Source organism: Streptomyces sp. Y7 (assembly GCF_043195415.1).
GTDB lineage: Bacteria > Actinomycetota > Actinomycetes > Streptomycetales > Streptomycetaceae > Streptomyces.
The window spans coordinates 56541-113010 of the sequence record NZ_JBIDDQ010000021.1 but is presented as its reverse complement, the minus strand read 5'-3'; the positions used below and the strand labels follow the sequence as shown (position 1 = coordinate 113010).

Here is a 56470-nt window from a genome sequence, read left to right as displayed (position 1 = left end):
GGCCTTCAGGTGCGGTGTCGGGAGTGCGTGGCGGAATACAGCGCAGCGCACTACCGGCGCCGCCGGGAGGCCATGGGCAAGCCGGTACGGGAGAAGGTGGACGTCCCGGCCGGGCACAAGATCTGTCGGACGTGCGGTGAGGTCAAGCCGCACAGTGAGTGGCATCGGAACGCCACTGCGTCCGACGGTCTGTCGACACGGTGCAAGGCGTGCCGGGCCGTCCAGGGACGGCAGGGTCACCTGAAGCGCCAGTACGGCATCACCGAAGCCGAGCGCGACGAGTTGGTTGCCTCTCAAGGAGGCGTCTGCTGCATATGTTTGGCAGCTTTGCCCGAGCATGTGGATCACTGCCACGAGACGGGTAGGGTCCGTGGCGTACTGTGCTTCAGCTGCAACGCCGCACTGGGGCAATTCAAGGATCGGCCCGACGTCATAAGGCGGGCTGCTGCTTACGTGGAAGGAATCGCGTGGAAGCCAACACTCGTAGCACCGGGCGTCTACCAGCTGCCTTCCTGACGCCTGGGTCGTCCTCCTTCATGGACTTTCTCTCCGACCACCAGCCGGAGCTGCTGCCCGGCAAGCGTCAACTCCCGCCCACGCAGGGTGTGATCGAGGCGCCGCACGGCACGACCATCGTGGCCGTCACCTTCCCCGGAGGTGTCGTCCTCGCCGGTGACCGTCGCGCCACCATGGGCAACGTCATCGCGCAGCGCGACATCGAGAAGGTGTTCCCCGCCGACGAGTACTCGGCCGTGGGTATCGCCGGTACGGCCGGCCTGGCGGTCGAGATGGTCAAGCTCTTCCAGCTGGAGCTGGAGCACTTCGAGAAGGTCGAGGGCGCCCAGCTGTCGCTGGAGGGCAAGGCGAACCGGTTGTCGACCATGATCCGGTCCAACCTCGGCATGGCGATGCAGGGGCTGGCCGTGGTGCCGTTGTTCGCCGGGTACGACGTGGACCGCGAGCGGGGGCGGATCTTCTCCTACGACGTGACCGGCGGTCGTTCCGAGGAGCACGGCTTCGCCGCCACGGGTTCCGGTTCGATCTTCGCGCGTGGCGCCATGAAGAAGCTCTTCCGTGATGATCTGAGCGAGGCCGAGGCCACGACGCTGGTGGTGCAGGCCTTGTACGACGCGGCCGACGACGACTCGGCGACCGGTGGTCCCGATGTCGCCCGCCGGATCTACCCGATCGTCACCGTGATCACCGAGGACGGTTTCCGTCGGCTGGGCGATGACGAGTCCTCCGAGATCGCCCGCTCGATCCTGGAGCGGCGTCTGGAGCAGCCCGACGGTCCGCGGGCCGCGCTGCTGTAGGCGCGGGTTCCGTCTTATCAAGGTGATCCTGTGACTTCGACAGAAAGGGACGGATAACCGGTGTCGACGCCGTTCTATGTCTCACCCCAGCAGGCCATGGCCGACCGGGCGGAGTACGCCCGCAAGGGCATCGCGCGTGGTCGCAGCCTGGTCGTGCTCCAGTACGCCGACGGCATCGTGTTCGTCGGCGAGAACCCGTCCCGTGCGCTGCACAAGTTCAGCGAGATCTACGACCGCATCGGCTTCGCGGCGGCCGGCAAGTACAACGAGTACGAGAATCTGCGGATCGGTGGTGTGCGGTATGCCGATCTTCGTGGTTACACCTATGACCGTGACGATGTGACCGCGCGTGGTCTGGCGAACGTCTACGCCCAGACGCTGGGCACGATCTTCTCCTCGGCGGCCGAGAAGCCGTACGAGGTGGAGCTGGTCGTCGCCGAGGTGGGCGCGACGCCGGAGGGTGACCAGATCTACCGGTTGCCGCACGACGGGTCGATCGTGGACGAGCACGGCTCGGTCGCGGTCGGCGGTAACGCGGAGCTGATCAGTAACTACCTGGATCAGCGTCATCAGGACGGCATGACGCTCGCCGAGGCGTTGAAGCTGGCCGTGCAGGCGCTGTCGCGCGAGTCGAACGGCACTCAGCGGGAGATCCCCGCGGAGCGCCTGGAGGTCGCGGTGCTGGACCGGACGCGTCCGCAGTCGCGCAAGTTCAAGCGCATCGTGGGGCGTCAGCTCGCCCGGCTGCTGGAGGCCGGTGGAGCGGCCACCGAGGCCGAGAGCGCCGACGACGAGTCCTCGGAGGAGTCCGGCACGTCCGAGGAGTAGCCGCGCCCCCGCTTCATCCTGCCCGTACTGTGCCCCGGCCGACCTTCGGCCGGGGCACAGGGCGTTCCCGGGGGCCGTCAGGGGGCGCTGGGTGGCGCTGTGGAGCCTCGTACGACGAGTTGGACCGGAATGTCGCCCTCTTCCGGCTCGCGGCCTTCCAGGACCGCCAGGAGGGCTTGCATGCCGCGTTCGCCGAAGAGTTCCGCGTCCAGTCGGACGGTGGTGAGTTCGGGGTCGATGGCGGTGGCGAGGGCCAGGTCGTCGAGGCCGGTGACGGAGAGGTCGTCGGGGATGCGCAGGCCCAGGCGTCGTGCCGCCTTGTAGGCGCCGGCGGCGAGTTTGTCGTCGTCGCAGATGATCGCGGTGGGGCGGGGGCCGTGGGCGGCGAGCGCGGTCTCGGCGGCGGTGCGGGCGCCGTCGATGGAGATGGGGGCGCGCGTGGTCAGCAGTGAGGTGCCGGGGGTCCGGGCGAGCCGGGTGGCCAGTTCGTGGGCGCGCACTTCGAAGGTCCAGGACGCGATGTCGGCGGCGAGGTGCAGGAAGCGGCGGTGGCCGAGGCTCAGCAGGTGTTCGGCGACCTGGCGGACGCCGTCGGCGATGTCGAGGTTCACGGTCGCGGCGCCGAGGCTGCCGGCGGGGTCGCTGTCGAGCATGACGAGGGGGAGTTGGTCGCCGCGGATGGGGGTGAGGGCGTCGGCGGCCATGGAGGAGGCGATGACGCCGTCGAGGGCGGCCTGGGCGGAGGCGAAGGGGTTGCGGGCGGGGCCGATGCCTTCGGGGGAGGGGTAGAGGACGACGCCGAAGCCGTGCCGGGCGGCGATGCGGGCGGCGCCGGTGTAGACGCCGGCGAAGAATTCGGTGGTGAGGGCGGGGACCACCAGGAGTACGGTGCGGGTGTGGCCGAGGCGCAGGTTGCGGGCGGCGAGGTTGGGCCGGTAGCCGAGTTCGCGGGCTGCTTCCCGTACGCGTTCGGCGGTGGCCGCGGAGACGCGGCCGCGCCATTTGTCGCCGAGGACGAGGGATACCGCGGCCTGGGACACGCCCGCTGCCTGGGCCACGTCGCGGCTGGTGGGGCGTGTGCTGCCGTGTGCCACCTTCCGTCTGCTCCTTCATCTGGACTCGTGAACAGCGCACATGGTACGTATGACGGAGGACGTTATACGTAAAACTTCAGCGGAGGGCGGCGCGGCCGATGACCGGCGCATACGTGGAGATCCTGAGGGCGAGGCATGCCGCCCGGCTGCTCGCCGGCACCCTCGTAGGGCGGCTGCCGAACGCCGTCGCCGCGCTCGCGATCCTGCTGTTCGTGCGCGCGGAGGGCGGCTCCTACACCCTGGCCGGTGCGCTGGCGGCCGTGTACGGCGTGGCCAACGCGGTCGGTCAGCCGCTGCTGGGGCGTCTGGTCGACCTGCACGGTCAGCCGCGGGTGCAGCTCCCGGCCGCGATCGCCTCGGCGCTCGCCATGGCCGCCTTCGCCTTCGTGGGCATCGCCCCGCTGTCGCTCGCCTACGCGGCGGTGGCCGCCGCCGGACTGTTCACGCCGCCCCTGGAGGGCGGTCTGCGGGCGTTGTGGGGGTCGGTCCTGCACAAGGAGGGCCAGGTGCACACCGCGTACGCCATGGACGCGGTGGCGCAGGAAGTCATGTTCACCGTGGGTCCGTTGCTGCTGACGTTGTGCGCGTCGCTGTGGTCGGCCCAGGCGGCGCTGCTCGTGCTGAACGTCATCGGGGTGCTGGGCGCCCTGTGGGTGGTCGTGTCGCCGCCCTCGCGCGCGTGGCGCTCGGCACCGCGTGAGGCGCACTGGCTGGGGGCGCTGCGTTCGGCGGGCCTGCTGGCGCTGCTCGGGGCGTTCCTGTTCGTGGGCGTGGCGATGGGGTCGATCGCGGTGGCGGCGGTGTCGTACGCGGACGGCCACGGCGGTGACGTGGTGTACGGCTGGCTGATGGCGGGGCTCGGGCTCGGTGCCCTGATCGGCGGCACGGTGTACGGGGCGCGGCAGTGGGGTGGCGAGCCGGCGCGGCGACTGCGGCTGCTGGTGGCCCTTCTGGCGGTGTGTTACCTGCCCCTGATGCTGATGCCGGGCGCGGTCCCCATGACGCTTCTGGCGGTACTCGCCGGGGTGTTCCTGGCGCCGTGCATCGCGTGTGCCTTCGTGCTCGTCGACCGGCACGCGCCGCGGGGGACGGTCACCGAGGCGTTCTCCTGGCTTGTGACCACGTTCACCGTGGGCGCGTCCGTCGGAACGGGCCTCGCGGGGCCGGTGGTCGAGGCGGGTGGGGCCTTCTGGGGGTTCGCCGTGCCGGGTGGTGCGGGGGCGGTGTCGTTGCTGGTCCTGCTGGCCACCGGACGGGTCCTCGCAGCTCCCGGCAGGGGTGCGGTGGTTGCGGCTTCATCGGAAAATGATCCAAACCGTGCCGTCGAACCCCGTTTCAGCTCAGGGGATCGGGCGTAATGTTCAGTCATGGACCGCCGCATTTTCGGGCTGGAGAACGAGTACGGCGTCACGTGCACGTTCAGGGGACAGCGCCGCCTGTCGCCTGACGAGGTGGCGCGGTACCTCTTCCGCCGTGTCGTGTCATGGGGCCGCAGCAGCAATGTCTTTCTGCGAAACGGCGCCCGCCTCTATCTCGACGTGGGATCGCATCCGGAATACGCCACACCGGAATGCGACAACGTGACCGAACTGGTCACCCACGACAAAGCGGGCGAGCGCATTCTCGAGGGACTCCTGGTGGACGCCGAACGACGCCTGCACGAGGAGGGAATCGCGGGCGACGTCTACCTCTTCAAGAACAACACCGACTCGGCGGGCAACTCCTACGGTTGCCATGAGAACTATCTCGTGGCACGGCACGGGGAGTTCTCCCGGCTCGCGGACATCCTCATTCCGTTCCTGGTCACCAGGCAGCTTCTCTGTGGCGCCGGAAAGGTGCTGCAGACCCCGCGGGGCGCGGTGTACTGCGTCAGCCAGCGGGCCGAGCACATCTGGGAGGGCGTCTCCTCGGCGACGACCCGCTCCCGGCCGATCATCAACACGCGCGACGAGCCGCACGCGGACGCGGAGCGCTACCGCCGTCTCCACGTCATCGTGGGTGACTCGAACATGTCCGAGACGACCATGCTGCTCAAGGTCGGCGCGACCGACCTGGTGCTGCGCATGATCGAGGCGGGCACCGTGATGCGCGACCTGACCCTGGAGAACCCCATCCGGGCGATCCGCGAGGTCAGCCACGACATCACCGGCCGGCGCAAGGTGCGCCTGGCCAGCGGCCGCGAGGCGTCCGCTCTCGAGGTGCAGCGCGAGTACTACGAGAAGGCCGTGGACTTCTGCGAGCGCCGCGGCATCCGCACGGGCACCGTCGAGCAGGTGCTGGAGCTGTGGGGCCGCACGCTGGACGCGATCGAGTCCGAGGACCTCGACCGCATCGGCACCGAGATCGACTGGGTCATGAAGTACAAGCTCATCGAGCGGTACCGGGCCAAGCACAACATGACCATGTCGCATCCGCGGGTCGCGCAGATAGACCTCGCCTACCACGACATCCACCGGCGTCGTGGCCTGTACTACCTGCTGGAGAAGAAGGGTCAAGCGGCGCGTATCTGCAACGACTTGAAGATCTTCGAAGGCAAGTCCGTTCCGCCGCAGACCACTCGGGCCCGGCTGCGCGGCGATTTCATCCGCAGGGCCCAGGAACAGCGCCGCGACTTCACCGTCGACTGGGTCCACCTCAAGCTCAACGACCAGGCGCAGCGCACGGTCCTGTGCAAGGACCCGTTCCGTTCGGTGGACGACCGGGTGGAGAAACTCATCGCCGGAATGTAGCGGGACGCGGTCGCCTTGGCGTCCTGCCGTGCGATACGCCCGGTGCCCGGAGGGTGATACCTCCGGGCACCGGGCGTATCCGCGTTTCTGTCGTGATAGATGTCACGAGAGCACACCCTGAGGTGACTAGGCGGAATCGTTCCCTCCTGGCAAGGTTCAGGTCATTGTGTGCCGCTAAATGATCGCAAAACGGTCGCACTGCGTGGATGACGCACTATCACTGGAGAGTGAACTTCCGTGCGCGACATGCCGACCCGCATGTCGATCAGAGCAACCGCCGCATGCCTCACGGGCGTAAATCCACGGGCTGATGTCCGTGCCCCCTGTTAGCTTCCGACTGTCGCCATGGTCATGACCAGGCCGGGTGGCGTCGTTGTGGAGGCCCGCTTCGGGGTCTCCCTGAAGCGTCGACATGTTACGGGGGTTCATTTTGCGCTCTGTCAGGACAAGAGTTCGTACGGCAGCCGTTCTGGGAACGGCGGGAGCGGTGGTCGCGACGGCTCTGGTGGGGGTAACTGCGTCGCCCGCCGCCGCGTACTGCCGCACCAGCATGACCAAGTGGGACAGCACGTCCACCTCAAAGCTCATCGCTGCGAACACGACCTTCCCCAACAAGTTGCGCAGCGGTCTGGGCAAGGGTCTGAAGCAGTGGAACCGTAGCGGTTCCCATCTGCGGTACGACTCGCCCGTCTACACCGCCGGCTGGCAGATCTACGCCTTCCGCGCGTCCTACAGCTACACCAGCCTCATGGGCAGCGCGCCCGGATACGCCCAGGCCCAGCGCTCCGGCAGCGGCACTCACAAGGGCGGCACGCTGTACCTTTCCAACAGGTTCACCTGGGTCAATGCCAGCCAGAACATCAGCCAGAAAAAGGCGGACGTGCAGACGGTCGCCGTGCATGAGGTTGGCCACTTCACCGGGCTCGCCCACCCTTGGGCCCCGCATTGTGCGGATGGCACCGCCTACACCGACGCGGAGAAGAAGTCGGTCATGACGGCCATACCCACCGGGACCCGGCGGGCGCTGAACAGCGACGACATAGCCGGTGTCAAGGCCATTTACTGACGGGGGAACGTCAATGAACACAGTACTCAGAACACGGCCGCGCGCCCTGCTGCGCGTCTCGGCCTTCGTCGCCCTTCTCGCACTCGGTGCCACCGCGTGCGCGGGGACCGGCGGGGATGAGCGCGGTGCTGCAGCGAAGACGCACGACGACAAGGCCGCACGTGTCATAGCGGCGCACTCCTACGCGGTGGACAGTAGCCCCGCCGCGGCCGTCACCTTCCCGCTCAACGAGAACGTCTTCGAGGGCACAGTCGTGGACCGGCGTCCCAACGTGTACGCCAAGGACATACTGGACGATGGTTCGACATTCGAAGTCGTCTACACGCCCGTCGTCATCCGGGTCGACGAGGTGTACAAGGGGGGCTTGAGCAAGGGCTCCGAGGTTGTCGTGCGGTCGATGGGCGGCACAGCTGACGGAGTTCGGTACGACATCGAGGAGGCACCGGCCAAGGACACCTTCGGGACGGGCGTCGAGCTCTTCGTCTTCGCCACCGACAACGAGGCCGTCGACTCGGAGACCGATCCGGCCATGACGCCCAACTTCCTCTATCGGAAGACCGGTGACACTGTCATCGACGCCACCTACGCGGCGGGCGCACATGACGGAAGCCCTGCCGACCGGATCGGCCGGGCCGAGTTCCAAAGGAAGCTCCGCGCGCTGTCCAACAGGACGGCTTCCTGACGGACCGTAAGTGAGTCGTCCCCTATGGTGAGGCCGCCCGGGCCGGAAAAGGGGCCCGGGCGGCGGCGTGTCGTGCGGCGACCGATGACGGAGGCGCGTACGTCGTAAAGTGACGGCCATTGCCCGCCACCCCCTAGCCCAGTGGGACTGATGAACTACAACACCAAACGCCGCATCGCGGCGCTGCTGGCCGTGCCCGCCCTGTTGTTCGCCGCCGCGTGCGGATCGGATGGTGACAGCGACGGGGCGCAGGCGGGAGCGGTCGCAGAGGTCGACGGAAAGGCCGGGGAGAAGCCCGAGATCTCCACTCCCAAGGACGGCGAGCCGGCCGCGAAGACCGTCGTCGAGACGGTCTCGGAGGGCGATGGAACCGCGGTCAAGGCCTCCGACTTCGTCCGGCTGGACTGGACAGTCGAGAAGTGGGGCGACAACAAGGAGCTGGGTGGCACCTGGCAGACCACGTCGACCAGCTCGGGTACGCCCCGGCCGCAGTCCGTCGAGCAGATCGGCAAGCAGAGCCAGCAGCTGCCGGCGAAGGTTCTTGACGCTGTCAAGGGCAAGAAGTCGGGCAGCCGGATCCTCGTGCAGGGCACTGCGGGTGACCTGATCGGTGAGGGGCTGAACCCCTCCTCGGGTCTGACCGCCAAGGACGTGCTGGTCTGGGTGCTGGACGTCGACGGTGCCGCCACTGTCGACGCCAAGGCCGAGGTCAAGGGCGAGCAGGCGGCCCCCGCGGCGGGTATGCCGGAGGTGAAGGCCCCGTCCCAGAAAGCGGCGACCATCACCATTCCCAAGAACACCAAGGCCCCGAAGGACCTCGAGCAGCAGGTGCTGATCAAGGGCGACGGCAAGAAGGTCGAGGCCGGCCAGGGCCTGGTGGCCCAGTACACCGGGGTGAAGTGGGAGGACGGCAAGAAGTTCGACTCCTCCTGGGACCACGGTGGCGCGACTGCCTTCCAGATCGGCACCGGGTCCGTGGTGCAGGGCTGGGACAAGGGCCTCGTCGGCAAGAACGTGGGCGACCGCGTGCTGCTGGTGATCCCGCCCTCGCTCGGCTACGGCGCCAACCCCAGCAGCGAGCTTGCCAAGAACACCCTGGTCTTCGTCGTGGATATCCTCGGAGTCGTCTGACCGAGGTGTCTCTGAGAGCGTTCCGCGACTCAGGTCACGTAACAAGGAGTGATGAAGTGAGCATCGACAAGCCCGAGATCGACTTCCCGGGCGGCGAGCCCCCGGCGGACCTCGAGATCAAGGACATCTGGGAGGGCGACGGCGCGGTTGCGCAGGCGGGCCAGACCGTCACCGTCCACTACGTGGGCGTGGCCTTCAGCACCGGTGAGGAATTCGACGCCAGCTGGAACCGCGGGACGCCGTTCCGCTTCCCGCTCGGTGGCGGCCGCGTCATCAAGGGCTGGGACCAGGGCGTGCAGGGCATGAAGGTCGGCGGCCGTCGCCAGCTGACCATCCCGGCGCACCTCGCCTACGGCAACCAGAGCCCCACCCCGGCGATCAAGCCCGGTGAGACCCTGATCTTCGTGGTCGACCTGCTCGGCGTCTGATCGTCGCATCCGATCGTCGCCTGTGATCGGCGGACGACCGGAGCCGACTACCTGGGGCCCATGCCTGTGCGGGCATGGGCCTCGGCTTTTGTCACGCCACCGCGGAGCGGTACGGTCATCGCTCGTAAGCACCATAGGGAAGGCGAAGGGCGTCGATGGCCATTGCCAAGGCCGAGCGGCTCATGAACCTGGCGCTGTGTCTGCTCGGGACGCGGCGGCCACTGAGCAAGCGTGAGCTTCGTGAGTCCATCGAGGCCTATCTCGAAGCGGGCAGCGACGACTCCTTCAACCGCATGTTCGAGCGCGACAAGGACGATCTGCGCGAACTCGGTCTCGTGATCGAGACCGTGGAGAACCTGGACGGCGAGGTCGGCTATCTGGCCCGCCGCGACAGCAACCGGCTGCCGCCGATCACCCTCGACGCCGAGGAGGCCGCGGCGCTCGGGCTGGCCGCCAAGGTGTGGCAGCAGGTCCGGCTCGCGGGCGCGGCCAGCGGAGCCCTGCAGAAGCTGCGCGCGGCGGGGCTGCCGGAGGACGTCGACCCGTACGAGGTGCACGGCGCGCTGGAGCCCCGTATCCCCGTGCACGAGGCGGCGTTCGAGCCGTTGATGCTGGCCTGCCGGGACCGCCGTCCGGTCGTCTTCGACTACCGCAAGGCCACCGCCGCCCGTCCCGAGCAGCGCCATGTCGAGCCGTGGGCGCTGGAGTGCTGGCGCGGCCACTGGTATCTGGCGGGCTGGGACCGGGACCGTGGCGCGGAGCGGGTGTTCCGGCTGTCCCGGATCACCGGCAAGGTGCGCAGCCGCAGCGGCCGCTTCACCGCCGAGATCCCCGATGTCGTCACCGTCCGCGAGACCGTCGCGAGCTGGGCGGGGGAGACCGCCGACCGCTCCGCGCTGATCCGGCTGCGCACGGAGGCCGGGTACCCCCTTCGGGCGAAGGCCACGGCGGTGCGGGAACTCGGCGACGGCTGGGACGAGTTGGAGATTCCGTACGGCCACGGGCTGGATGCCTGGCTGGTGGAGTTCGGGCCCGATGTGGTGGTCCTGGAGCCCGCAGAGCTGCGGGCCGACGTGGTGGACCGGCTGCGTGCCGTGGCCAAGGGCTGAGGGGGAGCGGAGCGAGACAGTGGCAGGCAAACCGGTCAGGCCCGTCAACGCCATCGACCAGACCCGGCGGATGCTCTCGCTGGTGACGTATCTGAAGGAGCGTCCCGGCGCCCGCGTCGAGGACGTTGCGCGCGCCTTCGGGATCTCCGAGGACGAGCTCGTCTCCGACCTGGATGTGCTGCCCATGTGCGGCACCAGTTTCCGCGGCGGCGATCTGCTCGACATCGACACCGACGGCGAGCGCATCTGGTGGCACAACCCCGACGACGTCGCCGAGCCGCTGCGGATCGCCGCGGACGAGGCGACCGCGCTGCTGGTGGCCGCGCGTGCCGTGGCGACGCTGCCCGGCCTGCGCGAGAGCGACCGGCAGGCGCTGCTGCGGGCGACCGCCAAGGTGGAGACCGCCGCGGGCGAGGCGGCCGGGGCGAGCGCCCGGCTGTCGGTGACCTTCGAGTCCGAGGGCGGTGTCTTCGCGGACGTCGACCGGGCGATCTCCGAGCGGCGCCGGCTGTGGATCCGCTACTACTCACCGGCCCGCGACGAGGTCACCGAGCGCGAGATCGACCCCATCCGCCTGGTCAGCGTCGGCCACACCTATGTCGAGGCCTGGTGCCGGCGCTCGGAAGCCCGCCGCACCTTCCGGCTGGACCGGGTCGCCGAGATCAAGATCCTCGACGAGGCGTCCGCGCCGCCGGAGGTCGAGCTGCGGGACCTGTCCGAAGGGCTGGTGCAGCCCGCGGCGGAGGACCCGGAGGTCGTCGTCGAGGTCGGTCCGGGCGGGCGCTGGGTCGCCGAGTACTACCCGCACGACAGCGCGGATGAGCTTGCGGACGGCGGGCTGCGTATCACTCTGCGCACCCCCGACCCGGCGTCCCTGCGGCGCCTGGCGCTCCGGCTGGGCCGCGACGGCCGCATCGTGTCGCCGCCCGAGCTGGCCGACAGCGCCCGGCAGGCGGCCCGCGAGGCCCTGTCGGCGTACGACGGGGCCGAGGTGCGGGAGCCCCACGGGGCGAGTGTGGTTCAGGAACGGCAGGGCGACAGGCAGGAGCGAGGGCTTTGAGCGAGTCGGCTACGTCCGGGTCCGGTGTGCGGGGAATCACGGTGGCGGCCGCGTTCGCCGGGATGAGAAGCGTGGCTCCGGTGATGTTCAGAGCGGGCTGCCCGGACTGCCGGGGCCACTTCGAGCTCACCGCGGGCGCCCTCCGCCTCGCCATCGGGGCCAGCAGCCGTACGACGTTCTACTCCTTCACCTGCCCCGACTGCGGCGTCGCCGTGCGCAAGCCGGCCGGCGAGCGCATCGTCGAGCTGCTGACCGGCGGCGGGGTCAGCACCCTGCGGCTGCACTCCACGGTCTAGGACGGTCTAGGCTCGCCTTCATGTTCTGGCCGATGTTCGCGGTAGCTGTGGGTTTCGTGGGTCTCGCCGTGCTCGGTGTGCTCGCCGTGCGGGTCTTCCTGGAGGCGCAGCGCCTGGGCCGGCAGGTCTCGGACTCGGCGCAGCGCATCAGCAGGGCCGCCGAGGAGCTGGAGCGGGCGAGCATGAGCGCCGCCCGGGCTGTGGACTCCCTGTAGTCACCCCAAGTATGGGGTGTGAGTGCAGTGCCGCATGCGTTTTGGGCCACTTCGCCCTGTCAACTTGGCGGTAGGGAAAGGTACGCTGCTGGTCGCGGGTCGGAGAACGAGGCCCGGACCGCGGACAGGGAGTAGTACGCACGGGGATTGCCTCTCGTTTACCCCTGAGCGTTACGATCGCTGTCAACGCGATCGTTCGGACACATGTCCGACCGATCGGACAGCATCCCACCCCAGCCGCCTCGGTGAGAAGGTAAAGACTTATGTTCGGAAGGCTCGGAGCCCCCGAGATCATTCTCATCCTCGTCGTCATCATCCTGCTGTTCGGCGCGAAGAAGCTTCCGGACATGGCGCGCTCGCTCGGCAAGTCCGCCCGGATCCTCAAGAGCGAGGCCAAGGCGATGAAGGACGACAACAAGTCCGCCGCCCCGGCCGACCCGCCGAACAACGCCGGCGACGACCAGCAGCCCCCGGCTCAGCGCATCATCCAGGCTTCCCCCGGCGATGTGACCAGCTCCCGCCCGGTCAACGAGCCGACGGACACCACCAAGCGCTGACGCAGGGCCGGTGACCTCCGGCCCGCCGCACGAGATGGGAACGTGGGTTGCTGAAGTCTGCCCGCAAAGAGGAGAGGGATCCCGAGGGGCGGATGCCCCTCGCGGAACACCTTCGTGAGCTCCGCAACCGGCTCGCGAAGGCGCTGCTCGCGATCGTGATCATCACGGTCGTCGCCGCCTTCTTCTATCAGGAGATCATCAACTTCTTCACCAAGCCGGTCCTGGAGTCGGTCGGCTGCCCGAAGTCGTTCGAGGAACTGGCCAAGACGGCGCGCGACGAGAACCCGTGCGCGCAGATCACGATCAACGGTCTGCTCGCGCCGTTCACGCTGGCTCTGAAGGTGTCCCTGATGGCCGGTGTCGTCCTGGCCGCACCGGTCTGGTTGTACCAGCTGTGGGCCTTCGTCGCCCCCGGCCTGCACAAGCACGAGCGCAAGTACGCCTACGCCTTCGTCGGCACGGGCTTCCCGCTCTTCCTCGCCGGCGCCTTCTTCGCCTACAAGGTGCTGCCGAAGACCGCCGACGTGCTGATCGAGTTCACCCCGTTCGGCGTCGACAACCTCCTGCCGCTCGACGATCTGCTCGACCTCGTCACGCGCATGGTGATCGTCTTCGGTCTCTCCTTCGAACTGCCACTGCTGCTCGTGATGCTCAACTTCACGGGTGCGATCACCGGCAAGCGCATGCTCGGCTGGTGGCGCGGCATGATCATGGGTATCACCGTGTTCGCGGCGCTCGCGACGCCGAGCACGGACCCGCTGACCATGATGGCGCTCGCCGGACCGATCTGGGTCCTGTACTTCGCCGCCGTCACGGTCTCCCTGCTCAACGACCGCCGCAGGCGCCGCCGTGACGCCATGGGACCGGCCGACGACGAGGCCTCGGACCTGGACCTGACCCCCGAGGACATCGGGCAGGTCGAAACCGTCTCCGCGAGCCGTGCCCTGCCGGAGCAGGCGACCACGGAGCGGGTCAACGGTTACGACGACGTCACCTGAGAGACGGTTCTGGGCAAGAAGAGGCCGGGGCGCCTACGGGGCGCACCCGGCCGCTTCCGCTTCGCGGTCGTGAGCTGCGCGGATCCCGGGTCCGCCCGGTGCCGATCCGGATAATGATCGTCCTGTTGTCAGTGGGGCCCGGTACGCTCGAAAGCACGATGACAGAGGACCTCTCACCGGCCGAGCGGTATGCGGCAGCACGCAGGCGCGCCGCCGAGCAGGCCACCGCGCTCGCCTCCTTCCGCGAGATGTACGACTTCGGCCTCGACCCCTTCCAGATCGAGGCATGCCAGGCGCTCGAGACGGGGAAGGGCGTGCTGGTGGCCGCGCCCACCGGCTCCGGCAAGACGATCGTCGGCGAGTTCGCCGTCCACCTCGCCCTGATGCAGGGCAAGAAGTGCTTCTACACGACGCCCATCAAGGCGCTGTCCAACCAGAAGTACGCCGACCTGTGCCGCCGTTACGGCAACGGCATGGTCGGTCTGCTCACCGGCGACAACAGCGTCAACCCGGACGCCGCGGTGGTCGTGATGACCACCGAGGTACTGCGGAACATGCTGTACGCCGGGTCGCAGACCCTCCTCGGCCTCGGCTACGTGGTCATGGACGAGGTGCACTACCTCTCCGACCGCTTCCGGGGCGCCGTATGGGAAGAGGTGATCATTCACCTGCCCGAGTCGGTCACCCTCGTCTCGCTGTCGGCGACCGTGTCCAACGCCGAGGAGTTCGGCGACTGGCTCGACACCGTCCGCGGCGACACCGAGGTCATCGTCTCCGAGCACCGGCCCGTGCCGCTCTTCCAGCACGTGCTCGCCGGACGCCGGATGTACGACCTGTTCGAGGAGGGCGAGGGCAGCAAGAAGGCCGTCAACCCCGACCTCACACGGCTGGCCCGGATGGAGTCCCAGCGGCCCTCCTACCAGGACCGCAGACGGGGCCGCGCCATGCGCGAGGCCGACCGGGAGCGGGATCGCAGACAGCGCTCCAGGGTGTGGACGCCCGGGCGGCCCGAAGTCATCGAACGCCTCGACGCCGAGGGCCTGCTGCCCGCCATCACCTTCATCTTCAGCCGCGCCGCCTGCGAGGCCGCCGTCCAGCAGTGCCTGTACGCGGGGCTGCGGCTGAACGACGACGAGGCGCGGGAGAAGGTGCGCGCCCTCGTCGAGGAGCGCACCGCGTCCATCCCGACCGAGGACCTGCACGTCCTCGGGTACTACGAGTGGCTGGAGGGTCTGGAGCGCGGTATAGCGGCCCACCACGCGGGCATGCTCCCGACCTTCAAGGAGGTCGTCGAGGAGCTGTTCGTCCGCGGCCTGGTGAAGGCCGTCTTCGCCACCGAGACCCTCGCCCTCGGCATCAACATGCCGGCGCGCTCGGTGGTGTTGGAGAAGCTCGTCAAGTGGAACGGCGAGCAGCACGCCGACATCACCCCCGGCGAGTACACCCAGCTGACCGGTCGTGCGGGCCGCCGCGGCATCGACGTCGAGGGACACGCCGTGGTGCTGTGGCAGCGCGGCATGAGCCCGGACCACCTCGCGGGCCTGGCCGGCACCCGCACCTACCCGCTGCGCTCCAGCTTCAAGCCGTCGTACAACATGGCGGTCAACCTGGTCGAGCAGTTCGGGCGGCACCGCTCGCGCGAACTGCTGGAGACGTCCTTCGCGCAGTTCCAGGCCGACAAGTCCGTCGTCGGGATCTCCCGCCAGGTCCAGCGCAACGAGGAAGGGCTGGAGGGCTACAAGGAGTCGATGACCTGCCACCTCGGGAACTTCGAGGAGTACGCGCAACTGCGCCGCGAACTGAAGGACCGCGAGAACGAGTTGGCCCGGCAGGGCGCGGCCGAGCGGCGCGCGGAGGCCGCCGTCGCGCTGGAGAAGCTCAAGCCGGGCGACGTCATCCATGTGCCGACCGGCAAGTACGCCGGGCTCGCGCTGGTGCTCGACCCGGGGCTGCCGGCCGGCCGCTCCAACGGCCACCGCGGCTTCGAGCACCACGACGGGCCGCGTCCGCTGGTCCTGACCGCCGAACGGCAGGTCAAGCGGCTGGCGGCGATGGACTTCCCGGTGCCCGTGGAGGCGCTGGAGCGGATGCGGATCCCCAAGTCCTTCAACCCGCGCTCCCCGCAGTCCCGTCGGGATCTGGCGTCCGCGCTGCGCACCAAGGCCGGGCACATCTCCCCGGACCGGCACCGCAAGCGGCGCTCCCAGGCCGCGGACGACCGCGAGATCGACCGGCTGCGCAAGGCCCTGCGGGCGCACCCCTGCCACGGCTGCAACGACCGTGAGGACCACGCCCGTTGGGCCGAGCGCTACCACCGGCTGCTGCGCGACACCTCGCAGCTGGAGCGCCGTATCGAGGGCCGCACGAACACGATCGCGCGCACCTTCGACCGCATCGTCGCGCTGTTGACCGAGCTGGACTATCTGCGCGGCGACGAGGTGACCGAGCACGGCAAGCGCCTCGCCCGGCTGTACGGCGAACTCGACCTGCTCGCCAGCGAGTGCCTGCGCGAGCGGGTGTGGGAGGGCCTCGGCCCGGCCGAACTCGCCGCCTGCGTCTCGGCGTTGGTCTACGAGGCACGGGTCGGGGACGACGCGATGGCCCCGAAGCTGCCGTCGGGCAAGGCCAAGGCCGCGCTCGGTGAGATGGTGCGGATCTGGGGCCGGCTGGACGCTCTGGAGGAGGACTTCAGGATCACCCAGACCGAGGGTGTCGGCCAGCGTGAACCGGATCTGGGCTTCGCCTGGGCCGCCTACATGTGGGCCAGCGGCAAGGGACTGGACGAGGTGCTGCGGGAGGCGGAGATGCCGGCCGGGGACTTCGTGCGGTGGTGCAAGCAGGTGATCGACGTGCTGGGGCAGATCTCGGCGGCGTCTCCTTCCGACTCGACCGTGGGGAAGAGCGCGCGTAAGGCTGTGGAGGGGCTGCTGCGGGGGGTTGTCGCCTACTCGTCGGTGGGGTGACCCAGGGCGGGCGCGGGGTGGGCCGGCTGGTCGCGCCCCGCGGCGGAGCCGCATATCGATGCAGCCCCGCTCCCCGCGGCGGAGCCGCATATCAATGCAGCCCCGCGCCCCTGGGGGCGTGCCGTCAGCGGACGGCGGCCCAGCGCCCCTGAGGGCGTGTCGTCAGCGGAGCACGACCAGTTGCCGTGTCGCTCGTGTCATCGCCACGTAGTGGTCCACCGCTCCCTCGATGCCCTCGCCGAAGTTCTCCGGGTTCACCAGGACGACCAGGTCGAATTCCAGGCCCTTGGACAGCTCGGGGGTCAGGGACCGTACGCGGTCCGTCGGGCGGTACGTCGAGTCGCCGATGACGCAGGCGGTTCCCTCCGCGTGCTCGGCGAGCCAGGCGGCGAGGATCGGGTCCCGGTCCGCGACCGTTCCGTGGACCACGGGGATGCCCCCGCTGCGGATCGACGTCGGCACATTGGCGTCCGGCAGCGCGGCCCGGATGACCGGCTCGGCCTCGGTCATGATCTCCATGGGCGTGCGGTAGTTGACGTTCAGGGAGGCCAGGTCGATCCGGTCGAGCCCGACGCGGGCGAGGCGTTCCTGCCATGACTCGGTGAACCCGTGCCGGGCCTGGGCACGGTCGCCGACGATGGTGAAGCTGCGTGACGGGCAGCGCTGGAGCAGCATCTGCCACTCCGCGTCGGTCAGCTCCTGCGCCTCGTCGACGACGATGTGCGCGAACGGTCCGGCCAGGCGGTCCGGGTCGACGTCGGTCAGTTCGGACTCGTCGACCAGACTGACCTGGGCGTCCTGCCCCCGCAGCATGATCACCAGGCCCTCGCCCTCATCCATGTCGGCGCCGGACTTCGCCGTGGCCTCGATGAGGCTGTCGACGACCTGCGTCATCCGCTCGCGCTGGGCGGCGAGGATGCTCTTGTGGCGGCGGCTGCGGCGCGCCGCCTCAGGGTCACCGAGGCGCTGCCGTGCGGCGTCCAGGAGCGGAAGGTCGGACACCGTCCACGCCTGGGCGTCGGCCCGCTGGAGCCGCTGCACCTCCTCGCGGCCGAGCCAGGGTGCGCACATCCGCAGATAGGCCGGGACCGACCACAGGTCCCCGACCAGGTCCGCCGCCTCCAGCAGCGGCCACGACCGGTCGAAGGCCGAGCGCAGCTCCCGGTTCTGCGACAGCGACCTGCGGATCAGCTCGGGGGAGATCTCACCGTCGTCTCCGGAGGCGTCCTCCTCGTGCTGGTCGACCAGGATCGTCAGCAACTCCTCCCAGACCTGGTCGCGGGCCTCGTTGTGCGGCGTACCGGGCTCGGCCGCGTCGAAGGCCACGGCCCAGTCGCGGGCGGTCAGCCGTACCTCGGACCAGTGGGTGGTGACCGTCATGCCCTCGGTGGGTGGCTCCTCGTAGAAGCGGACGGCCTTCTCGATCGCCCGCACCAGGTCCGCGGACGACTTCAGACGCGCCACCTCAGGATCGGCCTCGACTCCCGCGGAGGCGCCCTCGGGGACGAGGTCGCGCAGGATGCAGGTCTGCACGCCCTCCTCGCCGAGGCTGGGCAGGACGTCGGAGACGTACGCCAGGTACGGCCGGTGCGGGCCGACGAACAGCACGCCGCCCCGGCGCTGGTCGAGCCGCGGGTCGGAGTACAGCAGGTAGGCGGAGCGGTGCAGGGCGACGACTGTCTTGCCGGTGCCGGGACCGCCGTCCACGACGAGCGCGCCCCGCGACCCCGCGCGGATGATCGCGTCCTGGTCGGCCTGGATCGTGCCGAGCACATCGCGCATCCGCGGGGAGCGGGTGCTGCCCAGGCTCGCGATGAACGCGGACTGGTCGTCGAGCGCGGCATGCCCGTCGAAGCCGTCCGGGGTGAACACCTCGTCCCAGTAGTCGGTGATCCGGCCCCCGGTCCAGCGGTACCGGCGGCGGCCGGCCAGGCCCATCGGGTTGGCGTGGGTGGCGCCGAAGAACGGCTCGGCGGCGGGGGAGCGCCAGTCCACCAGCAGCCGGCGGCCCGTGCTGTCGGTCAGGCCGAGGCGTCCCACGTAGACGGGCTCGGCACCGTCCTCGCCGACCATGTGGCCGAGGCACAGGTCCAGGCCGAAGCGGCGCAGGGTGCGCAGCCGGGCGCTGAGCCGGTGGATCTCGTTGTCGCGGTCCATCGCCTCGCGGCCCGTGCCGCCCGGTTCCCTGCGGGCGGCGGCGAGCCGGTCGGACAGCTCGGCGATGGACTCCTCGAGGCACTCCGCGATGGCGGCGAAGCGCCGCTCGTCGGCGGCGATCAGTGCGGGGTCGCTCTTGGCGGAGAGGCGTTCCGGAAGGGCGAAGGCGCTGGTGGTCAGGGGGTTCACGGCTTTGGCTCCGTAGGTCGGTCGTGGGCGGACCTCGTGTGCGGCGACGATCCGGGCCTGCGCGGTCACACCACACGCACGCACTGATATGCCTCCCGTTTCCGCAGGTCGTGGGCTTACGAGCGGAGATTCTGCGGCATGGAGGGGGCCTTGCCGCAAGCCCCCCGGTGCGCTATAAGTTGAGAGTGGCAAGGAGCGGTGAGGCTCCTTGCCTTTGTTGTTTCCGCCGTCGTCGTGGCGCGCGCCTCTCGTCCGTCCTCGACGGACGCCGCCGCTCCCGCCCACGACGGGCGCCGCCGCTCCCGCCGAACGCTCGATCCGGGGTCCGGAACCCGATCTTCACCCGTCACGGTGAGTAATCTTCGAACATCTTCGCGATGTAACGCATCGTGTTCGAATGTGATCCGAGCGTATAAATGGGGCCGAGCGTACCGCTGCCGTGCACCCCATTTCAGGTGCTTGCTGAATATGACACAGCGATGATCCGGTCGGACTAAGCTCGCCCGCAGCGCACCGAGTTGAGGTGTAATCGTGCGCTTGTTCCCAAACGCGCAGAAGATTCCGACCTACCCATGAAGTACCCCGCTGCAAGCTCCCCCTACACCCACCCGATTGGTTTCAGAGGGCCCACATGGTGAGCGTTCAATCCCCGCCCCGACGCCGTGAACTCCCCTATGCACGTGTGCTGTTGCTGCCCGCCATAGTGATGGCCGCGGCGATCGGAGCCGCCGTCGCCCTGGTGGCGGACCCGGCCCGGACGGCCGTCGGCGTGTGCGGTGCCGTGGCCATGCTGCTCGTGCTGGCCTCCGCGGCCGAGGCGGTACGCCGCGGTCGCGCCCTGCGGGACGCGCGGGCCGAGCACGCCCGTCACGCCGCGTATCTGGAACGCCGTGTCGCCGCCCACGGTGAGGAGATGGCCCGCCTCGCCACGGAGATCACGCCCGCCGCGATCTATTCGCTGCGCTGCGGCAATTCACCCCATGAAGTGATGCGCGACCTCGCCGAGCTCGACCCCTCGTACGGCCAACTCGCCCCGGCGCAGGTCGAGTTGGTCAAGTCGATGCTCGACATCGTCGACCATGAGGAAGCCCTGCGTGACTCCGCCCAGCGCTCCTTCGTCAACATCGCCCGCCGCGTCCAGGCGATCGTCCACCAACAGGCCGTGGAACTGCGCGAGATGGAGGAGGACCACGGGCGCAACCCCGAGGTCTTCGACGACCTCCTGCGCATCGACCACGGCACGATGCTGATCGGCCGCCTCGCCGACTCGATCTCCGTGCTGGGCGGCGGCCGTCCCGGACGCCAGTGGCCCGACCCCGTCCCGCTGTACAGCGTGTTGCGCGGCGCCATGTCCCGGATTCTGGAGTACCGCCGCATCAGCCTGGACTCCATCGTCCAGGTCAACATCGCCGGCATCTCCGTCGAGCCGATCATCCACGCGGCGGCCGAACTCCTCGACAACGCCACGCGCTACTCGCCGCCGCAGACCAAGGTGCACGTCACCGCCACCGAGGTGCAGACCGGCGTCGCCATCGAGATCGAGGACTCCGGCGTCAGCCTCAGCGAGGAGGCCCGCGCCCGGGTCGAGGGCATGCTGGAGCGCGCCAAGCAGGGTACCGACCTGCAGGACCTCGGCGACTCCCCGCGGCTCGGCCTCGCCGTCGTCGGCCGGCTGTGCACGGCGTTCAACATGCAGGTCTCGCTGCGGTCCTCCGCGTACGGCGGCGTACGCGCCATCCTCGTGGTGCCGCGCGAGATGATGACCAACGACCCCGCCCCCGGACTGGCCCACGGCATCGGCGCAGCCGCGGCACCCAAGGCGGACCCCGACGGGCTCGAAGGCCCCAAGCGCACGCCCAAGAAGCGCCGCCCCACCAGCCCGAAGATCCCCGCCACGGTTTCCATGGAGGACGACGTCCCGGTCGTCACCGAGTGGACGGCGAACGGGCTTCCGCAGCGCCGCAGCAGGGTCAAGACCCCGCTCAGCAAGCGCATCGCCGAACAGGCGGCCATCGAGCAGGCCGAACGGGAGGGCAAGCCGACCATCTGGTCGACGCGTGCGGCCGAGCCCGAGCCGGAGCCCGAGAAGGACGAGCCCGTACCCGGCGCGTGGGTCGAGGCGTTCTGGAACGGCCTCAAGGACAAGCCCGACCCGCTCACACTCCAACCGCGAACCCAACCGGCCCGCGCCGAGGCCGAAGACGAGGGGGACCTCAAGTGATCCAGCAGCGCGCCAACTTCGACTGGATGCTCAAGGAGCTCCACGACGGCGTACCGGGCATCGAGATGATCGTCGTGCTCTCGGCCGACGGTCTTCGGATCGCCCGCTACGGCGGCGATCCGGACACGGCCGACCGGGTCGCCGCGGCCTGCGCCGGACTCCAGAGCCTGGCGAGCGCGGTCGCCTCGGAGATCCCGAACAGCGACGGCAAGATGAAGATGGTCCTCATCGAGATCAACGGCGGCTACTTCTATCTGATGGCCGCGGGCGCCAACGCCTATCTCGCCGTGCTGTCCGACACGTTCGCCGAACCGGGGCTGATGAGCAACCGGATGTCCGACCTCGTGGCCCGCATCGGCGCACATCTCACGAGTCCGCCCCGGCGCAACGGCCAGACCGTATGACTCCTCCGCAACGCCAGCGGCGATTCCCCCAGGGCCATCAACCGCCCCCGCCCCCGCCTCCTCCCTCGCCCGGTCCCGGGAAGCAGAAGAACCCCGAGCGGCTCTTCGTGGTGGCCGGACCGGACGGTGGTGAGCGCGACGGCGACCTCGACCTCGTCGCCTTAATCGTGGCGCGCGCCGACCCCCCGCCCGCCGCGACGCCCGAGCAGTCGGCGCTGCTCCGGCTCACCACCACCCCCCTGTCCGTGGCCGAGCTCTCGGCCTATCTGAACCTGCCGTTCAGCGTGATCACGGTCCTGCTCACCGACATGCTGGCGGCCGGGCTGGTGACGGCGCGTGCCCCGATCGTGCGTCAGGCCGTCGCCGACCGTTCAATCCTCGAAGCGGTGATGCATGGACTTCAAAGGCTCTGACACCGTCCCCGGCCCCCGGACCGAGGACCAGCTGCCGCACACGGCCGAGGCGGCGGTCAAGATCGTGATCGTGGGCGGCTTCGGCGTCGGCAAGACGACGATGGTCGGCTCGGTCAGCGAGATCAGGCCACTGACCACCGAAGAGACCATGACGCAGGCCGGCATCGGCGTCGACGACAACTTCGGCTCGGAGACCAAGACGGCCACCACCGTGGCGATGGACTTCGGCCGCATCAGCATCACCGAACAGCTCGTGCTGTACCTGTTCGGCACCCCCGGCCAGGAGCGCTTCTGGTTCCTGTGGAACGGGCTGTTCGACGGTGCGCTCGGCGCGGTCGTGCTGATCGACACGCGGCGTCTGGAGACCAGCTTCGACGTCATGGGGCGGCTGGAGGAACGCGGCGTGCCGTTCGTCGTCGCCGTCAACACCTTCCCGGACGCCCCGCGTTACCCCATCCCCGAACTCCGCACGGCGCTCGATCTGCCCGATGAGATCCCGATCATCGAGTGCGACGCTCGCCGTCGAGCCTCCAGCAGGGATGTGCTGATGACGCTGATGCGCTTCCTGCACGCGCTGGCGATGGCGAAAGCGCCGGCGTGAGTCACGCGCCGATCGCGCCGTACGGCCGCACGCGTCCCCCGAGTCGCGTCCGCCCGTGCGGCGCCCGGCACCCCCTCATCTTCTGTAGACCGGATCCACTTCAGCTTCGGAGCGATCATCGTGACGCCTGAATCCCTCTTCCCGACCGGTACGGACGCCCCCACGGCAGGCCCACCCCCCGGCTGCCCCGCACACGGCATCGGCCCCGGCGGACTGCGCCGGCTCTACGGTCCCGACGCGGAGGACCTGGAGGCGGTGTACGAGAAACTGCGCGAGGAGCACGGCGCGGTGGCTCCGGCGTTGTTGCATGACGATGTGCCGATCTGGGTGGTGTTGGGGCACACGGAGAACATGCATATGGTGCGGTCGCCTTCGCAGTACAGCCGGGATACGCGGCTGTGGGCGCCTCTGCAGGACGGTGCGGTAAAGCCGGATCACCCGCTCATGCCGCATCTCGCCTGGCAGCCCCTCTGCTGCTACGCGGAAGGCGAGGAGCACCTGCGACTGCGCGGTGCCGTTACCGGGGCCATGTCCACCATCGACCACCGGGGCATTCGCCGCCACATCAACCGTGCCACCCAGCAACTCGTCAACAAGTTCTGCGAGGAGGGCAGGGCGGAGCTGGTCACGCAGTTCGCCGAGCGCCTGCCCATGGTGGTGATGTGCGAGATCTTCGGCATGCCCGAGGAGTACAACGACCGGCTCGTCGAATGTGCTCGTGACCTTCCCAAGGGCACCGAGACCGCCATCGCCAGCAACGCGTACATCATGGAAGTCCTGATGCGGCTCACGAGCCGCCGCCGGGCCGAGCCCCAGGACGACTTCACCAGCCATCTCATCAACCACCCGGCGCGGCTCACCGACGAGGAGGTCAGCCAGCATCTGCGCCTCGTGCTCATCGTCGCGTACGAAAGCACCGCCAACCTCCTTGCCAACGTACTGCGCGTGGTGCTCACCGATCCGAGGTTCCGCGCGCAACTCAACGGCGGCCAGATGACGGTGCCTCAGGCAGTGGAGCAGTCCCTGTGGGACGAACCGCCGTTCAGTACCGTCCTGGGCTACTTCGCCAAGCAGGAGACCGAGCTCGGCGGTCAGCGCATTCGCAAGGGCGACGGCCTGCTGATGGGTATCGCTCCGGGCAACGTCGACCCACGCGTGCGTCCCGACACCAGGGCCAACATGCATGGCAACCGCTCCCACCTCGCCTTCAGCGGCGGCTCCCACGAGTGCCCGGGCCAGGACATCGGTCGTGCCATCGCCGACGTCGGCGTCGACGCGTTGCTGACCCGCCTTCCGGACGTCGAACTCGCTTGTGAGGAGGACGAGCTGAGCTGGCGGGAGTCGATCTCGAATCGGCATTTGGTGGAACTGCCGGTGCAGTTCGCGCCCAAGCCGCAGCAGGAGGTCACAGCACGTCCCGCGCACCCGGTGTCGTCGCAACGACCCAACAACTGGCAGTTCAGCGCGCCGAAGCCACCGCCGGTGGCCTCGGAGCCCGTCACCGCGGCGCCCGCCGCTCCGGCACCTTCAGCGACGCCTGAAGCAACCCCCCGACCGGGTGTGTTCCAGCGTCTGATGCGCTGGTGGCGCGGCGACTGATCCGACGGGCACGGGCCTGACCGGCGCACTCGGCAGCTGGGCCTATGCGGCCCACTCGTCGTACGACGTCCAGGCCCGCAGCACCCGCGGGCTGACGAAACGGTGCTCGCGCCCCGTGATGGGATCGGTGAACTCCAGGACTCGCGCCAGCAGTTGGAGCGGGCGTCGGAAGTCGTCGGCGGCCACGGGATCGCACACCACCGGGTAGAGGGGATCGCCGAGGATCGGTACCCCCAGGGCGCTCATGTGCACCCGTAGTTGGTGGGTCTGCCCGGTACGCGGCAACAGCCGGTACCGGGCACGCCCGGCACGGTGTTCCAGTAGTTCGACCCGGGTCACGGCGTTGGGTTCGCCCGCGATCTCGCGGGCGGCCAGGATGCCGCGTTCCTTGAGGATGCGGCTGCGTACGGTGCGCGGGAGGTCCAGTGCAGGGTCGTACGGGGCCACCGCCTCGTACTCCTTCGTCACCTTCCTGGCGCTGAACAGCGTCTGGTAGGCGCCGCGTTCCTCCGGTCGCACGGTGAAAAGGACGAGTCCGGCGGTCAGCCGGTCCAGGCGGTGGGCCGCGCCGAGCGTCGGGATCTCCAGCTGCCGTCGCAGCCGGGCCAGGGCGGTTTCGGTGACATGGCTGCCGCGGGGGGTGGTGGCCAGGAAATGCGGCTTGTCGGCCACCACCACGTGCTCGTCGCGGTACACGATGTCGATCGGGAAGGGCACGTGCTCCTCGTGTGGCAGCTCACGGTGGAACCATACGAACATCCCCGGCACGTACGCCGTGTCGCGAGACACCGGACGCCCCTCCGCGTCCACGATCCGGCCCTCGTCGAGCATGGTGTCGATCACCTGGGCCCCGACGGCGAGCCGCGCCACGAGATGATCCCGCACGGTCGGCCAGGTGTCCCCGGCCGGCAGCCGCACCCGCACGGGGTCCACCCCGTCGCGCTGCGGCAGAGGAGAGGGCGGGGGCGAAGTACGGCGTCTCATCACGATCAAGGGTACGAGGCGCGACCGGCAGGCGTGCCCTCCTCACCTCGGTGGCTGGACACGCCTGCGGAAGGCAACTGACGATGCAGCCCTGTACGGCTGCGCCGATCAGTGCCCCGCGTAGTCGAGCTGGTCCTCCTCGCGCATCGCGAACGCGGTGGCCTCGGGGCTGTTCCGGTACCGGGGAGTGTGCTGGTGCCAGTAGAGGCTGCCGCTGATCCACAGGGCCAAGTCCTTCAGCGAGTCGTCGACGACGTCCCACTGGGCATCGGTGACCTCGTACAGTCCCCGCATGGCGCGCAGGTCGTCGCAGGCGGTCATGAAGTCGGCGGTGGCTTCGTGCACCATACGGGCGGCTTTCCTGGCGGCCTCGCCCCAGGTGCTGCCACGGGCCTGCCGGACGACTGCGGTGAGGTGGTCCGCGTCGCCTTCCGCGAGGTCCTTGGGCAGTGAGTACAGGTCGTTCGTCCAGCTGATCGCATCGTTCGCGGCGAATCGCACCGTGCGGTACAGATCGCTGTCGACCACGGCCTCCGGCAACTCCCGGTCGTGACCGACCTCCAACAGGTCGAAGGTCATCTCGGCCCCCGAGTGCAGACGCCGGCGGCGTATGTACGTAGGGACGCTCACCAGTGCGCTGCGCCCCTGCCGGTGCGGGCGGGCGCGCAGGGAAAGGGCCAGCCAGTCGCGGTAGTGGGCACGGTACCGGCTTCGCCAGGCCGGCGAACGCCCCGGCGCCGTACGTCGCCACAGGTCGGCGGCAGCGGCGGCCAGAGCCCCTTTGGGCTTCGGCCGCTCTGTGAGATCCACCGGTAGCTGCGCGAGCAGGTCGGCCACCAGTGCCTCTGCCTGTGCGTCTTCGGTGCGCGGCCGGTCGAGGAAGTCGTCCACGAGCCAGTTGTGACCATGCCACCACGCCACCGTCTCGAGTGCGGCGACGCGGGGATAGGTGTAGCCGGCGAAGCGGGCGAACTCGCTGTGGGCGTACCCGTCCCGCTGCCGTGAACTCTGGAACAGCCCGTGGAAGGACGCCCATTGCAGGAGGCTCTCCTGCACGCGGTCGGCTTCGGGATGCATGCGCACCGGGACCGGACCGCGGAGCGCTGGAACCCGGAAGCCCTCCGGCGGGGCGGTTGCAGCGTCAAAAGTGGTCATACGGGCACCTCCTGCCTCTCAACCCCGCTGATGGATGGACATGGCTCCGTCGACGGCGTCCTCTGCTCCTCATTCGCCCGCTCTGGCTGCACGGAACACCGAATCGGAGGCGTCCGGATTGAGTTCGCACCGGCAGACCGTAATTGGCCGCCCGGGTGGCGCGCACCGACCGGGGTGTGTGCCCGACCAGGGAAGACGGCCCCAGGTAACTGGTCAGGAGCAGAGCCTTTCATGATGCCCTCCGGGAGGCGGAGTCGACCAAGTCCATGAACTACGCGCTGTGCTCCACACGCCGCGACCGCGGCGTGGCTGATTCGTGCACCAATGAGGCCCGCTGACCGCAACCGGTCGAGCTGACCCGGTCATGTCGCGTTCCGGGCGTGACATCGGCCGCGGCCTCCGGGACGACCGCTGGACGAGCGCAGACGGTCGGTGGCCGCTACCGCCACGACCGCGACGTCGGCGGCGCGGTCGTGGATCACCCTCCACCTTCCGCTGCACCTATGTGATTAGTCAACTGTTCGAGACAGGTTCGGGGTTGGGGAAGGAGCCGCCGCTGGGCGCCCCGAAGTGCGCATTCGGTGCGATCCCGGGGTGCTTGGGTGCATCGCACATCGTGGCCACCGGTCCCGCCTCAACTCGGCCGACTCGTCCTGACCATCCCGAGTCCCCCTGCCGACCCACGCGGCCATCCGGACACCACCCTCACGGGCCCGGGTGCGACACCCACTGGTGCCGTCAACTCTCCCTGACAGCCCATCTCCTCGCACCATGCGATGGTTTCCGGTCGTCGGAAAGGGGGTGCACTCCGGCGCGTGGAGCGGACGCCCTGGCCACCCGGCGCGCGGTCTCACGCCCCGCTCCTTCGGGCGCGCCGCCTGTACCGGGCTTGTGAGCGGTGGATGGGCGGAGGGGTGCGGCGCCGAGGTGGGATCGGTGGGGCGGGGGTGGCTCCTGGTGTGGCCCCCTGCCCTCCGCGCCCTCCGCCCGGTCACGTCGCGAGACGCGATACATCGTGTCTCTTGACCGGCCCGTTCCACTCGCGATATGTTCGGCCACGGATATTCGGACGCGAGGTGAACATCATGGCCCTGAGGCGCCGCAAGCTCGGCAATCCGCTCGCGCTCGCCGTGCTGACGACGCTGTGGCAGAAGCCGATGCATCCGTACGAGATCGCCCAGACCCTGCGCCAGCAGGGCAAGGACGCCAGCACGAAGATCAACTACGGTTCGCTGTACACCGTCGTGCAGAACCTCGAGAAGCACGGCTTCGTCGAGGTCACGGAGGTGCAGAAGCAGGGCAACCGGCCCGAGCGCACGGTGTACGGGCTCACCGAGGCCGGCCGTGAGGAGATGACCGAGTGGTTGTCGGACCTCATGGCCGTGCCCGCGAAGGAGTACCCGATCTTCGAGACCGCCCTCTCGCTGATGGGCGCGCTGCCGCCGGACGAGGTGGTGCGGCTGCTGGAGGAGCGGCTCAAGGCCCTGGAGGTGCAGGCGGCGAGCGGCCGTGGAGCGCTGGAGAAGCTCTACGAGACGCTGCCGAGGCTCTTCCTGGTGGAGACCGAGTACCAACTGCACATGGTCGAGGCGCAGGCCGAGTGGGTCCGCGGCTTCCTGGAGGAGATCAGGAAGGGCACCCTGCCCGGCGTCGAACCGTGGCGGCGGTATCACGAGACGGGGGAGATGCCGCAGGAGTTCACCTAGCGCCCTGAAGAAGCAGACCCCGGCGGCGCTGTTGCAGCAGCCCCGCCAGGGTCTCGAACCCCGAACCGAGTCCGCCGTGAGGCGTGACCGGGCGATCGAGGTGCGGCACACCCAGGATAGCCCGGCGCTCCTCACGCGGATCGATCACGCATCCGCTCGACAGGAGAGCAGTCGTCATGAGCAGTACCAGCCCTGGCACCCGTGCGCCCGCGGTCGAGGCGCGCCGGCTGACCAAGACCTACGGCGAGGTCACCGCCCTCAACGGCATGGACATCACCGTCGAACCCGGCACCGTCTTCGGCCTCCTCGGCCCGAACGGCGCCGGCAAGTCCACCACCGTCAAGATCCTCACCACCCTGGCCCGCCCCGACGCGGGCTCGGCCACCGTCGCGGGCCACGACGTGCTGCGCCACCCGGACCGGGTACGCCGCGCGATCGGCGTGGTCGCCCAGAACTCCGGCGCGGACCCGGTCGCCACCGGCCGCGAGAACCTTCGACTCCAGGGCAGGCTCCACGGCCTGGGCCGTGCGGACCTCGGCCGCCGGGTCGCCGAGCTGCTCGACCGGTTCCGGCTCACCGACGCCGCCGACCGCCCGGTCAAGGGCTACTCCGGTGGAATGCGCCGACGCCTCGACGTCGCCCTCGGTCTGGTACACCGGCCCGACGTGCTCTTCCTGGACGAGCCCACCACCGGCCTCGACCCCGAGACCCGCGCCGCGATGTGGGACGAGATCGGGCGGCTGGCCGGCGAGGACGGCATGACCGTCCTGCTCACCACGCACTACCTGGAGGAGGCCGACCGGCTCGCCGAGCGCATCGCGATCGTCGACCGCGGCCGGATCGTCGTCTCGGGCACCCCGGACGCCCTCAAGGGCGAACTCCGCGGCGACGCCGTCCATGTGGAACTGCGCCAACCGGTCGGGGAGGCGGGGCGTACGCTCCTCACCGGCACACTTCGCGCACTGCCGGGGGTGTACGACGTACTGCTCGAGGGGCGCCGCGTCAGTGTGCGGGCCGACGAAGGCGCCGCGGCGATGCCCGCGCTCCTCGCCGCTCTCGAGCGCGCCGGGGTCGGCGTCGCCGCCGCGACCGTCGCCCGCCCCTCCCTCGACGACGTCTACCTGCGTTACGCGGGCCGCCGTTACGCCGAGGCCGAGGCCGATGGCCGCGAGGACCTCGTCCTCGCCGGGACCGGGTGCGCGATGAGCCTTTCGATCTCCGCCGGGACCGAGGGCGCCATGAGCGCTTCGATCCCCGCCGGCACCGGAGGTGCGCGATGAGCACCGCGATCTCCCAGACCTGGTACATGACGCAGCGTCAACTCATGGTGTTCGTGCGGCAGCCGGCCTACGCGATCATCACGCTGATCCAGCCGGTGATCTGGCTCTTCCTGTTCGGCAGCCTGTTCAAGGAGGTTGTCGAGCTCGGCGGCTTCGGCACCACGTCCTATCTCGACTACCTGGTGCCCGGCGTCGTCGTGATGAGCGCCCTCAGCTCCAACATGTGGGCAGGGATGACCACTTTGGACGAGATCCAGCGCGGCACGCTCGACCGGTTCCTGACCACGCCGGTCAGCCGGGCCGCGCTGATGAACGGCAACGTCGTCAACAACGGCCTGGTCACCGCCCTCCAGTCGGTCGTCATCGTGCTGCTCGGCCTGCTGGGCGGCGCGGACTACCCGGGCGGCGTCGTCGGCATCGGCGTCCTGGTCGTCGCCGCGGTCCTGCTCGGCACCGTCTTCGGGGCCCTGTCCAACGCGCTGGGCATGCTGGTGCGGGAGCGCGAGTCGATCATCGGCATCAACACCTTCCTGCTGCTGCCGCTGACCTTCCTGTCCTCCGCCTTCATGGCGCCGTCGCAGATGCCGGACTGGATGCGGCACATCGCCGACTTCAACCCGCTCGACTGGGCCATGGTCGCGGGCCGTTCGGCGCTGTCCGACCACCCCGACCGGAGTGACGTCCTGATCCGGGGCGGCGGGCTGCTGGCGCTGGCGATCGCCGCGGTGTGGCTGTCCATCCGGACGTTCCGGTCCTACCAGCGCTCGGTCTGACAGCAGGCGGAAGGGGCGGCACCCTCGCCGGGTGCCGCCCCTTCCGATGTGCGATCGGAGCTACGCCGCCGGCGCCGCCCCCTCCTGCTCCGCCTCGATCCGGGCGTTCCAGTCCCGCTTCGACGCCTGCCAGCCGTCCTCGTCGTGGCCGAGCCGCCAGTAGCCGGAGATGGAGAGGTCCTCACGGGAGATGCCCCGGTCGACCCGCAGCAACTGGCGCAGCTCCTTCACGAAATGCGCCTCGCCGTGCACGAACGCGTGCACCCGGCCCTCCGGGAACTCCAGCGCGCGCACCGCTTCGACCAGCGCCTCGCCGACGGGCCGCGAGCCGCGGTGCAGCCAGATGACCTCGACGTCGGAGTCGATCTTCTGCTCCTCCTCGGGGCCGGAGACCTCCACGAAGGCGTACGCGGTGGCGCCTTCCGGCAGAGACTCCAGGGAGCGGGCGATCGCGGGCAGCGCGCTCTCGTCGCCGACGAGCAGATGCCAGTCGGCGTCCGGGTCGGGGGCGTAGGCGCCGCCGGGGCCCATGAAACGCACGGTCTCGCCCGGCTGGGCACGCATCGCCCACGGGCCGGCCAGGCCCTCGTCGCCGTGAATCACGAAGTCCAGGGTCAGTTCACGATGCTCGGGATCCCAGGCCCGCACGGTGTACGTCCGCGTCACGGGCCACTGGTCGCGCGGCAGCTCCTCGCGGATGCGCTCCAGGTCGAAGGGCTCGGGGTAGCTCACCCCGGTGGGGGAGAACAGCATCTTCACGTAATGGTCCGTGCAGGTGTCCGCCGCGAACTCGGCGAGCCCCTCACCGCCCAGCACCACACGCTGCATGTGCGGGGTCAGCCGTTCGGTACGGATGACCTGCGCGGAGTGGGGCTTCCGCGGCCTGCGGGCAGGGCGTAGCGCCATCACTGGCCTCCCTCGTTCCAAGCTTAGGTTTACCTAAGTTAGCACCTCCGCCTGGGGAATGCCGCTATGAACGTTCATGGACTGGTGCATGTCGCACACTTACGGACCGAATTCCCCGCGCCACGAGCCCCATGCGTACGATCCGGGCGCACTTCACGCCCCCATCGGTCTCACGCCCCCAGCGTCACCAGGAGCCGCTGGAGCGATCCACCGAGCCCCCAGCGCGTCGCCAGCTCGTCGAGGGCCGCCGGATCCCGGGGCGTGCGCGGTAGCGCCGTGTCGATGTCGGGCAGCGGGACGTCCAGCGCGACCCGCACGACCTTCGGGGCCACGGCCACATACGGCCGCGACTCCGCCAGTCGCTTGCGCTGCGAGGGCGTGAGCTTCGCCTTCGGGTCGTCGACGGCCGCCATGATCCCGGCCAGGTCCCCGAACTCGGCCAGCAGCTTCGCGGCCGTCTTCTCGCCGATCCCGGGCACGCCCGGCAGGCCGTCGCTCGGGTCGCCGCGCAGCAGCGCCAGATCGGCGTACCCGCCGCCGTCGACGCCGTACTTCTCGCGCAGCCACGCCTCGTCGGTGAGCTGGAGCGTGCCGACACCCTTGAGCGGGTACAGCACCCGCACCCCGCGCTCGTCGTCGACCAGCTGGTACAGGTCGCGGTCGCCGGTGACGATGTCGACCCGGCCCTTCGCGCGGGCCGTGAACGTGCCGATCACGTCGTCCGCCTCGTACCCCGCGACGCCCACGCGCGCGATGCCGAGCGCGTCCAGGACGGCCTCGATGACCGGCACCTGCGGCGACAGCGTGTCCGGCACCTCCTCCTCGTCCGGCCCGACCTCGCGCTCCTCGGCGACCCGGTGCGCCTTGTAGGAGGGGATCAGCTCGACCCGCCACTCGGGCCGCCAGTCCGCGTCCATGCAGGCCACCAGCGCGTCCGGGCGGTGGTCCTTGACCAGGCGGTCGATGAAGTCGAGGAGTCCGCGCACGGCGTTCACCGGAGTGCCGTCCGGGGCCTTCACGGAGTCCGGGACGCCGAAGTAGGCGCGGAAGTACAGCGAGGCGGTGTCGAGGAGCATCAGTCGTCCGGTCACGCCACGCATCATGCCGTACGGCACTGACATCGAGCCGTTCGGTGAGCGCCGCGTTGCGCTGCGTACCCGCCCTGTGGCCTGGACCACTTGTGCGTTTGTGTGCGGAGAACCCGGGCAGGCGCGAGCCCGGAGCGACGCCTCCTGCGCAACTGTTGCGCCAGTCGCTCCGTTCCATTGCCGTCGAGACAAGAGGTACCCGTGTCATCCAGGCTTGAGGCCGACCATCTGTACAAGGTGTTCGGCAGACGACCGGACGAGGCCGTCGAGCGGCTCCGCCACGGAGCCGACCGTGAGGAGCTGCGCGCCGACGGCACCACCGCCGCCGTGATCGACGCCTCCTTCACCGTCGAACCCGGCCAGATCTTCGTCGTCATGGGCCTGTCCGGGTCCGGCAAGTCCACCTTGCTGCGGCTGCTCAACGGCCTGCTGGAGCCGACCGCGGGTCACGTCCGCTTCGACGGCCGGGACCTGACCGCGATCAGTGACCGCGAGCTGCGCGAGGTCCGCGCCAAGAAGATCAGCATGGTGTTCCAGCACTTCGCGCTGTTCCCGCACCGCAGCGTGCTGGAGAACGCCGCCTACGGCCTCGCCGTCCAGGGCGTGCCGCGCGCCGAGCGCGAGAAGCGCGCCGCCGAGGCCCTTGAGCTGTGCGGTCTGGGCGGCTGGGAGAAGTCCTGGCCCGACGAGCTGTCCGGCGGTATGCAGCAGCGCGTCGGCCTGGCCCGCGCCCTCGCCACCGACGCCGACCTGCTCCTCATGGACGAGTCCTTCAGCGCGCTCGACCCGCTGATCCGGCGGGACATGCAGGACCAGCTGCTCCAGCTGCAGAAGAGCCTGAAGAAGACGATCGTCTTCATCACCCACGACCTCAACGAGGCCATGCGCCTCGGCGACCGCATCGCCGTCATGCGGGACGGCCGCATCGTCCAGACCGGCACCGCCGAGGACATCCTCCTGCGCCCCGAGGACGACTACGTCGCCTCCTTCATCCAGGACGTCGACCGCTCCCGCGTGCTGACCGCGGGCGCCCTCATGGACACCTCGGTCACCGCCGACGCCCCGCTGTGCACCTGCGAGACCGCGACCAGCGAGACGTCGTTCGTGGAGCTGTGCGCGATCAGCGCCCGCCTGTCGCACCGCGTCACGGTCGTCGACGACGACAACCGTGTCGTCGGCGTCGTCCCGCGCCAGCGGCTGGTCGGGTTCCTCGGTGACGAGAGCGCCGATCCCTCGCCCTGCGACAACCCCGAGGGCAAGGTGATCGCCCATGCCTAGGCTGCGTCTCGGTGACTGGGTCGACTCCGGCGTCGACTGGTTGGTCGCCCACATGGGCTGGCTCTTCGACGCGATCAAGACGGTCGTGGAGGGCATGTACGACGGCCTCAACGCCGTCCTGACCGCCCCCGAGCCCCTTCTCCTCGCCGGCATCCTCGCCGTGCTCGCCTGGTGGCTGCGCGGTCTGGTCGCGGGCGTCCTCGCCTTCGCCGGTTTCGCACTGGTCGACTCGCTCGAACTGTGGGACCGGGCCATGTCGACACTGGCCCTCGTCCTGGTCGCCACGGTCATCGCCCTGGTGCTCTCGATCCCCCTGGGCATCTGGGCCGCCCGCTCCAGGACGGTCAGCGCGGCCGTCCGGCCCGTCCTGGACCTGCTCCAGACGATGCCGTCGATGGTGCTGCTGATCCCGGCCATCCTCTTCTTCGGACTGGGCACCGCCGCCGGTGTCATCGCCACCCTGATCTTCGCGCTCGCCCCCGGCGTCCGCATGACCGAGCTCGGCATCCGCCAGGTCGACGCGGAGCTGGTCGAGGCGGCCGAGGCGTTCGGCACCACACCACGGGACACCCTGCTGCGTGTCCAGCTCCCGCTCGCCCTGCCGACGATCATGGCGGGCATCAACCAGGTGATCATGCTGAGCCTGTCGATGGTCGTCATCGCCGGCATGGTCGGCACCGGCGGCCTCGGCGGCGCGGTCAACGAGGCCATCGGCCAGCTCGACATCGGCTTCGGCTTCGAGGCCGGCGTCGGCATCGTCGTCCTCGCCATCTACCTGGACCGCCTCACCGGCGCGCTCGGCGCCCAGATCTCCCCGCTCGGCCGCCGCGCCGCCGCCAAGGCGCGTGCCGCGGGCGGCATCAAGGTCTGGAACTACCGCCCGCGCCCGGTCGTCGCCGTCGCCGGCGTGGCCGCGCTGTCCCTCGTCGCGGGCGGCATGGGCGTCCTCGGCCCGGCCTCCGGCACCGCCGAGGCCTCCGCCACGGACGTCGGCAAGGGCAAGGAAGTCAAGATCGGCTACATCCCGTGGGACGAGGGCATCGCCTCCACGTACCTCTGGAAGGAACTGCTGGAGCGGCGCGGCTTCAAGGTCACCACCAGCCAGTACGCCGCCGGCCCCCTCTACACGGGTCTCGCCACCGGCCAGATCGACTTCGAGACGGACTCCTGGCTGCCCACCACGCACGCCGAGTACTGGAAGAAGTACGGGAAGCAGCTCGAGGACCTCGGTTCCTGGTACGGCCCCACCTCCCTGGAGCTGAGCGTCCCCTCGTACGTCAAGGGCGTGAAGTCCATGGCGGACCTCAAGAACAACGCCTCCAAGTTCAAGGGCAAGATCATCGGCATCGAGCCGAGCGCCGGCATGATGGGCATGCTCAAGGACACGGTCCTCAAGAAGTACGGCCTCGAGGGCACGTACGAGGTCGTGGACGGCTCGACGCCCGCGATGCTCGCCGAGCTCAAGCGCGCGTACGCCAAGAAGGAGCCCGTCCTCGTCACGCTCTGGTCCCCGCACTGGGCGTACAGCGACTACGACCTGACCAAGCTCGAGGACCCCGAGGGCGCCTGGGGCAAGGGCGACGGCGTGCACACCCTCGCCCGCAAGGGCTTCGCCGGGGACAACCCCGAGGTCGGCAAGTGGCTGAAGGACTTCTCCATGACCGAGAAGCAGCTCACGAGCCTGGAGTCGCAGATCACCAAGGCCGGCAAGGGCAAGGAGCAGGACGCGGTGCGCACCTGGCTGAAGCGGAACCCGGGCCTGCTGGACAAGTGGGCCCCGGTCGCCGGGTCCGCGCAGAAGAGCCAGGCGGCCGGGTGACCTGACGGGCCCGACCGCCACCCGAGGGGTGGGTCACGCCGTACGTTTTTCCCCTCCGTACGGCGGGCCCGCCCCTCGTGGCGTCTGCGCATAGTCACCCGGCACACTACGAAAAGGATCCGGCCAACCACGCAGCGCTAACTCACCACCTGAGCTGGGCCGTGTGAACTCCCTCTGACCGGCCCCTACTTCCCGCCCTCGCGCGCTCCCCTCCACCACCTCTCCGCCCAGGCCCGCCCATCGGCGGGGAAGAGGGAAAATGGGAGTGTGCGGACGCATGGAACAGAACAGCGGCGCTCGCGTACTGAGCGGCAGTCAGGGGCGCCACGGGGGCGCCCGGTGGGTCGCGCGGGCCGATCGGCTGGCGCGAACCTGTGGGTCGTACCTCACCCGATGTGTCGTCGATGTGACGGCCGCATGAAACGGTTTGCCGAACATGCGTAGGGTGCAGAGAACTCAACAGAAGGTGTGCGCCGGAAGTCGGGCGCGAGGACAGTGGACCGACGAGCGAAGGAGGGAGCCGGAGCGATGGGCGACCACAAAGAACAACCCCTTCGGGTGGGCGCGGCCGTACGGCGGCGACGCCGTGCACTGGACCTCACCCTCGCCGTCGTGGCCGAGCGCAGCGGCCTGTCGGTGCCCTTCCTGAGCCAGGTCGAGAACGACCGGGCGCGCCCCAGCCGCAGCTCCCTCGAAAAGGTCGCCGACGCGCTGCGGACGACCGCCGTGGAACTCCTCGCCGCCGCCGACCCCGCGTGCAGCGTCGACGTCGTGCGGGCCGACACCACCGAACTGGCGCCGGAACCCCGGACGCGGTCCCTGGTGCGCGGTCACCACCAGATGCACGCCTCGGAGTTCACCGGAGACCATGACGCGGGCCGTGAATTCCAGTACCGCAACGACCAGTTGATGTACGTCGCCGACGGCGCCGTCGAGATCGAGGCCGAGGGCCGCGCCTACCGTCTGGGACGGGGCGACACCCTGTACCTCACCGGTGGGGTACGGCACCGGTGGCGGGCGACCGTGCCGGACACCCGGGTGGTCGTCGTCGCGGTCGCCGAGCACATCGAGGCGGTCCGGGACCGGCCGGGACGCTGATGCGCGTCGTCTCCCTGGTGCCGTCCCTGACGGAGGCCGTGGCCGTCTCGGCGCCCGGCGTCCTCGTCGGCGCCACGGACTGGTGCAGCCACCCTGCCGGACTGGACGTCACCCGCGTCGGCGGCACCAAGAATCCCGAGGTGGACCGGATCGTCGCGCTCGCCCCCGACCTGGTGATCGCCAACGAGGAGGAGAACCGCGCCCCCGACCTCGATGCCCTGCGCGCGGCCGGCGTCGAGGTCCTGGTGACCGAGGTGCGGGACGTCCCGCAGGCCTTCGTCGAGCTGACGCGCGTACTGCACGCCTGTGGGGCGCCGCCCCGCCCGCGCTGGCTGGACGAGGCGGAGCGGGCCTGGTCGTCGCTGCCGGCCCCGGACCGCCGTACGACAGCGGTGGTCCCGATCTGGCGACGCCCCTGGATGGTGCTCGGCCGGGACACCTTCGCGGGCGACGTCCTGACCCGCCTCGGCGTGGACCACGTGTACGCGACGCACGACGACCGCTACCCGCGCATCCCCCTGGACGACCTGCTCGCGGCGGCCCCGGACGTCGTCGTCCTCCCCGACGAGCCCTACCGCTTCACCGCCGACGACGGCCCGGAGGCGTTCGCCGGCCGGCCCTGCGCGTTGGTCAGCGGACGGCATCTGACGTGGTACGGCCCGTCACTGGCCGAGGCGCCACGCGTGCTGGCGCGGGCGCTGCGAGCAGCGCGCCGCTGAGCAGCCCGCGAGCGGTGTGCAGGGCGGCGACGGCCCAGGCCACGACGAGCACCGCGTACAGGGCGACGGTGAGCCCCTCGTAGACGACGAGCCCGGTGTGCCGGGCCAGTGCCGCGGCGCCGGTGACACAGGTGCCGACCGGGAAGGTGAACGCCCACCAGGTCATCGCGAAGCCCATGCCGTGCCGCCGGGCGCGCACGACATGCGCGGTGGCGAGCCCGAACCACAGCAGCGCGAAGCCCATGACGGGCACGCCGTACAGCACGGCGAGAATCCCGAAGCCCTCGCTGTACGGCGCCGGGACGACACCCGGGGCGACATCGGCGAACGCGCCGACGGCGGTCGTCGACTGGCCGAGCGGGCCCAGCACCAGGAACAGGGTCGGAGTGAGGGCGAGGGGCAGCGGGCCGCCCGTGATCAGCCGGGCGAACACCAGCGGCAGCATCAGCAGGGTGGCGAGCAGACTGAGCCCGAACATCGCGACACAGGCGAGAAGCAGCGTCTCCCGGGCCTGCCCGGGCGGCAGATGCGGCACCAGCAGCGGCCCGAGCGCGGCCGACACCATCGGCGCGACGAGCGGCAGCAGCCACACGGGCGTGGCCTGCGCCGGTTCGATGCGATGGCGTACGGCCATCAGGTACGGGACCGCGACGGCCGCCGCCAGTCCGATCGCCGTGCCGGCGACGAACAGCACCGCGTCGAGCGCGACCGCCGCCGAGCCGCCTGTCCAGTCCCGGCCGACGGTGACGGCACCGCCGCCGACGGCGAGCAGGGCCATGGACAGGCAGCCGTAGAAGGGCGCCATGGACGGGTCGAGGAGGTGGGCGCGGGCCTGGTCGCGGTGGCGTGTCCAGTGCCGGGCGCGGGCGCCGAGCAGGGTGAGCAGCAGGAGGAGGGAGAGCGCCCAGACGGCCGTGCAGAGGGTGCGCAGACCGGGGACGTGGAGCGGCAGTCCGGCTCCGGCGGTGGCCACGGCGGCGGTACCCATGACGGCGGAGTACCAGTTGGGTCCGAGGTGACGGACGGTGCCGAGGCGACGGATGGGCCCGAGGTGACGGGCAGCGGTGACCATGTGCTCAGGGTCGTGGCACCGGTCGTCCCCCACCAGGGAGCGCGTCTCTATGGCGACATAAACTGGGTTTATGACTCAGGCGGCGGAGGGGCAGTTTCGCGCGGGAACCCTGGCGCACCGCGTACCGGACCTCGGCGGGCTGGAGCTGTTGCTGGCGGTGGCGCGGCTCGGCAGTCTCGGCGGGGCGGCGCGCGAGCTGGGGATCACTCAGCCCGCCGCCAGCAGCCGGATCCGGTCGATGGAGCGGCAGCTCGGGGTGGCGCTGGTGGACCGGTCGCCGCGGGGCTCCCGGCTGACGGACGCCGGGGCGCTGGTGACGGACTGGGCGCGGCGGATCGTGGAGGCGGCGGAGGCGTTCGACGCCGGGGCGCAGGCGCTGCGGGACCGGCGGGACTCGCGGCTGCGGGTGGCGGCGAGCATGACGATCGCGGAGTATCTGCTGCCGGGCTGGCTGCTCGCCCTGCGGGCCCAGCGCCCGGACACGGCGGTGTCGCTGCTCGCCGGGAACTCCGCGGCGGTGGCCGAGCGGTTGCTGGCGGACGAGGCGGATCTGGGGTTCGTGGAGGGGCTGAGCGTGCCGTCGGGGCTGGACTCCGTCGTCATCGCCCACGACAGCCTGATCGTGGTGACGGCCCCTGGGCATCTGTGGGCCCGTCGGCGGCGGCCGCTGGAGGGGGCGGAGCTGGCGAAGACCCCGCTGATCCTTCGGGAGAAGGGGTCGGGGACGCGGCAGGTGCTGGACGCGGCGCTGGGGGGTCTGGCACGGCCGCTGATCGAACTGTCGTCGACCACCGCGGTGAAGGCCGCGGCGGTGAGTGGGGCGGGGCCGGCGGTGCTCAGTGAGCTGGCGGTGGGGGAGGAACTGTCGATGCGGCGGCTGGTGGCGGTGCCGTTGGCGGACGTCTCCCTCGCGCGGGACCTTCGGGCGGTGTGGCCCACGGGGCACCGCCCGGTGGGACCGGCCCGCGACCTGCTGGCCCTGACCCGGGGCTGATCCTCTTCGCCCCCGCCGCCCCTACCCGTCCCGTCCTTCCGGGGCTCCGCCCCGGACCCCGCTCCTCACACGCCGGAGGGGCTGGGTTCTTCAGCCCGTCCGGCGTGTGAGGACGAGGCCGTTCAGGCCGATGCGGGAGTCCGGGGACGGGTAGGGGCGGCGGGGGCGAGGAACGAGGGTGTCAGGCGGTCGCGGCGCGGACCAGGGCGCGCATCACCCGCAGATCGTCCCCCATCTCCGGATGCCACTGCACGCCCAACACCCACTCGCCCAAGGGCAGTTCCACCGCCTCCACCGTCCCGTCCGCCGCGTAGGCGGACGCGACGAGCCCCTCGCCCAGCCGGTCCACGGCCTGGTGGTGGTACGTCGGTACGGACGTCTCGTCCGGTACCGCGGCGGCGTACAGACTCCCCGGCACCGGCTTCACGGTATGGCTGCCGAAGACGCCGACGACCTCCGCATGCCCGTCGATGTGCTGCTGCAGCGTGCCACCGAGGGCGACGTTCAGCAGTTGCATGCCCCGGCAGACACCCAGCAGCGGCACCCCGGCGGCCAGCGCCGCGTCGATCAGCGCCAGCTCCCACGCGTCCCGCTCCCGCGCCGGCGGCCCCGTGCGAGGGTCGCGCTCGGCGCCGTAGCGGACCGGCTCGACGTCCGGTCCGCCCGCGATGACCAGCCCGTCCAGCCGGCCGACGGCGGCCGCCGCGTGCTCCGGGTCGTCCGGCGGCAGCATCGCGGCCAGGCCGCCCGCCCGCTGCACCAGCCGGGGATAGCCGACCGGCAGCAGCGCGGCCTCCAGCTCCCACACGCCCCAGCGCGCACCGGACTCCAGATAGGTGCTGACCCCGATCAGCGGCCTGGCCACAGCGACTCCCTCAACTCTCGAAACGTCAGTCCCGTGCCAACTCTGCCTCGGCCGCCGCCAGCGCCGCGAACTCCTCCTCGGGAGCCTTCGCCACCAGGTGCTTGCGGCTGTAGAGGCCGAAGTAGGCGATGGCCACCCCGTACACCACCAGCGCGATCACCGCCGCCGTCACGTCCACCAGGAACGTGGCCACCAGCGCCGCACAGGCCAGCACCAGCGCGACCGACGAGGTCAGCACGCCGCCCGGCGTGCGGTACGGCCGTTCCAGCTCCGGCTCGCGGCGGCGCAGCACGATGTGCGACAGCGACATCAGGGCGTAGGAGATGGTCGCGCCGAAGACCGCGATGTTCAGCATCCGCGCGCCGTTGCCGGACACGGCGGCCAGCAGGAAGCCGAGTGTGCCGGGCACCAGCAGCCCCAGGTAGGGCGCCTTGCGGCGGCTGGTGAGGGACAGGAAGCGGGGCAGGTAGCCCGCGCGGGACAGGGCGAACAGCTGGCGCGAGCCCGCGTAGATCAGGGAGAAGAAGGACGCCACCAGGCCGGCCAGGCCCGCGTAGTTCACGATCCGGCTGAGCGTCGTGGCCTCGCCGTTCGGCTGCAGCGCCTCCACCAGGGGGTTTCCCGCCTCCTGGACCGCCGCCGAGCCGCGTGCGCCGGCCGCCGCGAAGAAGGTCACCACGGCCAGGACGACCAGGATGGCCATCGACCAGCGGATCGCCTTCGGCAGGGTACGGGCCGGCTCCCTGGTCTCCTCGGCGGCCAGCGGCACGCCCTCGACGCCCAGGAAGAACCACATGCCGAAGGGGAACGCCGCCCAGATGCCGAGCAGGCCGAAGGGCAGCCAGGAGTTCGCACCCGTCGCCGAGGAGTCGACCGGGATGTCGTCGAGCGAGGCGAAGGAGAAGTCCGGCAGCGCCGCCAGCGCGAACACGATCAGGGCCACCACCGCGATGCCGGTGACCACGAAGCTGAAGCGCAGTGCCTCGCCCACGCCCCACAGGTGGATGCCGAGGAAGATCGCGAAGCAGACCAGGTACACCGGCCAGCCCGACTCCAGGCCGAACAGGCCGAGCGACTCGACGTAGTCGCCGATGAAGATGACGATGGCGGCCGGCGCGAGGACGTACTCGATGAGGATCGCCGTACCGGTGAGGAAGCCGCCCCACGGGCCTAGGGCGCGGCGGGCGAAGCCGTAGCCGCCGCCCGCCGTCGGCAGGATCGAGGACAGCTCGGCGAGGGCGAAGACCATGCAGGCGTACATGGTGCCCATGAGGACCATGGCGATCGCCAGGCCGCCGAAGCCGCCCTCGGCCAGACCGAAGTTCCAGCCGGAGTAGTCGCCGGAGACGACGTACGCGACGCCGAGTCCGGTCAGCAGCACCCAGCCGGCGCTGCCGCGGCGCAGGGCTCTGCGCTCCAGGTAGTCGTCCGCCTCCGGGGCGGCGGAGGGTGTGTTCGTGGATTCCAGGGACAAGGCCAACTCCCCACGTGCGGTGGACACCGGGCGGTTCCGGGCACGGTGGGGTGGGTCGACCGGGCTCCGGTTCAATGGAATGGATGCATACCTTTGCCGGGTCGGCTGCTCGAACGCAATACCCTTGCGTTAATCGCCGGTAAATCCACCCGCACCGGGGACCGGGCGCCGCTCAGCCGAGGAAGCCGCGCAGCAGCGCCGCCGTGCCCCCGCAGTGCTCACGCATGATCTCCCGCGCGCACTCCGCGTTGCCCTCGATCACCGCCTCCACCAGGGCGGTGTGCTGGCGCTGCGAGTGCTCCAGGTTGCGCACCAGCAGCGGGATGCAGTCCAGCAGGTCGTTCACGGTCGCGCGTACGGCCGCGTACTGGGCGGTCAGGGTGGGGGAGCCGGACAGCTCGGCGAGCGTGAGATGGAGCAGGGTGTCCAGCCGGCGGTAGTCCGCGAGCGGGGCGTCGTGCGTGTGTGCCAGTGCCGCGCGCAGCCGGTCCGCCTGCTCCTCGTCCAGCCCGTGCGCCGCGCACAGCCCGGCCGCGCCCACCTCCAGCACCTCGCGGAAGCGCAGCGTGTCCTCGACGTCGACGTCCTTCAGGCGGCGGCGCAGCTCCTCCTCGCCCGGGGTGACGGGGCGCGGCAGGACGAACGTTCCGCCGTAGCGGCCGCGCCGGGACTCCACCAGGCCCTGGTCCTGCAGCACCTTCAGCACCTCGCGCAGCGTGACCCGGCTGATCCCCAGCCGGTCCGCCAGCTCCCGCTCCGCGGGCAGCCGCTCGCCGCCCGGCACCAGGCCGAGCCGGACGACCTGGAGGATCTGCTCCAGGGCCTCCTCGAAGCCGTTGCCGGCCCGCACCGGCCGCAGCACCGACGTCAGCCGGTCGTCGGCTCCGGGCGCCCCGTGCTCCGTATCCGCCTGCGACATATGGCCGGACCCCCTTCCCAATCAATGGTCCTGCGCAATACCTTATGGCTCCCGGCTGACCGAAGTAGCCGAATGGAGGCTCTCCCGTGGCAGACCGCACACCCCCGCTGAGCGTCGAGGAGCTGCACGCCCTCGTCGCGAGCGGTGAGATCGACACTGTCGTCCTGGCGTTCCCCGATATGCAAGGGCGGCTCCAGGGCAAGCGGTTCGCCGCCCGCTTCTTCCTCGACGAGGTCCTCCACCACGGCACCGAGGGCTGCAACTACCTCCTCGCCGTCGACACCGAGATGAACACCGTCGAGGGCTACGCCATGTCGTCCTGGGACCGCGGCTACGGCGACTTCGCCATGCACCCGGACCTGGCCACGCTGCGCCGCGTCCCGTGGAACGCCGGCACGGCCATGCTGATCGCCGACCTCGCCTGGAACGACGGCTCGCCCGTGCTCGCCGCGCCCCGCCAGATCCTGCGCCGCCAGCTGGAACGCCTCGCCGAGCACGGCTACACGGCGAACGTCGGCACCGAGCTGGAGTTCATCGTCTTCAAGGACACCTACGAGCAGGCCTGGGACGCGAACTACCGCGACCTCACCCCGGCCAACCAGTACAACATCGACTACTCGGTGCTCGGCACCGGCCGGATCGAGCCGCTGCTGCGCCGCATCCGCAACGAGATGGCGGGCGCCGGCCTCACCGTCGAGTCCGCCAAGGGCGAGTGCAACCCCGGCCAGCACGAGATCGCCTTCAAGTACGACGACGCCCTGGTCACCTGCGACCAGCACGCGATCTACAAGACCGGCACCAAGGAGATCGCCGCCCAGGAGGGCGTCTCGATCACCTTCATGGCCAAGTACAACGAGCGCGAGGGCAACTCCTGCCACATCCACCTCTCCCTCGCGGACGCCGCCGGCAACAACGCCATGGCCGGGGACGGCGAGGGCGGCATGTCGGACGTCATGCGCCACTTCCTCGCCGGCCAGCTCGCCGCCCTGCGTGACTTCTCCCTCCTGTACGCGCCGAACATCAACTCCTACAAGCGGTTCCAGCCGGGCTCCTTCGCGCCGACCGCCGTCGCCTGGGGATACGACAACCGCACCTGCTCCCTGCGCGTCGTCGGCCACGGCCGCTCGATGCGCTTCGAGAACCGCCTCCCCGGCGGCGACGTCAACCCGCACCTCGCCGTCGCGGGACTGGTGGCGGCCGGCCTGTACGGCATCGAGCAGAAGCTGGAGCTGCCCGAGCCCTGTCCCGGCAACGCCTACACCGCCGGCTTCGAGCACGTCCCCACGACCCTGCGCGAGGCCGCCGAGCTCTGGGAGAACAGCCCGATCGCCAAGGCCGCCTTCGGCGACGAGGTCGTCGCCCACTACCGCAACATGGCCCGCGTCGAACTCGAGGCCTTCGACGCCGCGGTGACCGACTGGGAGCTGCGCCGCTCCTTCGAACGCATGTGAGGCACTTCTTGTCCGACCAGCTCCAGGTACTGAATCCGGCCACCGAAGAGGTCGTCGCCACCGTCCCGGCGGCCACCGCGGCCGACGTCGACGCGGCGGTCGTACGGGCCACGAGGGCGCAGGCCGTGTGGTCCGCGCTCGCGCCCGGCGAACGCGCGCGACTGCTGCGCCGGTTCGCCGTCGCCGTCGACGAACACCTCGAAGAACTCGCCCAGTTGGAGGTCAGGGAAGCCGGACACACCGTCGGCAACGCCCGCTGGGAGGCGGGCAACGTCCGCGATCTGCTCGACTACGCGGCCGGGGGAGTGGAACGGCTGACGGGACAGCAGATCCCGGTGCCCGGCGGCCTGGACGTCACCATCCTCGAACCGCTCGGTGTCGTGGGCGTGATCGCGCCCTGGAACTTCCCGATGCCGATCGCCGCCTGGGGCACCGCCCCGGCGCTGGCGGCCGGCAACGCGGTCCTGCTCAAGCCCGCCGAGACGACCCCGCTGACGGCCCTGCGGCTGGCCGAGCTGGCGTTGGAGGCCGGCCTTCCCGAGGGCGTGTTCCAGGTGCTCCCCGGGCACGGTCCCGTCGCGGGCAACGCGCTCGTCGAGCACCCCGGCGTCGCGAAGATCGTCTTCACCGGGTCGACGGCCGTGGGCAAGCAGGTCCTCGCCAAGGGCTCCGCTCTGCTCAAGCGCGTCACCCTCGAACTCGGCGGCAAGAGCCCCAACATCGTCTTCGCCGACGCCGACCTCGAAGCCGCCGCGGCCGCCGCCCCCATGGCCTTCCTCGACAACTCCGGCCAGGACTGCTGCGCCCGCACCCGCATCCTCGTCCAGCGCTCCGCCCACGACCGGTTCATGGAGCTGCTGGGCCCCGCGATCGAGGCGGTGCGCGTAGGTGACCCGGCCGACGACACGACCGACATGGGCCCGCTCATCTCCAAGGCCCAGCTGGACCGGGTCCGTTCGTACGTCTCCGACGACCTCGACGGCATCCGCGGCAAGGCCCCCGAGGGCCCCGGCTTCTGGTTCCCGCCCACCGTCCTCACCGGCGTCGACCCCCGTGCGCGGGTGGCCGTCGAAGAGGTCTTCGGGCCGGTCGCCGTCGTCCTGCCCTTCGAGGACGAGGCGGAGGCCGTCGCCCTCGCCAACGCCACCGACTACGGCCTCTCCGGCTCCATCTGGACCCGTGACGTCGGCCGCGCCCTGCGGGTCTCCCAGGCCGTGCGGGCCGGCAACCTGTCCGTCAACTCCCACTCCAGCGTCCGCTACTGGACCCCGTTCGGCGGCTTCAAGCAGTCCGGCATCGGACGCGAGCTGGGTCCGGACGCCCTGACCGCCTTCACCGAAACCAAGAACGTCTTCATCAGCACGGAAGGCCCCGCACAGTGACCGAAGAGAATGTGTGCCGCCGACTGGTCGGCCGTACCGCCGTCATCACCGGCGCCGGCAGCGGCATCGGCCTCGCCACCGCCCGCCGGCTCGCCTCCGAGGGCGCGCACATCGTCTGCGGCGACGTGGACGAGCAGCGCGGCAAGGCGGCCGCCGAGGAGGTCGGCGGAATCTTCGTGAAGGTCGACGTCACCGACCCCGAGCAGGTCGAGGCGCTGTTCAAGACGGCGTTCGACACCTACGGCAGCGTCGACATCGCCTTCAACAACGCCGGCATCTCACCGCCCGACGACGACTCCATCCTGGAGACCGGCCTGGACGCTTGGAAGCGCGTCCAGGAGGTCAACCTCACCTCCGTCTACCTGTGCTGCAAGGCCGCCATCCCCTACATGCGGCAGCAGGGCAGGGGCTCCATCATCAACACGGCGTCGTTCGTGGCGAGGATGGGCGCCGCCACGTCCCAGATCTCGTACACGGCCTCCAAGGGCGGCGTGCTCGCCATGTCCCGCGAGCTGGGCGTGCAGTTCGCCCGCGACGGCATCCGGGTCAACGCCCTGTGCCCCGGACCGGTCAACACCCCGCTGCTGCAGGAGCTGTTCGCCAAGGACCCGGAGCGGGCCGCGCGCCGGCTCGTGCACATCCCGGTCGGCCGCTTCGCCGAGGCCGAGGAGATCGCCGCCGCCGTCGCGTTCCTGGCCAGCGACGACTCCTCCTTCGTGAACGCCACCGACTTCCTGGTCGACGGCGGAATCTCGGGGGCGTACGTCACGCCGCTGTAGGCCGCCCTACAGTTGCCGGAATGAGCATGACGCCCCCGCCCGGCTGGTACCGCGACCCCTCCGCCCCGCACCTGGAGCGCTGGTGGGACGGCACGGCCTGGACCGAGCACCGGCGTGCCCCCGAGGCACCGGCACCGGCGGCCCCGACGCCGCCGGTGCCCGGCCCGCCCGCCTACGGGTCGCAGCCGACCGTGCCGCTGACGCCCGCCCGGCCCTCGGCCGGCGGTGCCTCCGGGAAGGGGCCGAAGGTCGCCGCCCTGATCGCCGCCGGGGCCGTCCTGGTCACGGCGATCGTCACGGGCGTGATCGTCCTCGGCGAGGACGACGGCGGCGGGCAGGTGGAGACCGCGCCGACGCTCGCGACCTCGCAGCCCGCGGACCGTGAGCCGGCCTCGGACACCCCGAGCTCCTCCGAGACCGCCTCCGAGCCTCCCGCCGACGGCCCGGCGGTGGTCACGGACCAGCTCAACGGCATCACCCTGCCGCTGCTCGACGGCTGGGTCAGACCGCGCAACGTCACCGAGGCCGACATCCTCATGACCACGGACGGCACCTACGACTGCCCCGCCGACTTCGGCTTCTGCCGGCACGGCAGGGTCAGCTCGCGCACGGCGACCGCGGACGACGGGAGTTCCCCCGAGGCGATCGCCAAGGCCGACATCGAGGAAGCGGCCGACGCCGCCTACGACCGCGACCTCATCGGCCGGCGCCCCTTCGGCGGCATCGAGTCCCACAAGGTCATGGACTCCGGCCCGGTGACGGTCGCGGGCCGCGCCGGCTGGTTCGTGCGCTGGCGGGTCACCACGGCCAAGGGGGAGGGCGGCTACGTCCAGTCCCTCGTCTTCCCCTCCCGCGTCGGCACCGAGTCACCGGTCGTCGTCCGCTACGTCTTCGACGCCGGGGCGGACGGGCCGCCGCTGGCCGACATGGACCGTCTCACCAAGGGCATCCGGTCCACCACGGACTGAGCCCCGGGCGCGCTACAGGAACGTGTGGCCCTCGCCCCGGTACGTCGGCACGGTCGCCGTCACGGTGTCCCCCTCGATCAGGTGCAGCGCGTCGAACCGCTCACACAGCTCACCGGCCTTCGCGTGCCGGAACCACACCTTGTCGCCGAGCAGCAGGTCGTCGGCGGGGGAGCCGAGCAGCGGCGTCTGCACCTCGCCGGGCCCCTCCTGCGGGTCGTAGCGCAGCCCCTGGGGCAGATACGGCACCGGCAGCCGGTCGGGACCCGCCACACCCGAGGCCGGATACCCGCCGCCGAGGACGGTCACGATCCCGACCCCGGGCCGGCGCACCACCGGCTGGGCGAACAGCGCGGCGGGACGCCCGCTGAAGGACGTGTAGTTGTCGAACAGCCGCGGCACGTACAGCCCCGACCCGGCACCGATCTCCGTGACGGCGTCCTCGGCGGCCGTGAACTGCACACTGCCGGTGCCGCCGCCGTTGACGAACTCCAGCTCCGGCGCCACCGCTCGCACGGCCCGCACCACCTCGGCCCGGCGCTGGGCGAGCTCCCGGCGAGCGGTGGCCTGCATCAGCCGTACGGCACGCGACCGCAGCGGGCGCCCCGCCACCGAGTCCCCGACCCCGGCGATGTGTCCCTCGTACGCCATGATCCCGACGAGCCGGAACCCCGGCCGGCGGGCGACGGTCCGCGCCATGTCGGCGACCTGGGCGGGGGAGTGCAGCGGCGAGCGCCGGGCGCCGACGCGCACCCGTCCCCCGAGCAGCTTCAGGGAGGTGTCCAACTCCAGGCAGACCCTGACGACTTCCCGGCCACCGTTGCGGGCGGCGTCGATCAGCCGCAGCTGCGCCGGGTCGTCGATCATCACGGTGACGGCGGCGGCGAGCTTGGGGTCGCCGGTCAGCTCCGCGAACCCGGCACGGTCGGCCGAGGGGTAGGCGAGCAGGACGTCGTCGAACCCGGACCGCGCCAGCCACAGCGACTCGGCGAGGGTGAACGACATCAGGCCCGCGAAGCCGTCCTTGGCGAGGACCCGTTCCAGCAGCGCTCGGCAGCGTACGGACTTGCTCGCGACGCGGATCGGCTTGCCGCCGGCCCGGCGGCGCATGTCGTCCGCGTTGGCGTCGAAGGCGTCCAGGTCGACGATCGCGAGGGGGGCTTCGAGATGGGCGGTGGCCCGGTCATAACGGGCCCGGTCAGCGGCGCGCGCAGTCATGAACGAAGCCTGCCAGACGGGATTACCGCAGGGTAGGGGGACGTTCCGGGCAGATCCGCACGGGGTCGTGGACTGGTTCCCGTTCGCGCAGGTTCAACCCGTAGAGTGACGCGCACGCAAGTGGGAACGTCCACGGCCGCGTCGTGCGCCGGGATGACGCTCCCTCGGCGCGGGTATGCGTGCCTGGTCGGAGGAGTCCGTGCCGGGCGGGACAGACCGGGAACAGCAGCGGTGGCCCGCGCACGAGGACGGGCCCGGGGACGAGGAAACGGGGGGTGCATGAGCACGGAAGCGCGTCGCGTCCCCGTTCCCCCGCGCCCGTCGACCCCGCCTCCGCCCGCCGTCCCGCCCCGCCCGACCACACCGCCGAGACCCCCGCAGCCGCCGGCCGCCGGCGACACACACGACGAGGACACGGACGGCCCGGCCCCAACGACCGGCGCGGGAACGGAGGGCCCGGTGCGGGGCGGTGCCGACGCGAACCCGACCCCGAGCGGCCGGACGCCGACGACCTCCCGTACGTCTGCCCCCGCCGATCCCCGCTCCCACCCGAGCGCCCGCATTCCGTCCCCGGCCTCCGGCACCCCCTCCGCCCCGCCCCCACCCCCGGCTTCGGCCCGCTTCCCGGACGCCCCACCCACACCCGGCGCCCCGACCGCGAGCCCCGTGGGCAACGGCCACCGTCCGGCCGCGGGCTCCGAGGGGGACAGCCGTCACACCGCCGCACAGGGCAACGGCCGCCGTCCGGCCGCGGGCCCCGAGGCCAGCGGCGTCCACCCGACGGTGAGCCCCCAGGGCAACGGCGTCCACGCGACCGTGAGCCCCCAGGGCAACGGCCGCCGTCCGGCCGCGGGCTCCGAGGGGGACAGCCGTCACACCGCCACGGGTGCGGTACCGGGCGCACAGGGCAACGGCCGCCATCCGGCCGCGGGCCCCGAGGCCGGCGGCGTCCACCCGACCGCGAGCTCCCAGGGCAACGGCGTCCACCCGACCGTGAGCCCCCAGGGCAACGGCCGCCATCCGGCAGCGGGCTCCGAGGGAAGCAGCCGTCACACCGCCACGGGTGCGCCACAGAGCGCCCAGGCCAACGACCGCCACCCGGGCGCGAGCCCGGAGAGCCCCGGTCGACGTCCGGGCGCGGGTGCTTCGCCGAACGTCGGCGGCGCCGGCCGCCGTCCGGCCGCGGGTGAACCGGCGGGCCCCGAGAGCACGCGCCGCCACCCGGCCCCGGGTGCCTCGACGCACTTCGCGCGCGACGGCCGGACCGCACCCGGCGGCACGCCGCCCCGCCCCTCGACGCCCCGGCGTACGGGCGCCCCCGTCGAGACGGCCGCGGAGACGACGTTCCGCCTCCGCCCGATCCCCGCGACCCCGCCGACCGACACCCCCAACCACCCTTCCGGCGCCCAGGGTTCCCCCGGCACGCCGCCCCGCCCGGGCACGGCTCCCGGCCGCGGTCCCGCAGGCACGCCGTCTCGCCCCGGCACCACTTCAGGGCAGGGCGGCGTAGGCACGCCTTCGCGCCCTGGGGGTGCTCCGGCGCAGGGTTCCCCCGGCACCGCTCACGGTCAGGGCCGCGTAGGCACGCCCTCCCGTCCCGGCGATCCGTCGGCGCAGGGTTCCCCCTCCGCGCCCCCGCAGGCACGCCCCGCCTCGGCGCAAGGTGCCCGCGGCGTCCCGCAGCATCCCGGCGCCGCTCCCGCCGAGTCCCCCCGTCGATCCACCTCCGCACCCCTCCCGCCCATGCGGCCGCCCTCGGACGGGTACGGGGCGCCGGCATCCGACGGAGGCTCGGTCGGCATGCCGTACTCCCCGGCGGGCTCCCCCCAGTTCTCGCCGGATCCGTCCCTGTCCTGGAGCGCGCCCATGGCGCCGGGTTCGGGGCGCCCCGTCGTGTCGTTCGGGGAGCCCGAGGGGTACGACGAGCAGGCGCGGCCCCGTCCGCTCGGGATGCGGCTGCGGCCCCGGATCGCCCTGGCGGCGGCCTGTGTCGTGCTCGGCGTCGGACTCATCGGCGGTGCCGTGACCGGGAGTTGGCTGGTCGGGGAGCCCGGTGACGGCGGCGCCCGGGACACCTTCGCGGCCGCCGGGAGCCTGTGGCACGGCGTCCCCGTCGACCAGCTCTTCCCGCCCACCGTGATCGGGAAGGGCGCCGGTCCCGGGGGCGCCGACCGGACCTGGACGCGGATCGCCGTCGCCCCCGACACCGGCTGTGCCGGCGCCTTCGACCCGCTCCTGCGCAAGGCCCTCGCGCCCGTCGGCTGCCGGCGCCTGCTGCGCGCCACCTACACCGACGCCACCCAGAGCCACGTCACCACCGTCGGCCTGCTCTTCACCGACGCCGACGCCACCGCGATGCGCTCGCTCGACAGCCGCTTCTCCAAGGAGGGCCTCGACCGCCGTACGGACCTCATGCCCCGTCCGTACGCCGCCAAGGGCACCGAGGCCGCCGGCTTCGGCGACGAGCAGCGCGCCTCCTGGACCATCTCCGTCCTCACCGACGCCCCCGTCGTCGTCTACGCCGTCTCCGGCTGGGCCGACCACCGCACCGTCGACGAGCCCCAGCCCGCCGAGGAGGCCATGGAGGCCGGCGCCACCACGGCCGTCGCCCAGGCCGGCCTCGGCCACGAGGCACAGGGTCTCGCCGACCGCGTCGAGCGTGCCCTGCGCAGGAACGTCGGCCCGTCCACGGAGCCGTCGTCATGACCCCCGGCGCGAAGACGCGTACGCACGCCCGCCTGAACGGCGCCGCCTCCGGCTCCGTGAGCAGGAGTGTGAAGCACCTCGTGACCCGGCGCACCGGCCCCCTCGCCGCCCTCCTGGGCGCCTGCCTCGCCCTCCTGCCGCCCACCGCGGCCCACGCCGACTCCATACGCGCCCAGCAGTGGGCCCTGGAGGCCATGCACACGCAGGAGGCCTGGCAGACCACCAAGGGCAGGGGCGTCACGGTCGCCGTCCTGGACACCGGCGTCGAGTCCGATCACCCCGACCTCGACGGCAACGTCCTCCAGGGCAAGGACATGGTCGGCTTCGGAGCCGACCGCGGTGACCGCGCCTGGGCCCGGCACGGCACCGCGATGGCCGGCATCATCGCCGGCCACGGACACGGCGCGGGCAACGGCGACGGCGTCATGGGCATAGCTCCCGAGGCCAAGATCCTCCCCGTCCGCGTGATCCTGGAGGACGGCGACCCCGCCCGCGCCAAGGCCCGCAGCACCCGCGGCAACGCCCTCGCCGAAGGCATCCGCTGGGCCGCCGACCACGGCGCCGACGTCATCAACCTCTCCCTCGGCGACGACTCCAAGTCGGCCCACCCCGAGGCCGGCGAGGACGAAGCCGTGCAGTACGCCCTGAACAAGGGCGCCGTCGTCGTCGCCTCGGCCGGCAACGGCGGCGAGAAGGGCGACCACATCTCCTACCCGGCCGCCTACCCGGGCGTCATCGCCGCGACCGCCGTCGACCGCTACGGCACCCGCGCCTCGTTCTCCACCCGCCGCTGGTACGCCACGGTCAGCGCCCCCGGCGTGAACGTCGTCATCGCCGACCCCGACCACAAGTACTACGAGGGCTGGGGCACCAGCGCCGCGGCCGCCTTCGTCTCCGGCGCGGTGGCCCTGGTCAAGGCCGCCCACCCCGGCCTGACCCCGGCGCAGATCAAGAAGCTCCTCGAGGACACGGCCCGCAACGCCCCGGACGACGGCCGCGACGACTCCCGCGGCTACGGGTTCATCGACCCGGCCGCCGCCATCAAGAAGGCCGCCGGTATCAAGCCGGAGGGCCTGAAGGCGGCGGCCTACGGCGACGAGTACTTCGGCTCCGGCCCCGACGCGGCCGCCTCGGACGACGACGCGACGAGCTGGACCGCATGGCTCGCGGGCGCCGCGGGCGGGCTGATGCTGGTGGCGGCGGTCGTCGTGTGGCGAGGCCGCCGCGGCCGCTTCGGCCTCTAGCCGCCGCTTCCGCCAGGAGCCTTGGGCGGCCGCCGCTTCCGCCAGGACCTCCAGCGGCCGCCCCTTCCGCCAGGACCTCCAGCGGCCGCCCCTTCCGCTTCGGCCTCCAGCCGCCGCTTCCGCCACGGCCTCCAGCCGCGGGGTCCGCTACGGCCTCCAGCCGCCCCCGGGCGTGCTTCGGTCTCAGTCGCCGGTTCCGCTACGAGGAGGCGGCCGTCGCCGTGGCCGCCGGGGCGGGGGAGGCGTCCTCGCCGGCGAACACCGACACCGCCGCCCGTGCCGCGGCCTCGACCAGCGCGACGCCTTTCTCCTTGGTCGTGTTGCCGTCGGAGAGCACGGCCACCAGATAGTCGGCGCCGTCAGCCGTCACCCGCCCGATGCTGTTGATGTCCCACAGCCCGGTGGCGGTGCGCGGCAGCCAGCCGTTCTTCAGCGCCCACGCCGAGCCGTCGGCCACCGTCGACACGCCCCAGTGCTGGTCGGCCGCGATGTGCCCCATCAGCCCGCCGAGATACGCCCGGGAGTCCGCGCTCAGCTCCGACTCCGTCCCGAACACCTGCCGCAGCAGAGCGAGTTGATCGGCCGCGGTGGTCCGGGTCAGCCCCCAGTACATGTCGTGGCCGCCGACGGTGCCCGTGAGCCCGAGACGCGCGTTCGCCGCGTCGAGCCCGCCCGCCTTCCCGATCGTCCGCCACAGGGCCGAGGCGGCGGTGTTGTCGCTGTTCTCGATCATGTCGGTGGCGTACGACCGCTCCGCCGCCGTCAGCTCCCGCCCCGCGTCCTGGGCCTGGAGCAGCAGCACGGCCAGGATGTCGACCTTGACGATGCTCGCGGTGTCGAAGTCACCGTCGCCGTACATGGCGCTCGTGCCGGACTCCAGGTCCAGCACCGCCACCGACACCGCGGCGCCGTTCTCGACGTCCACCGCCTTCATGGCACCGGCCAGCAGCGCGTCATGGTCGACCGTCGGCTCCGTCACCGGATCCACAGGAGCCTTTCCGTCCGTGCCGTCGCTGGTCGACGCCGAGGGCCCCGGCGTCGCCGTCGACGATACGGCCCGCACCGCTGGATGCGCCCGGGTCTTCACATACGCGGTGCCCGCGGCCGTACCGCCCAGGACCACGAAGGTGGCGAGGGCACCGTGGAGCAGCGGGCGGCGTCGGGGCGTACGGGCGCGGCGGGCTCTGGAGGACTCCATGCCGCGATCGTCCGGGGTGTGTCTGTGCATGCCGTGAGACGCACGTTAGAGGCGTGTCAGAGAATCGAAGATTCAGGCGACCGGGTGTCACGCGCGCGTTTCCGGGGCCGCACAAACGCAGCAGCATCCCCCCGATAGGGTCGGTGACCGTGGCGAACAAGAACATTCCCGACTCCCCGTTCTCCGACGACGACGGCTCCGTCGACCCCCGGCTGGGCGCCGCGCTCGCGGCCTGGGCCGAGGACCGCACCGCGGAGGGCCCGGTCCTCGAGGCGCTGAAGGACGCCCGGCTGCTCGTGCCGGTCGTGGCCGTCCTCGGCGAGGTCGAGGAGGACGAGAACGGGCTGCGCCGCGAGAAGACCAGCGACATGGCCGTCCCCACCCTGAAGGCCGGCAACCGCACCGCCCTGCCGGCGTTCACGTCCACCGACTCCCTGGCCCGCTGGGACCCGGCGGCCCGCCCCGTCGCCGTACCCCTGAACCAGGCCCTGGAGGCCGCGGCGCACGAGCGGGCGGACACGATCGTGCTGGACATGGCCGGTCCGGTGCCCTACGAGCTGACGGGGCGGGCGCTGCTCGCCCTGGTCGAGGGGCGTACGACGACGGATCCGCTGGCCGATCCGGCCGTGCGGGAGGCGGTGCGGGCCGTCGTGTCCTCGGTGCCCGCCGTGCTCAGCGCCCACCTCGGACCCGGACAGGCCGACGGCACCCTCGCCCTGGTCCTGGACGCCTCCGCCGCCCCCGCCGAGGCCGCGCGTGCGGTCGCCGAGCGGCTCGCCGCCGATGAAACGCTGAGGGCCCGCCTGGTGCGCGGTCTCGACCTGGCACTGCTGCCGGCCGGGACCACGCCACCGGGCGAGCCCCTGTACGTACGAGGGTGAGCTAGCCGTAGACCGGGCCCGTGTACTTCTCGCCGGGCCCCTGGCCGGGCTCGTCCGGAACGACCGACGCCTCGCGGAAGGCCAGCTGGAGCGACTTCAGGCCGTCGCGCAGCGGCGCGGCGTGGAACGAGCTGATCTCGGTCGTGCTCGCGTCCAGCAGCCCGGCGAGGGCGTGCACCAGCTTGCGGGCCTCGTCGAGGTCCTTGAACTTGTCGCCCTCCTCTGTCAGACCGAGCTTCACGGCGGCGGCGCTCATCAGATTCACGGCGACCGTCACGATCACCTCGACCGCCGGGACCTCGGCGATGTCGCGGGTCATGGCGTCGAAGTCGGACGGCGGCTGCGTACTGTCGGTCATCGCTCACATCTCTTTCAGGGCGCGGAACCCCCTCAGCGTAGTTGACCGTCCTCGGGCGGCAGCGGGGGCGTGGGCCGGTCACCGGCGGTCGCCGTCCGCCGGGGAAAGGGTTCCGACGCGGACGTCGCCCTCCTGTGCCGCGGCCTCGGCGGGGCGGCCGACGGCCAGGGTCGTGTCCGCGAGGGAAGGCGGGTTCTCCACCGCCCACAGCCGTGCCGGGCCGGACGTCGTGTCCCGCACGGTGCCCCGCTCGGCCCCGGGCTCGGTGTCCCAGCGGCGCAGGTCGACGCTCATCCCCACCCCGACCGCCTTCAGCACCGCCTCCTTGCGGGTCCAACAGCGGTAGAAGCCGAGCAGCCGCTCCCGGGGCTCCGTGCACCCGTCCAGCCAGACGGCCTCCGCCGGGGCGAGCGCGTCACGGACGAGGCCCGGCAGGTCGACCGGCCGGTGCGTCTCGATGTCCACCCCGACGGGAGCGGCGCTCACCGCCAGGGCGCCGTAGCCCTCCGCACGGCTGGCGCTGATCCACAGGGACGTCTCCGGCCACACCACCCGTGGCGGCCCGTGGCCGGGGTCCCCGCAGCCGGGGCAGGGGTGGTTGCCCAGGACGACGTCGCCGCCCGGCACCCCCAGCAGTTCCCCGAGGACCGTCCGCACCGCCACCCGGGCCGCCGTGAAGTACGACCCCAGCGGCTCCCGCAGAGCCGAGGCCCGCCGTCGCTCCGCCTCGCCGAGTACGTCACGATGGGGGACGTCCGCGGCGGACCAGAGCCAGATCGACGTGGCCATGCGGTCGACCCTAACCGCCCGGTGAGCGGTCCTTGCAAAATTTGGTACGCTGGTTCTCGACCGGTCGGTCATATGTACCGACCCACAAGTGGAGGCTCCGAACTCCCACCTGATCGTCCCCCGGGACGGCGGGTCACCCCGGTCAGGCGGCCACCATCGTTCCGTACGGACGATGGAGCCGTCCGAAATCGCGCCCCGCGATCATCGCGGCGGTGCTCCGGTAGTGCTTGGAGCCCCGCCTGTGATCGTCCGGGGCATTTTTTGTGCTTCGGCGCGGTTAGGTCTGTCGAAAAGAGACATACGCGGCTGTCCGCCAGACCGCCGTGTGGTGCTAACCGAGGAGGATCCATCAGCGCCGAGCCCCGCATCAACGACCGGATTCGCGTTCCCGAGGTGCGACTTGTCGGTCCCAGTGGCGAGCAGGTGGGCATCGTCCCGCTGGCGAAGGCACTGGAGCTTGCGCAGGAGTACGACCTGGACCTGGTCGAGGTCGCGGCGAACGCCCGTCCGCCCGTGTGCAAGCTCATGGACTACGGGAAGTTCAAGTACGAGTCGGCCATGAAGGCCCGTGAGGCGCGCAAGAACCAGGCGCACACGGTCATCAAGGAGATGAAGCTCCGGCCGAAGATCGACCCGCACGACTATGACACCAAGAAGGGTCACGTCGTCCGGTTCCTCAAGCAGGGCGACAAGGTCAAGATCACGATCATGTTCCGTGGTCGCGAGCAGTCCAGGCCGGAACTCGGCTACCGACTGCTGCAGCGTCTCGCGGAGGACGTCCAGGACCTCGGTTTCGTGGAGTCGAACCCGAAGCAGGACGGCCGGAACATGATCATGGTTCTCGGTCCGCACAAGAAGAAGACCGAGGCGATGGCCGAGGCACGTCAGGCGCAGGAAGCCCGCAAGGCAGAAGCGAAGGCCAACCCCGGCAAGTCGCAGAACGCCGCGGACTCCGAGAACGCCGTGGAGACCGAGGCACCTGCCGAGGCTTCCGCCGAGGCGTGATCCCGGGGGACCACTGGTCCCCAGGACGTAATCGATATACGAGCGACGCTCCACCGTGCCCGGTTTCACGACCGGGCACCGGAGCGCCACCCACGAGGAGAGAACGGCGCTATGCCGAAGAACAAGTCGCACAGCGGTGCCAGCAAGCGCTTCAAGATCACCGGCTCCGGCAAGGTGCTCCGTGAGCGCGCCGGCAAGCGCCACCTGCTCGAGCACAAGTCGTCCCGTGTGACGCGCCGCCTGACCGGCAACGCCGAGATGGCCCCGGGCGACGCCGCGAAGATCAAGAAGCTTCTCGGCAAGTGACGTCC

51 protein-coding genes and 1 pseudogene (1 of these 52 running past the window's edge) are annotated in these 56470 nt (G+C 70.9%); 38 read left to right on the top strand and 14 right to left on the bottom strand.

Annotated elements, in window-relative coordinates:
- The 3 genes in view from ACGFW6_RS34800 to prcA are tightly spaced (at most 60 nt apart) and all read left to right on the top strand, a layout consistent with a single transcriptional unit that may run on beyond the window.
- Window positions 1-516: the 3' portion of an endonuclease VII domain-containing protein gene (locus tag ACGFW6_RS34800; protein ID WP_393519118.1), read on the top strand. The gene continues 96 nt to the left of window position 1, outside the view; the window shows 516 of its 612 coding nt (coding positions 97-612); the start codon falls outside the window, past its left edge; the stop codon is at window positions 514-516.
- Window positions 468-1313 carry a proteasome subunit beta gene (gene prcB, locus ACGFW6_RS34795; RefSeq protein ID WP_393519115.1) on the top strand — a complete coding sequence of 282 codons (846 nt, stop codon included), beginning with the start codon at window positions 468-470 and terminating at the stop codon, window positions 1311-1313. The genes ACGFW6_RS34800 and prcB overlap by 49 nt, the downstream gene beginning before the upstream one ends.
- A gap of 60 nt (window positions 1314-1373) precedes the next feature.
- Window positions 1374-2141: a proteasome subunit alpha gene (gene prcA / locus ACGFW6_RS34790; RefSeq protein WP_393519112.1), complete on the top strand. Its 768-nt coding sequence runs from the start codon at window positions 1374-1376 to the stop codon at window positions 2139-2141.
- Window positions 2142-2218: 77 nt separating this feature from the next.
- On the opposite strand, the gene ACGFW6_RS34785 is transcribed toward prcA, so the two are convergent.
- Window positions 2219-3235 (bottom strand): LacI family DNA-binding transcriptional regulator, encoded by a 1017-nt coding sequence (locus ACGFW6_RS34785; protein ID WP_393519109.1) that lies wholly within the window; start codon window positions 3233-3235, stop codon window positions 2219-2221.
- A gap of 98 nt (window positions 3236-3333) precedes the next feature.
- Between ACGFW6_RS34785 and ACGFW6_RS34780 the strand changes: the two genes are divergently transcribed.
- The 13 genes from ACGFW6_RS34780 (at window position 3334) to ACGFW6_RS34720 (ending at window position 16469) form a co-directional block, all read left to right on the top strand.
- Entirely contained in the window at window positions 3334-4593 is a 1260-nt protein-coding gene (locus ACGFW6_RS34780) for an MFS transporter (protein WP_393519106.1), read from the top strand.
- 9 nt (window positions 4594-4602) lie between these two features.
- Entirely contained in the window at window positions 4603-5964 is a 1362-nt protein-coding gene (gene pafA / locus ACGFW6_RS34775) for a Pup--protein ligase (protein ID WP_093722625.1), read from the top strand.
- A gap of 550 nt (window positions 5965-6514) precedes the next feature.
- Window positions 6515-7030, top strand: a complete 516-nt coding sequence (locus ACGFW6_RS34770) for a matrixin family metalloprotease (protein WP_393519102.1) — start codon at window positions 6515-6517, stop codon at window positions 7028-7030.
- Window positions 7031-7043: 13 nt separating this feature from the next.
- Window positions 7044-7712, top strand: coding sequence for a hypothetical protein (locus ACGFW6_RS34765; protein ID WP_393519099.1), 669 nt, complete (start codon window positions 7044-7046; stop codon window positions 7710-7712).
- Between the two features lie 150 nt (window positions 7713-7862).
- Window positions 7863-8843, top strand: coding sequence for an FKBP-type peptidyl-prolyl cis-trans isomerase (locus tag ACGFW6_RS34760; protein ID WP_393519096.1), 981 nt, complete (start codon window positions 7863-7865; stop codon window positions 8841-8843).
- A 56-nt stretch (window positions 8844-8899) separates the two neighbouring features.
- Window positions 8900-9271, top strand: a complete 372-nt coding sequence (locus tag ACGFW6_RS34755; protein ID WP_030053355.1) for an FKBP-type peptidyl-prolyl cis-trans isomerase — start codon at window positions 8900-8902, stop codon at window positions 9269-9271.
- Between the two features lie 155 nt (window positions 9272-9426).
- Window positions 9427-10380: a helix-turn-helix transcriptional regulator gene (locus tag ACGFW6_RS34750; protein ID WP_393519093.1), complete on the top strand. Its 954-nt coding sequence runs from the start codon at window positions 9427-9429 to the stop codon at window positions 10378-10380.
- A 19-nt stretch (window positions 10381-10399) separates the two neighbouring features.
- Window positions 10400-11440 carry a helix-turn-helix transcriptional regulator gene (locus ACGFW6_RS34745; protein WP_393519090.1) on the top strand — a complete coding sequence of 347 codons (1041 nt, stop codon included), beginning with the start codon at window positions 10400-10402 and terminating at the stop codon, window positions 11438-11440.
- A complete protein-coding gene (locus tag ACGFW6_RS34740; protein WP_393519087.1) occupies window positions 11437-11736 on the top strand; it encodes a hypothetical protein in 300 nt (99 codons plus the stop codon). Before ACGFW6_RS34745 ends, ACGFW6_RS34740 begins: the two co-directional genes overlap by 4 nt.
- A 20-nt stretch (window positions 11737-11756) precedes the next feature.
- Window positions 11757-11951 carry a hypothetical protein gene (locus ACGFW6_RS34735; RefSeq protein ID WP_393519084.1) on the top strand — a complete coding sequence of 65 codons (195 nt, stop codon included), beginning with the start codon at window positions 11757-11759 and terminating at the stop codon, window positions 11949-11951.
- 263 nt (window positions 11952-12214) lie between these two features.
- Window positions 12215-12508: a Sec-independent protein translocase subunit TatA gene (gene tatA / locus ACGFW6_RS34730; protein ID WP_030956493.1), complete on the top strand. Its 294-nt coding sequence runs from the start codon at window positions 12215-12217 to the stop codon at window positions 12506-12508.
- Between the two features lie 47 nt (window positions 12509-12555).
- Window positions 12556-13506, top strand: a complete 951-nt coding sequence (tatC, locus tag ACGFW6_RS34725; protein ID WP_393519081.1) for a twin-arginine translocase subunit TatC — start codon at window positions 12556-12558, stop codon at window positions 13504-13506.
- A 113-nt stretch (window positions 13507-13619) separates the two neighbouring features.
- Window positions 13620-16469 (top strand): DEAD/DEAH box helicase, encoded by a 2850-nt coding sequence (locus tag ACGFW6_RS34720; RefSeq protein WP_393519179.1) that lies wholly within the window; start codon window positions 13620-13622, stop codon window positions 16467-16469.
- A 162-nt stretch (window positions 16470-16631) separates the two neighbouring features.
- On the opposite strand, the gene helR is transcribed toward ACGFW6_RS34720, so the two are convergent.
- Window positions 16632-18815: an RNA polymerase recycling motor ATPase HelR gene (helR, locus tag ACGFW6_RS34715; protein WP_393519078.1), complete on the bottom strand. Its 2184-nt coding sequence runs from the start codon at window positions 18813-18815 to the stop codon at window positions 16632-16634.
- Between the two features lie 631 nt (window positions 18816-19446).
- Between helR and ACGFW6_RS34710 the strand changes: the two genes are divergently transcribed.
- The 5 genes from ACGFW6_RS34710 to ACGFW6_RS34690 all read left to right on the top strand — a co-directional run bounded on the left by ACGFW6_RS34710 (window position 19447) and on the right by ACGFW6_RS34690 (window position 24053).
- Window positions 19447-21036 carry a sensor histidine kinase gene (locus ACGFW6_RS34710; RefSeq protein WP_393519076.1) on the top strand — a complete coding sequence of 530 codons (1590 nt, stop codon included), beginning with the start codon at window positions 19447-19449 and terminating at the stop codon, window positions 21034-21036.
- The gene (locus ACGFW6_RS34705) at window positions 21033-21440 is read left to right on the top strand and encodes a roadblock/LC7 domain-containing protein (RefSeq protein ID WP_359049465.1); all 408 of its coding nucleotides are present in this window, start codon (window positions 21033-21035) and stop codon (window positions 21438-21440) included. The genes ACGFW6_RS34710 and ACGFW6_RS34705 overlap by 4 nt, the downstream gene beginning before the upstream one ends.
- Entirely contained in the window at window positions 21437-21853 is a 417-nt protein-coding gene (locus ACGFW6_RS34700) for a DUF742 domain-containing protein (RefSeq protein WP_393519073.1), read from the top strand. The genes ACGFW6_RS34705 and ACGFW6_RS34700 overlap by 4 nt, the downstream gene beginning before the upstream one ends.
- The gene (locus tag ACGFW6_RS34695) at window positions 21834-22454 is read left to right on the top strand and encodes an ATP/GTP-binding protein (protein ID WP_393519070.1); all 621 of its coding nucleotides are present in this window, start codon (window positions 21834-21836) and stop codon (window positions 22452-22454) included. Before ACGFW6_RS34700 ends, ACGFW6_RS34695 begins: the two co-directional genes overlap by 20 nt.
- Before the next feature lie 120 nt (window positions 22455-22574).
- On the top strand, window positions 22575-24053 hold the full coding sequence (locus ACGFW6_RS34690; RefSeq protein ID WP_393519067.1) for a cytochrome P450: 1479 nt from the start codon (window positions 22575-22577) through the stop codon (window positions 24051-24053).
- Window positions 24054-24095: 42 nt separating this feature from the next.
- Here the strand turns inward: ACGFW6_RS34690 and ACGFW6_RS34685 are convergent, their stop codons facing one another.
- Both ACGFW6_RS34685 and ACGFW6_RS34680 read right to left on the bottom strand, forming a co-directional pair.
- On the bottom strand, window positions 24096-25037 hold the full coding sequence (locus ACGFW6_RS34685) for an RluA family pseudouridine synthase (RefSeq protein WP_393519064.1): 942 nt from the start codon (window positions 25035-25037) through the stop codon (window positions 24096-24098).
- Between the two features lie 108 nt (window positions 25038-25145).
- Window positions 25146-26192, bottom strand: a complete 1047-nt coding sequence (locus ACGFW6_RS34680; protein WP_393519062.1) for a hypothetical protein — start codon at window positions 26190-26192, stop codon at window positions 25146-25148.
- A 1085-nt stretch (window positions 26193-27277) separates the two neighbouring features.
- Here ACGFW6_RS34680 and ACGFW6_RS34675 point away from each other — a divergent pair.
- The 3 genes from ACGFW6_RS34675 to ACGFW6_RS34665 all read left to right on the top strand — a co-directional run bounded on the left by ACGFW6_RS34675 (window position 27278) and on the right by ACGFW6_RS34665 (window position 29951).
- Window positions 27278-27898, top strand: coding sequence for a PadR family transcriptional regulator (locus tag ACGFW6_RS34675; protein ID WP_393519059.1), 621 nt, complete (start codon window positions 27278-27280; stop codon window positions 27896-27898).
- Between the two features lie 176 nt (window positions 27899-28074).
- Entirely contained in the window at window positions 28075-29178 is a 1104-nt protein-coding gene (locus ACGFW6_RS34670) for an ATP-binding cassette domain-containing protein (protein ID WP_393519056.1), read from the top strand.
- Window positions 29175-29951 carry an ABC transporter permease gene (locus tag ACGFW6_RS34665; RefSeq protein ID WP_393519053.1) on the top strand — a complete coding sequence of 259 codons (777 nt, stop codon included), beginning with the start codon at window positions 29175-29177 and terminating at the stop codon, window positions 29949-29951. Before ACGFW6_RS34670 ends, ACGFW6_RS34665 begins: the two co-directional genes overlap by 4 nt.
- A 60-nt stretch (window positions 29952-30011) precedes the next feature.
- Here ACGFW6_RS34665 and ACGFW6_RS34660 read toward each other — a convergent pair whose 3' ends face one another.
- Window positions 30012-30857 carry a siderophore-interacting protein gene (locus ACGFW6_RS34660; RefSeq protein ID WP_393519050.1) on the bottom strand — a complete coding sequence of 282 codons (846 nt, stop codon included), beginning with the start codon at window positions 30855-30857 and terminating at the stop codon, window positions 30012-30014.
- Between the two features lie 170 nt (window positions 30858-31027).
- Window positions 31028-31978, bottom strand: coding sequence for a 5'-3' exonuclease H3TH domain-containing protein (locus ACGFW6_RS34655; RefSeq protein WP_393519047.1), 951 nt, complete (start codon window positions 31976-31978; stop codon window positions 31028-31030).
- Window positions 31979-32146: 168 nt separating this feature from the next.
- Here ACGFW6_RS34655 and ACGFW6_RS34650 point away from each other — a divergent pair, with 168 nt between their 5' ends.
- The 4 genes from ACGFW6_RS34650 to ACGFW6_RS34635 all read left to right on the top strand — a co-directional run bounded on the left by ACGFW6_RS34650 (window position 32147) and on the right by ACGFW6_RS34635 (window position 36859).
- On the top strand, window positions 32147-33223 hold the full coding sequence (locus tag ACGFW6_RS34650; RefSeq protein WP_393519044.1) for a glycine betaine/L-proline ABC transporter ATP-binding protein: 1077 nt from the start codon (window positions 32147-32149) through the stop codon (window positions 33221-33223).
- Window positions 33216-35042, top strand: coding sequence for an ABC transporter permease/substrate binding protein (locus ACGFW6_RS34645; protein WP_393519042.1), 1827 nt, complete (start codon window positions 33216-33218; stop codon window positions 35040-35042). The genes ACGFW6_RS34650 and ACGFW6_RS34645 overlap by 8 nt, the downstream gene beginning before the upstream one ends.
- Window positions 35043-35570: 528 nt before the next feature.
- On the top strand, window positions 35571-36140 hold the full coding sequence (locus tag ACGFW6_RS34640; protein ID WP_019759881.1) for a helix-turn-helix domain-containing protein: 570 nt from the start codon (window positions 35571-35573) through the stop codon (window positions 36138-36140).
- Window positions 36140-36859, top strand: a complete 720-nt coding sequence (locus tag ACGFW6_RS34635; protein WP_393519039.1) for a helical backbone metal receptor — start codon at window positions 36140-36142, stop codon at window positions 36857-36859. Before ACGFW6_RS34640 ends, ACGFW6_RS34635 begins: the two co-directional genes overlap by 1 nt.
- On the opposite strand, the gene ACGFW6_RS34630 is transcribed toward ACGFW6_RS34635, so the two are convergent.
- The gene (locus tag ACGFW6_RS34630; protein WP_393519036.1) at window positions 36771-37931 is read right to left on the bottom strand and encodes a TDT family transporter; all 1161 of its coding nucleotides are present in this window, start codon (window positions 37929-37931) and stop codon (window positions 36771-36773) included. The genes ACGFW6_RS34635 and ACGFW6_RS34630 overlap by 89 nt on opposite strands.
- 70 nt (window positions 37932-38001) lie before the next feature.
- Between ACGFW6_RS34630 and ACGFW6_RS34625 the strand changes: the two genes are divergently transcribed.
- A complete protein-coding gene (locus ACGFW6_RS34625; RefSeq protein ID WP_393519033.1) occupies window positions 38002-38925 on the top strand; it encodes a LysR family transcriptional regulator in 924 nt (307 codons plus the stop codon).
- A 181-nt stretch (window positions 38926-39106) separates the two neighbouring features.
- On the opposite strand, the gene ACGFW6_RS34620 is transcribed toward ACGFW6_RS34625, so the two are convergent.
- From ACGFW6_RS34620 to ACGFW6_RS34610, 3 genes are all read right to left on the bottom strand, one after another.
- Entirely contained in the window at window positions 39107-39778 is a 672-nt protein-coding gene (locus ACGFW6_RS34620) for a gamma-glutamyl-gamma-aminobutyrate hydrolase family protein (RefSeq protein ID WP_393519176.1), read from the bottom strand.
- Window positions 39779-39815: 37 nt separating this feature from the next.
- Window positions 39816-41264, bottom strand: coding sequence for an ethanolamine permease (gene eat, locus ACGFW6_RS34615; protein ID WP_393519030.1), 1449 nt, complete (start codon window positions 41262-41264; stop codon window positions 39816-39818).
- 172 nt (window positions 41265-41436) lie between these two features.
- Entirely contained in the window at window positions 41437-42183 is a 747-nt protein-coding gene (locus ACGFW6_RS34610; RefSeq protein WP_393519027.1) for a FadR/GntR family transcriptional regulator, read from the bottom strand.
- A gap of 86 nt (window positions 42184-42269) precedes the next feature.
- Between ACGFW6_RS34610 and ACGFW6_RS34605 the strand changes: the two genes are divergently transcribed.
- From ACGFW6_RS34605 to ACGFW6_RS34590, 4 genes are read left to right on the top strand one after another with little or no spacing between them, the layout of a single operon-like run.
- Complete coding sequence (locus ACGFW6_RS34605) at window positions 42270-43634, top strand: glutamine synthetase family protein (protein ID WP_393519024.1); 1365 nt, start codon at window positions 42270-42272, stop codon at window positions 43632-43634.
- 8 nt (window positions 43635-43642) lie between these two features.
- Window positions 43643-45016 carry an aldehyde dehydrogenase family protein gene (locus ACGFW6_RS34600; protein WP_393519021.1) on the top strand — a complete coding sequence of 458 codons (1374 nt, stop codon included), beginning with the start codon at window positions 43643-43645 and terminating at the stop codon, window positions 45014-45016.
- The gene (locus ACGFW6_RS34595) at window positions 45013-45795 is read left to right on the top strand and encodes a 3-oxoacyl-ACP reductase (RefSeq protein ID WP_393519018.1); all 783 of its coding nucleotides are present in this window, start codon (window positions 45013-45015) and stop codon (window positions 45793-45795) included. The genes ACGFW6_RS34600 and ACGFW6_RS34595 overlap by 4 nt, the downstream gene beginning before the upstream one ends.
- Window positions 45796-45821: 26 nt before the next feature.
- Window positions 45822-46763, top strand: coding sequence for a DUF2510 domain-containing protein (locus ACGFW6_RS34590; protein WP_393519174.1), 942 nt, complete (start codon window positions 45822-45824; stop codon window positions 46761-46763).
- Between the two features lie 12 nt (window positions 46764-46775).
- Here the strand turns inward: ACGFW6_RS34590 and ACGFW6_RS34585 are convergent, their stop codons facing one another.
- Window positions 46776-47978, bottom strand: coding sequence for an amino acid deaminase/aldolase (locus tag ACGFW6_RS34585; RefSeq protein ID WP_393519015.1), 1203 nt, complete (start codon window positions 47976-47978; stop codon window positions 46776-46778).
- A 279-nt stretch (window positions 47979-48257) separates the two neighbouring features.
- Between ACGFW6_RS34585 and ACGFW6_RS34580 the strand changes: the two genes are divergently transcribed.
- Both ACGFW6_RS34580 and mycP read left to right on the top strand, forming a co-directional pair.
- Window positions 48258-50684 (top strand): hypothetical protein, encoded by a 2427-nt coding sequence (locus tag ACGFW6_RS34580; RefSeq protein ID WP_393519012.1) that lies wholly within the window; start codon window positions 48258-48260, stop codon window positions 50682-50684.
- Window positions 50681-51928, top strand: a complete 1248-nt coding sequence (gene mycP, locus ACGFW6_RS34575) for a type VII secretion-associated serine protease mycosin (RefSeq protein ID WP_393519008.1) — start codon at window positions 50681-50683, stop codon at window positions 51926-51928. The genes ACGFW6_RS34580 and mycP overlap by 4 nt, the downstream gene beginning before the upstream one ends.
- A gap of 199 nt (window positions 51929-52127) precedes the next feature.
- Here the strand turns inward: mycP and ACGFW6_RS34570 are convergent, their stop codons facing one another.
- Window positions 52128-53126: a serine hydrolase gene (locus ACGFW6_RS34570; protein ID WP_393519005.1), complete on the bottom strand. Its 999-nt coding sequence runs from the start codon at window positions 53124-53126 to the stop codon at window positions 52128-52130.
- 149 nt (window positions 53127-53275) lie between these two features.
- On the opposite strand from ACGFW6_RS34570, the gene ACGFW6_RS34565 reads away from it, so the two are divergent.
- The gene (locus tag ACGFW6_RS34565; protein ID WP_393519002.1) at window positions 53276-54007 is read left to right on the top strand and encodes an SseB family protein; all 732 of its coding nucleotides are present in this window, start codon (window positions 53276-53278) and stop codon (window positions 54005-54007) included.
- Between the two features lies 1 nt (window position 54008).
- On the opposite strand, the gene ACGFW6_RS34560 is transcribed toward ACGFW6_RS34565, so the two are convergent.
- Together ACGFW6_RS34560 and ACGFW6_RS34555 are read right to left on the bottom strand one after the other, a co-directional pair.
- Window positions 54009-54365 (bottom strand): DUF1844 domain-containing protein, encoded by a 357-nt coding sequence (locus tag ACGFW6_RS34560; protein ID WP_393518999.1) that lies wholly within the window; start codon window positions 54363-54365, stop codon window positions 54009-54011.
- Between the two features lie 78 nt (window positions 54366-54443).
- On the bottom strand, window positions 54444-55154 hold the full coding sequence (locus ACGFW6_RS34555) for a 4'-phosphopantetheinyl transferase family protein (RefSeq protein ID WP_393518996.1): 711 nt from the start codon (window positions 55152-55154) through the stop codon (window positions 54444-54446).
- Between the two features lie 323 nt (window positions 55155-55477).
- Here ACGFW6_RS34555 and infC point away from each other — a divergent pair.
- Both infC and rpmI read left to right on the top strand, forming a co-directional pair.
- Window positions 55478-56159, top strand: a pseudogene (gene infC, locus ACGFW6_RS34550) (translation initiation factor IF-3).
- A 111-nt stretch (window positions 56160-56270) separates the two neighbouring features.
- Complete coding sequence (gene rpmI / locus ACGFW6_RS34545) at window positions 56271-56465, top strand: 50S ribosomal protein L35 (protein WP_003977225.1); 195 nt, start codon at window positions 56271-56273, stop codon at window positions 56463-56465.
- Window positions 56466-56470: the final 5 nt, after the last annotated feature.

What these genes read in the sequence shown, in the direction of transcription:
- ACGFW6_RS34750 (WP_393519093.1), top strand. Translation starts at nt 9,427, where the DNA reads ATGGCCATTGCCAAGGCCGAGCGGCTCATGAACCTGGCGCTGTGTCTG.
- ACGFW6_RS34760 (WP_393519096.1), top strand. Translation starts at nt 7,863, where the DNA reads ATGAACTACAACACCAAACGCCGCATCGCGGCGCTGCTGGCCGTGCCC.
- ACGFW6_RS34710 (WP_393519076.1), top strand. Translation starts at nt 19,447, where the DNA reads ATGGTGAGCGTTCAATCCCCGCCCCGACGCCGTGAACTCCCCTATGCA.
- ACGFW6_RS34555 (WP_393518996.1), bottom strand. Translation starts at nt 55,154, where the DNA reads ATGGCCACGTCGATCTGGCTCTGGTCCGCCGCGGACGTCCCCCATCGT.
- ACGFW6_RS34585 (WP_393519015.1), bottom strand. Translation starts at nt 47,978, where the DNA reads ATGACTGCGCGCGCCGCTGACCGGGCCCGTTATGACCGGGCCACCGCC.
- ACGFW6_RS34680 (WP_393519062.1), bottom strand. Translation starts at nt 26,192, where the DNA reads ATGACCACTTTTGACGCTGCAACCGCCCCGCCGGAGGGCTTCCGGGTT.
- ACGFW6_RS34770 (WP_393519102.1), top strand. Translation starts at nt 6,515, where the DNA reads ATGACCAAGTGGGACAGCACGTCCACCTCAAAGCTCATCGCTGCGAAC.
- ACGFW6_RS34655 (WP_393519047.1), bottom strand. Translation starts at nt 31,978, where the DNA reads ATGTCAGTGCCGTACGGCATGATGCGTGGCGTGACCGGACGACTGATG.
- ACGFW6_RS34670 (WP_393519056.1), top strand. Translation starts at nt 28,075, where the DNA reads ATGAGCAGTACCAGCCCTGGCACCCGTGCGCCCGCGGTCGAGGCGCGC.
- ACGFW6_RS34780 (WP_393519106.1), top strand. Translation starts at nt 3,334, where the DNA reads ATGACCGGCGCATACGTGGAGATCCTGAGGGCGAGGCATGCCGCCCGG.
- ACGFW6_RS34610 (WP_393519027.1), bottom strand. Translation starts at nt 42,183, where the DNA reads ATGTCGCAGGCGGATACGGAGCACGGGGCGCCCGGAGCCGACGACCGG.
- ACGFW6_RS34720 (WP_393519179.1), top strand. Translation starts at nt 13,620, where the DNA reads ATGATCGTCCTGTTGTCAGTGGGGCCCGGTACGCTCGAAAGCACGATG.
- pafA (WP_093722625.1), top strand. Translation starts at nt 4,603, where the DNA reads ATGGACCGCCGCATTTTCGGGCTGGAGAACGAGTACGGCGTCACGTGC.
- ACGFW6_RS34630 (WP_393519036.1), bottom strand. Translation starts at nt 37,931, where the DNA reads ATGGTCACCGCTGCCCGTCACCTCGGGCCCATCCGTCGCCTCGGCACC.
- ACGFW6_RS34640 (WP_019759881.1), top strand. Translation starts at nt 35,571, where the DNA reads ATGGGCGACCACAAAGAACAACCCCTTCGGGTGGGCGCGGCCGTACGG.
- ACGFW6_RS34675 (WP_393519059.1), top strand. Translation starts at nt 27,278, where the DNA reads ATGGCCCTGAGGCGCCGCAAGCTCGGCAATCCGCTCGCGCTCGCCGTG.
- ACGFW6_RS34590 (WP_393519174.1), top strand. Translation starts at nt 45,822, where the DNA reads ATGACGCCCCCGCCCGGCTGGTACCGCGACCCCTCCGCCCCGCACCTG.
- ACGFW6_RS34685 (WP_393519064.1), bottom strand. Translation starts at nt 25,037, where the DNA reads ATGAGACGCCGTACTTCGCCCCCGCCCTCTCCTCTGCCGCAGCGCGAC.
- ACGFW6_RS34560 (WP_393518999.1), bottom strand. Translation starts at nt 54,365, where the DNA reads ATGACCGACAGTACGCAGCCGCCGTCCGACTTCGACGCCATGACCCGC.
- ACGFW6_RS34645 (WP_393519042.1), top strand. Translation starts at nt 33,216, where the DNA reads ATGCCTAGGCTGCGTCTCGGTGACTGGGTCGACTCCGGCGTCGACTGG.
- ACGFW6_RS34665 (WP_393519053.1), top strand. Translation starts at nt 29,175, where the DNA reads ATGAGCACCGCGATCTCCCAGACCTGGTACATGACGCAGCGTCAACTC.
- ACGFW6_RS34635 (WP_393519039.1), top strand. Translation starts at nt 36,140, where the DNA reads ATGCGCGTCGTCTCCCTGGTGCCGTCCCTGACGGAGGCCGTGGCCGTC.
- ACGFW6_RS34735 (WP_393519084.1), top strand. Translation starts at nt 11,757, where the DNA reads ATGTTCTGGCCGATGTTCGCGGTAGCTGTGGGTTTCGTGGGTCTCGCC.
- tatA (WP_030956493.1), top strand. Translation starts at nt 12,215, where the DNA reads ATGTTCGGAAGGCTCGGAGCCCCCGAGATCATTCTCATCCTCGTCGTC.
- ACGFW6_RS34765 (WP_393519099.1), top strand. Translation starts at nt 7,044, where the DNA reads ATGAACACAGTACTCAGAACACGGCCGCGCGCCCTGCTGCGCGTCTCG.
- ACGFW6_RS34570 (WP_393519005.1), bottom strand. Translation starts at nt 53,126, where the DNA reads ATGGAGTCCTCCAGAGCCCGCCGCGCCCGTACGCCCCGACGCCGCCCG.
- ACGFW6_RS34660 (WP_393519050.1), bottom strand. Translation starts at nt 30,857, where the DNA reads ATGGCGCTACGCCCTGCCCGCAGGCCGCGGAAGCCCCACTCCGCGCAG.
- rpmI (WP_003977225.1), top strand. Translation starts at nt 56,271, where the DNA reads ATGCCGAAGAACAAGTCGCACAGCGGTGCCAGCAAGCGCTTCAAGATC.
- ACGFW6_RS34695 (WP_393519070.1), top strand. Translation starts at nt 21,834, where the DNA reads ATGGACTTCAAAGGCTCTGACACCGTCCCCGGCCCCCGGACCGAGGAC.
- mycP (WP_393519008.1), top strand. Translation starts at nt 50,681, where the DNA reads ATGACCCCCGGCGCGAAGACGCGTACGCACGCCCGCCTGAACGGCGCC.
- ACGFW6_RS34700 (WP_393519073.1), top strand. Translation starts at nt 21,437, where the DNA reads ATGACTCCTCCGCAACGCCAGCGGCGATTCCCCCAGGGCCATCAACCG.
- ACGFW6_RS34580 (WP_393519012.1), top strand. Translation starts at nt 48,258, where the DNA reads ATGAGCACGGAAGCGCGTCGCGTCCCCGTTCCCCCGCGCCCGTCGACC.
- ACGFW6_RS34625 (WP_393519033.1), top strand. Translation starts at nt 38,002, where the DNA reads ATGACTCAGGCGGCGGAGGGGCAGTTTCGCGCGGGAACCCTGGCGCAC.